The sequence below is a fragment of the Pseudomonas sp. 3-2 genome (assembly GCF_019710535.1).
Taxonomy (GTDB): domain Bacteria; phylum Pseudomonadota; class Gammaproteobacteria; order Pseudomonadales; family Pseudomonadaceae; genus Aquipseudomonas; species Aquipseudomonas pharyngis.
The window spans coordinates 700,068-757,738 of sequence record NZ_CP081200.1; the positions used below are offsets into that span (position 1 = coordinate 700,068).

The following is a 57,671-nucleotide window of genomic DNA, read 5'->3' on the forward strand; positions in this document are numbered from 1 at the left end:
TACCACTACGCTGGGCGCATTGACCCCGGATCAGGTGGACATGCGCACCATGGTGCTGATCGGTTCATCCACCACCTGCACCTTCCCCCGCGCGACGGAAGGCGACTGGGTGTACACCCCCCGCTGGTATGGCGAAAAGCCTGCCGGCTGATGCTCCTTTCCATGACGTGTGCCCCCTCGGGTATCGATTGACAAGACAAGGCCGCGAATGGGTTGTTCGCGGCCTTGTCTTTCGTATCGCACGGCAATTTATATATCTGTGACACTTGTTTGGAAGTTTTGATGTCGCGGGAAGTTTCCGTTGAAATCGTTTGAATGGCTTGTTGTTTGTTGAGTTGGTTTTTTTATACTAGTTTCGCTTCCGGAAAGTGCGTGTCGAATCTGTTGTTCGTGCATTGATATCAACTTGTTGCAAGAGCGGTTTTTTTGTAATGGATATTCGTGTGCGTGATTTTCAATCGGCTCGTGTAATTTATTATTTCGGGGGTTCATGTATGCGGGAAATTAATAATGATGTTGCCGATGTCGGTCATTTGAAGTTTGCGACGTTGTTCAAGTTTTCCGAATTTGAGCAGGCTTTGCAGCCTTACAAGGACAGCGCGCAATATGACGCGGCGCTTCTTTACTATTCTGCGTGTATCGATCTGCTCGACTCGCCTCGACTGTTGCAACCGCTGGCGCTGCTCAAGCAGGCACTGGGAGAATTGAACAAGGGGCGAGTGCGCCGTAGTTTAGAGAAGGCACCGGTATCGACACCGGACGGCGGGACAGCGCCGGATCTTGCGCAGATCTTTGACAGGCTCGAAGTGGTCGAGTCGCGCCTGCACTCCAGTGTCGAGTTGATGAAACTTCCGGCTACGGCCGTGCCGAAAATCCTGCACTTCGTCTGGCTCGGTGGCGGGCTCGGCGAGATCCAGCGCGACTACATCAATCTCTGGAAACAAGTGCTGGCTGGAGAGGGTTACAAGATCAACCTCTGGTATGACAGTGATGCCATGTTGGCGCATGAAACCAATCGGCTGATCAGCGAGGCTGCGAAACTGCACAGCCTGCAGAACGGCGGTATGGATAGCTCCACTGAAGCGCAGCTTGGATCAATGTATGAGGCGCGGGCCATCGTACTGAAACAGCAGATGTTCGCGCACATCAATCAGGCTGTTGCAAACGGGGTGTCGGCTGATGAGGCTCGGACGCAGTTGTTGAGTCGGGCGTACGGACAGCAGGCAGAAAGACTCAAATCGTTGAAAGAGCGCAATTTGCAGAGCGTGCATGCGTTGGTCGGTGGCGACTTGCAGTTGCGTGATCTCGCCGGGGCTGCGCAACCCATGCGGCTACAAGCGATCTACGATCAGGAGATGCGCTTGCGCGGCAATCTTGCCGCCGGGTCCGATGTCGTGCGGCTGGAGGCATTGCTCCCCGAAGGGGGGCTGTACGCGGATGTCGATAATCTCCCGCCGTTCATGAAGGTACTGGGCGGCGTGGATATCAGTACGGTCGGAAGCGATGGCCAGCGGGGGATTTTGCAATTATTGCTGGACCACAATCCGCACTGGATGCCGGGGCGCCAGGCAGTGCGCAGCGGTTACACGGATTATGCCGACAGTATTCCCGCAGAGCATCGCCAGGCGCTGGAAGCGTTCGCCAGAAGCAGCCCTGCGTTGAATCAGGTTTTCCAGCCCCCTTCCGATCTCCTTGCACGCCCCTACATGTTGCGTGCTGTGCGTGAGGGCAATTCGTTGAGCAATGCCTGGCTGATGGCGCACCCGGGCTCGCCAATGCTGGAGGCCGTCATGCAGCGGCTGCGTTTTAACTATCAAGTGGTCAACGCAGTGTTCCGGACGGCGGCTGAAAGAGGTATAGCCCCTCACGACGATGACTCCATGCAAGCCCTGGCGATCGCGGAGCTTGAGGAGCGCCTCGGTGCCCTGGAGGGGCTGTCGGACGAGGATGAAATCGCGATGAGATATCTGGCGGACGCCGCTGCCAGTTACTACAGCGACGGCATTCGCCTTGAACGTGAGGGCACGATCTATCTCACCGGACCGGCTGCCATGCGTCTTGGCATGGGAGATTACGAGCAGGCGCATTTCACCCCGCGTGCTGGCGAAGCCTCTCGGGCTGAAGTCGGCATTGAACCGAAGGGCACGGTCAGTCGTTCAAGCGAGGAAGAGCTGGATCATTCCTGGAAAGAAAACGGAGCCGATGAACAACAGTGGGTCAGGAACGAACAGCAGCGTTTTCGCGACGGCCGATACACCACCCGTTACGCCGGCGACCTCGACGAACTGCTCAATCATTCCACCGTCGAGTTCGAGCTCGGCTGGCCGCTCATTGAAGGGCGCCATGTTCTGCTGACCGGGCTGCTGCAACGCCTGGCCGAGCGTCTGGGTAAACCGTTTACCCAGGCGATGATGAACGGCCATGACGGCCCGGTAGTGTTCGTCGACCGGCTGCCACTGGATTTCGACGACCGTCAGGCGATCCGCAATCAGGACACGCGGCTGCGACCACCGGCTTCTCTGGCCAATGAACAGACCCGGAGCCTTGCGCTGGACGAAGTGCTGGTGCGTCTGGGGGCGGGCTCCTTGCAACGGGCTCACCTCAGTCCGTTGCAGCGCCTGACACTCGGGGCCTTGCTCGGCGTTGAATCGCTGGATGAACAGAGTTTGCTGGCGCAGAACAGTGTGATGGAAAACCTGATCAACAGTGTCAGGGAGCGCGGGACTTCGGGACGGTTCGGGGCGATCGAGCAGCATCTGTTTCAGCGCAGGGACACCGCATTCGTTGCCGGGTTGAACAGTGTCCAGCACGAACTGCCGATGGACTTGCCGAGTGCGCTGAGTCTGAAGAAAGCCGCCCTGGCCGGGGCGACGACGCTGTATGAGTGGGGGCAGCAGGTCGCGCAGATCAAGAAGGTGGCCCTCCAGGAACATCGTGAGCAAGTGCAGGATCGCCTGGAGCAGGTGCTCAATCAGCTCGAGGGCGGTGCCGTGAAACTGGCGCCACAGGACCTGCTGATGCACGGAATGGGCGATATGACTGCCGGGCGATGTTTTCCTCTTGCGCTGGCGATGAGTGCAGCCATCACTGAGGGCAAGGCTGCCACCCAGCGATTGCACGAGCGTTTTTACCTTGCGGTACTCGAGCCGGAACACGCTGACACAATCGCCTTTCTGGGGGCACTTGAGGAGATGCGTGGCGTGAAGTATGGCGATGTCGGGACTCCGCTGGGGCGGCTGGATCTGGACCAGGTCACGGCGACCCTCGAGGAGTCTGTCGGTACTCGAACCTTGATGCTCAACTCTGACAATCATTCGATGCTGGTTGCTCGTACCGTCAACGGCACGGAAGTCATCTACCACTTTTATGATCCCAACTTCGGCCTCTTCGAGTTCGAGACTGCTGCCACATTCAGAGCGGTACTGACGAAATTTTTCCAGAGAGGCATGACCAGACATTACGCCGCCTATGGTGAGCCTGACCGTCCGCAGTTCGATCTGATCGATCTCCAGGGGGAACGGGTAGCCGATCTGGATCTGTCGAGCGGTGCCAAGGTGGCACACCTTTTAAGGGAGGATGCGTTGCCGAGCATGCCGCTGCGCAGGGTTCGCCAGCGGCTTTTCAGCGCACACGGACAATCGCTGGTTGAAAATCCACACCTGGCCAGCACATTGCTGCAGTCCGACAGCCACTGGTGGGCCGAACAGGTCGCAGACGTGACTTCGCGGTTGCAGGAGGGGCATGAGTCAGTGTCGCCACTGGTGCCGTTATTCGAGTCGCTGGAGGTCACCCTCGAGGGCACTTATCGGGTGAGCATGCTCGATCCGAAGAGCGGCGAGGTGATGGCAACGGTCATCAGCCGCGACAGCCGTCTGCTGCGGATCAAAAATTATCTGGCCGAGCTGTTTTCGACGCTGGCCCAAAAACGTACCCGGGCCGGCGCGCCAGTCGATCCGACGGAAGCTTCCGCTGTTCACACCCTCAACGCCGGGTTCGCCGTTCAGGCGTTGATGAATGCCTTGCGCGACCGCGAAGGTGAAGGCCGCACATTGACCACCGCCGTGCAATGGCATGCCTACGTCAACTATGCGCAGCTGGTGCATGGCAATCTGGTGGACGTGGCGGGGCTGGTCGGGGTCCTGCAAACGGCATTGCGTGATGAAAGGATCATGGCCCGGACCACTGGGCAAGTGGTGGCCGAAGCGCTGGCGCCACTGACCGCCAGGACATTGGGCAATGTGGCGGGGCATGTGGCCAATGAAGGCGTTGGCGCGGTACTGGGGCTGGCCAATGTCGGGTTCGATATCTATCAGTTGGCGAACGCAAAGAACGATGTGGAGGTCGCGACTTACGGTACTCAGTTGGGCTTTGACGCGGCGAGCCTGGCCCTGACCGGTACAGGGCTTGCTGCGGCGGCCCTGGGGGCGGGTACGGCCGCTGCGGTGCTCGGTGGCGCCGGGGTGATTCTGGGCGGGCTGGCGATCGGGGTGACCGCGTTGGCACATGCCTACGCCATCATTGCCGAGGAGGCAAAAGCCGTCGGTCTGTTCTTCGATGAAATCGAGCAGGCTCATCGCGGTGCCGGCTACCGGTACGACGGCACGCAAGGTGCCTGGCTGCCGCGACCGTCGCTGATTATCAGGCAGCTGGATCTGGGCAACGGCAGGATGCAGCTGGACAGCACCCGGCTGTATCCGCTGCGTGATCATTTCGGAGTGCCGGAATTCGAAGCCGATTACTCACGCGCCATCAACCTCAGTGCCGAGCTGGGCTATCCCGACGAGATGAGTTTCGCTCCGCATGCCGATCAACCCATCGTTTTACCCTGTACACCACTGAACTGTTATCGCTACGAGTACAAGACCCTGCCGTTTGTCTCGGTGTTTCACGACAAGGGTTTTGACATTGCACGTCGCCTGGAAAAGAAAAAACCGGACGGCCAATGGCTGTTCCTGTTTTCGTTCTATTCCTTTCCCAGCGAATACGTCGTCTATCGGATTTATCCCGATTACCGACCCACCGACATCACCGTCAAGCTTGATGCCCGCGAGCGCAAGCTGGTCGTGCCGGTGATCCCGTCCCTGTGGCGGGGCAAGGTTTCCTATCGGCTGCAGGGGGGCGGCGGGACTTGCACGCTGGTGCTCAATCCCGGTGTCGACGTTGAGTTGCAGACGATCGGTGCGCAGAAGGATCGCTGGATTATCGCGGCGCCCTGGGCTCGTGAAACCGACATCGTGTTCGGCGAGGACGGCCGGTTCAGCGTCAAGGATTGCCGGTTCAAGGTCAGTGCCGGTGTTCCACCTGATCTGTATGTGCTACTCGAAGGCGGCAACCTGTTCAAAGTCGAAGGCCGCATACTCACGTTATTGCTGGACCACCCCCCTCAGGAACAGCACGGACAGGTATTGCAGAATCATCTGCAGGAACTGGCCCGGGCCCATCGGCTGGTGCTGCCCTACACGCCGATCCACGATTATCTGATTCCATTCGAACCAGCCGATGCACCGCGTTACACCACCGGTTGGTACGACGCCCGTGAGGACCGGATTCTTTACGTGCGCAATGATGACGTGTCGGCCGACGATGCGCAGTTGTCGGTCGTGGTGGGCGAGTCGGCGTTTTTTCAATCGGCCGAGGGTTTCGAAATCTGGCAGGTCGAGGCGAACACCGGGTTGCTCAGCCATCGCTATCGTCTGTTGTTAAAGCCGCGTGGCACCAGCTCGATTCGCAGTGTGGAGGCCGACGGGCAGGGTGTGGTTCATGTGGTGCAGGAGTATCTGCAGGCCGACGGCCGTGTGGAGCGCTTCAATTACCTCATTCACGATGGGCAGTTATGGTTGAGTTCAGTCACGCGCGGTCTTGAACCGGCATTCGAGGCGCTCCTTGATGAAACGGCCCCGTTGACCGATTGGACGTCTGTGCTCGGCGAACAGATCGTGCTCAAGTCGAGTCATGACAAGTCCTACGCGACGGTCCACTGGCAGCTCGCGCCCTATGTGTCGATCTGCTGGATGATCGAAAAAAACCTCCGTGACATGGCCTGGATCCGCACCCGCGACGACCTGATCATTCGCCCGGTGCCGCGTCGTCATCGCGCCCGGGGCTGGGCCGATTCGATCCAGAATCTGAACGACCTGATGCTGCTGACGGTGGCTGATGACAGCGATGTATTTGTCATCTATGACCGTAACGCGCAGACCCTGTGCCGGACGCACCGCACCAAGGTCAAGGGACAGGTGCAATGGGCACACCGCTGGGTGCAACCGGCTGGATTGAAGCAGATTGCCGCACAGGAAAACGGCTATCTGGCGAGTACCGCAGAGGGGCTTTCGTTTGAAATCGACAGCACCGGTGAGGTGCGCTTCGCCGTTGTGGGCGAACAATGGCTCAAGGGCCGCGCCCAATGGTGGCTGGCGCTGGAAGGGCTGGCCAAGCGGTACTCCGTTGAACGGTTCACGATTGTCGGCGTTGCCAATGCCACCGCAGACGCGCGTTTGCATGCCTGGTACGTGGATAGTCATCTGGTGCTGTGTAGGGCGCGACAGGGCGATGTACGTCTTCTGGGACTGACCCCCGACAGACAGGCGGCGTGGTTGTTCGAACCAGCGGCAGGGCAAGTCTGGCGGCAGGCGTTGATCGATCCGCAGCGACTGGATCAGGCGTTCGGAACCGCTGCGCAGCTGTTGCACGCTGAAGTGTTGCCCTTGCCGGAACGGCAATGGGCACCGTGGAGCTTCGCCGACGTCAGGATCGACGGTACGGGGCTGCTGGGCACGACCCTCAATGGCCAGGTGTTGCAGTTGCATGCAGAGGCGCAACCTGTGCTGGCCGGTGTGGCGCTCGATTGGGTGGTCGCTCATGACGAGCACCTGATCCGTGACCTCAAGGCCATGCTGGTGAACCAGGCGCATCGCCCGTTCATTTCCATCGCCACCCGCGACGCGAGCGCGTGCTGGTACTTCGTCGACAGTGCGCGATTGATCCGGATCGCAGCGCAGGATCTACCCGGGGATTACGAGTTGCTGGGCGTCCGGCGACCCTCGGATGTCCTTCTGAACGATTCAGGGCAGCGACTGATTCGGGGTTATCCGAGCAAGCGGCAGATCGGGCCGCTGGATTACGTCCAGCGCAACGCCGAGGTGCTGGTGATCGAAGGGCAGGTGGATGCGCCGAACTTGTTGCCGCTGATTCCCGATGGCGTGCGCACACTGGTGGTGCGGATGGGCCACGGCTCCATGAAGTGCCATCTGTCGCAGGCTCTGACGCGCAGACTGGAACGGCTGGTCATTGATGCCCGGTTCCCGATGGCCGGCCCGCCAGCGCTGATGAGTCGCCTGATCTGGACGCTGGACACATCGCAAGCGCTGGAGGTCGGCATTGCCGGGGATCACCTGGTGCTGATCGATCCTGATTCCGGACTCTGCGTGTTGTTCCGTGATGCCTGCGCGAACGATCCGGCGTTGCACGGCGACGTCATACTCGAGGTCAAGGGGTTGCGACCTTGCCAGATATCGACGCTCGCTCGAGGGATGATGGGACGCAAGGGCGGGACAGGCAGCGTGACACTCAAAAGCTTGATAGAGGAGGCGAAGAGCAAGGTCATGACTGAATCAACGATTTGAGTTAACGATTCAGTTGTGCTTGAAAAATAGTTGTCATTGACCAAAGAAGACCGCCGATGGAAGTATTGGCGGTCTTTTGCATTCCGGTTTTATGGCACCAGATAGCCCTTGACCCCGGTGAAGATGATCTGTGCGGCCAGCGCACACACGAATAATCCCATCAGGCGACTGACGATCTGCAAGCCTTGATCGCCGAGGATCCGTTCGATGCGATTCGACAGATAAAGCACGACACCCACGGTAAAGCTGGCCAGGGCGATGCTCATGATGGCGGTGAGTTTATCGTCCCAGTGGGGCTGACTGACGCCCATGACCAGCAACGCACCAATAGTGCCCGGGCCGACAGTCAGGGGAATGGTCAGCGGCACGATCGTCACGTCCTGCTGCACATTGTCCGTCTGCACCACCGACTTGCCTTGCGCCATGCCCAGTGCAGAGATGAACAGCACGCTGCCGGCGCCGATCCGGAAAGCATCCACGGTAATGCCGAACACATCGAAAATCACTCGCCCGAACAAATACAGAAGAACGCTGGAGACCAGCGTGGCGATCGCCACTTTCCAGGCCAGGCGTCGTTGCTCCTTGCGCGAATAACCACGGGTCAGGCTGATAAAGCAGGACAGCACGAAGAACGGGCTGTAGAGCACAAGCATCTTCAGGTAAACGCTGAACAACACATGGAGCATGGTTTCGACTCGCCGCTGTGGAGTGGACGACGTGGAGTCTATCAGTGGTTTAGTTGTTTGTGTCTGGAAGCGTGGTTTTAATCAGGTTTGATTTAACTTGTGTTGAAGTTGCTAAATGGGTGAAAGGTCCAGATATCAAGTTACATGTTTTGTTTTGTTGTTTGTTTGAAGTTTGGTTATTGTTATTTGGCAAGTTCATGACGAGCTTGTGATTCTAACTAATGGATGTGTCAAATGTATAATCAAGCTGTTCGTGAAAGTTATGTAAACACCTGTCTTGAAACGCTGGGTGAGTGTGATATCGGTGATCCGCTGATTATCAAGCCACGTGGCTTGCAGATTTCCGGTGATGATGTTGAAGCGCCGTCGCGCGGTAGCATCGTCGGTGAGGGCGTGCTGGGTTTCTCCAGTAACCTCACTGGCGATAACAAGTCCGATGCGCAGAATGCTTTTTTATTCGCAACGCGTGCAGCAAACAAAAAATACCCTGAAGAATCTCAGGGCAAGGAATGGTACCTGTACTTCCGGGACATCATGACCATGGCAGGCTGGACCCCTGTCAGCCGTTACTACAGCGATCTGCAAGTGGGTGGTACCAGTGTTCGCATGGACAAACTGGTTCTGGAGATTCTGTCTTCGGTCGTCGCGGGTGTTGCCTTGCCTGGCCCAACCAGCGCATTGATGCTGAAAGTAGCGGGCGATGCCATTGCCGCCCTGCAAAAGCGTGACACCGCAGCACTGACCGTTTACGAACGCAATCTGCTCGAGCATGGCGTCGGTGGTGTTTCCAGCGCCGCCTGCGTGGAAGTCGACGGTGAAGCGATCATGGCGGTCGGCGCAGTGCGCTTCCTGCGTCGGAACACCTCGACCAAAGTCATGTTTGTGGATGTTGATATTCGTAATGTGAAGTTGTATCGCGGTGAAACGGTATTTGCCAAAAATACATTCGTGGCGGATGGCGTCCGTGATTTGATCAAGAACAAGTTGATTCCGCATAAAGACAAAATTGACGAGATCGACATTTGATGAGTGAAAAGGCGGCCGTAACAGGTCGCCTTTTTTATGGGGGACGATATGAAACTTGATTATTCGGTTTTGATCGTTGGCGCTTGCGTGATGTTGCTACCGGCAGCGGACGATGCGGATAGTTACAGCGATCTGGTCAACTCCGTGTTGTTGGCGCAGTTGGCCGCGAGCAAGAAAGTCGAAAAGTCGCAAGGTAGCGACTGGTATGACGCTTACATCCAATTGATGGATGACTACTGGCTGCGCTACGCGCGCGCCCGACAAGACTGGTCCGTCAATGAGGGGGATGTCGAATCCGTCAGCGAATGGATCAGTGGCGCTATTGCCAAAGGTGATTCGCAAAACGCCAGTGCTGCGGTGGCGACCTTGCAGCGTTTGGCTCAGTTATCGGGAGCCGATCCCGTCATGGCGCTGCTGCGAGCGCACGTGCAAAGGACCAAGTTCCTACCCGGTGAGGCTCATGACCCTGCCGGATCCGTGCGATTGCTAGTGATCATTGCCTCGACGCCAATGCGCATTTCGAGCGTCTATGTTGAGTTCCAGGCTCATGGGTCTATCGAACTCAACCCGCTGGCCCAGCGTTTCGAAGCACGGGACATACAGGGAGCGGTCTGCTTGCGCTACGCCAAAGCCAGTTTGTCGGAAACACTCTACGGGGCTGTACGTGATGCCATCGCCTTGAAAGTCAGGGACAGGCGTGCGGCTCACGTTTTGCAGATGGCTGTTGAATAACGGCGAGACGCTTGATCGGCAACGCCGCTCAGAACGTTGAGGCGGTGCGATTCTGTTGGTCGCGCTGCGCCACCCAGTGTTCGATCAGCTCACGCAGTTGCGACAGCTCCACCGGTTTGGCCATGTGCCCGTCCATCCCGGCCTGACGCGCGCGCTCCCTGTGTTCAGCGAGGATGTGCGCCGTCAGGGCAACGATCGGCGTGCGAATGCGCTGGTTGCTGACTTCCCATGCGCGCAATTGCTGAGTCGCCGAGAACCCGTCGAGGATCGGCATTTCGCAGTCCATCAACACCAGGTCATAACGCTGGGCTTTCATTGCCTGCAAGGCTTCTTCGCCATTGCTGGCGGTGTCCGGTTGCAGATTGAGTTTGCCGAGCATGCCGCGGATGACCTTGGTGGAAATCGTGTTGTCTTCGGCCACCAGAATGCGGAAGTCGCTCGGCACCTTGACCGGCGCAGCGGGGCTGGCCGGCTGCGGCTGGAATGCCACCTGGCCACGGTTGCGCTGGTTCAGTTCGTCGGCAAGCGTGGTCTTGAGGGTGTAGCCGGCCACCGGTTTGGCCAGGATGCGCTTGATCCCCGAATTGCGCGCGATGATCTTGCTCGGCGCATTGCTGATGCCGGTGAGCATGATCAGCAGGATGTCGTGGTTCAGGCTCGGGTCTTCCTTGATCTTGGCCGCCAGTTGCATGCCGGTCATGCCGGGCATGTTCTGGTCGAGCAGAACCACGTCGAAATAGTCGCGCAGGTGCGCCTTGGTGCGCAGCAGGGCCAGCGCTTCCTTGCCCGACGGCACGGCGCTGACGTTCAGGCCCCAGGCGCTGCATTGCTGCACCAGCACCTTGCGGCAGGTGTCGTTGTCGTCGACCACCAATACGCGTGCGCCTTGCAGCGGGCTGTCGAGGTCCGAGGTCGGGTGCTCCAGGCGATCGGGATCCAACGGCAGGGTCAGCCAGAGCGTGCTGCCCTGGCTGGCGCCGCTCTTGATGCCGAACTCGCCCTGCATCAAACGGATCAATTGGCGGGCGATCACCAGCCCGAGGTTGCCGCCCAGACGGTTGGCCGACAGGAAGTGCTTGCTGTGCAACTCGGCGTGCATCAGCGCGTCGCGCTCTTCCTGATCCATCGGCTGGCCGCTGTCCTGCACGGCAATGCGCAGGCGTGGGCCGGCGCTGCGTTCGTCGAGGGCGACCACCACCAGCACTTCGCCTTCCTCGGTTTTCTTCAGGGCGTTTTCCAGCAGGCTCAGCAGTGTCTGGCGCAGGCGCGTCGGATCACCACTGATGACCCGTGGCACTTGCGGCTGGATGAAACTGATCAGCTCGACGTTCTGCTGTTCGGCCTTGGCGCGGTAGATGCTCAGGCAATCGTCGATCAGCGCGTTGAGGTCGAACTGCACGTCGTCGAGTTCGATCTGCCCGGACTCGAGCCGCGAGATGTCGAGGATCTCGTTTATCAGGGTCAGCAATTCGTTGCCGGCGCTGTGGATGGTTTGCACGTAGTCGCGTTGCTTGACCGACAGCGGCGTGCCGAGCAGCAGTTCGGTCATGCCCAGTACGCCGTTCATCGGCGTGCGGATTTCGTGGCTGATCTTGGCCAGGAACTCGGCCTTGGCGTTGATCTCGGCGTTGCTCGCGGCGAGGTCGCGGCTGATGCTGAAACGGCTTTCGGTAATGCTGCGCTGACGTTCGCCGAGGGCGATGCTCATCAGCAGGCCACTGATGCAGATGAAACCCATCAGGGTCATGATCAGGCCTTGCGGCGCCACCAGGGTCAGCCCCAGCAAGGCCGGGAGAATGATCAGTGTGCCGATGTTGAACACCACCATCGCGGCAACGAACAAGCGGGCAGGGCGGTAGCCTTTCTGCCAGTGATAGAAACCCACCAGCAGCATGCTCAGCCCAGCCAGGGCTACGAGCGCGTAGGTGATGATGTTCAGCGGCAGGGTGTTGACGAACAACAGCAGCAGGCTGCAGATCACGATGAACAGGATGTCGCCGATCAGCAGCTTGTTCAGCGGATGCGGGCCGAGCGGCGCGAAGAAACGGTAGGCGAACATCAGGCCCGCCGGAGCGGTCAGCAGCAGGGCCAGATAGGCGCCGGGAGTCTGGATCGCATGCCAGTTCGGCAGCCACGGACCGGCGAGGTTGAGCAACAGCAACAGGCTCAGGCTCAACAGGCCTTCACACACCGCGAGCCACAGACTGCTGCGTGAGCGGGTGTAGGCGTAGCGGATCAGGTTGTGCAGGATCAGCATCGCCAGACAGCCGAACAGCAGGCCGTAGATCAGCGTCTGGTTGTGATTGGCCCCGGCCATCACTGCCGATTGCAGGGTGATATACGGGCGCAACTGGTGATCGGAGACCAGTCGCAGGTAGACGTCGAGGGGTTTGTCGCTTTGCGGCAGCGGCAGCATGAAATCGCTGCTCGGCAGCGGTCGTTCCACCTGGGGCTGGGTGGTGCCGGTGTCGCGCTGTTCGATCAGGCGATCGCCGTCGAGGACATACAGATTGAGGTGCGACAGGTCGGGGGCGAAGATCCGCAGCACTTGTTCGTGCTTGCCGGGCGCCAGCCTGAAGCGCAGCCACAGGGCGCCATCGGGTTCGGCCGCGGTGAGGCGGTCAAGCTCGATAGGGCTGAATTGATTGGTGTAGCGGGCGGAGCGGATGTCGCTCAGCTGCAGGTTGCCCTGATCGTCAAGCAATACCGACCAGCCACTGCCTTGCGCGGCTTGGGCCGGGAGCATGCAGAGCAAGGTCAACAGCGTGACGGTGAAGCCTATGGCAATCCTGAGCCAGCGCACGGCGAAATCCCTTCGTAGGTTGATGCCAGAATATAACGATGCGCAGCGTCGGAACAGTCCGGCAAGGGCGATGAGCCCCTGCCGGAAACACAGCGTAGCTTATTACTGAGACTCACCGCGTTCACGGGCAATGGCGCGGTAGCCAATGTCGGTGCGGTAGAAGCAGCCTTCCCAGTCGATGGCCTTGGCCAGTTTGTAGGCCTGCTCCTGGGCGGCGCCGACGCTGGCGCCCATGGCGGTGGCGCACAGCACCCGACCGCCGGCCGTCACGACGTTGCCGTCCTTGAGCGCAGTACCGGCGTGGAAGACCTTGCCTTCCAGTGCGGCGGCAGCGTCCAGACCGTTGATCGGCGCGCCCTTGGCGTAGTCGCCCGGGTAACCGCCGGCGGCCAGCACGATGCCGACGCTCGGACGTGGATCCCACTGCGCTTCAACCTTGTCCAGCGCCTGGGCCAGTGCCGCTTCGACCAGCAGCACCAGGCTCGACTGCAGACGCAGCATCACCGGTTGGGTTTCCGGGTCGCCGAAGCGGCAGTTGAACTCGATGACCTTCGGATTGCCGGCCTTGTCGATCATCAGACCGGCGTACAGGAAACCGGTGTAGACGTTGCCTTCGTCGGCCATGCCGCGCACGGTCGGCCAGATCACTTGGTCCATCACGCGCTGGTGCACGTCGGCGGTGACCACCGGTGCAGGGGAGTAAGCACCCATGCCGCCGGTGTTCGGGCCGCTGTCGCCGTCGCCGACGCGTTTGTGGTCCTGGCTGGTGGCCATCGGCAGAACGTTCTTGCCGTCGACCATGACGATGAAGCTGGCTTCTTCGCCGTCGAGGAATTCTTCGATGACAACGCGCGAACCGGCGTCGCCAAAGGAATTGCCGGCGAGCATGTCGCGCACGGCGTCTTCGGCTTCGGCCAGGGTCATGGCGACGATCACGCCTTTACCGGCGGCCAGGCCGTCAGCCTTGATCACGATCGGTGCGCCTTTTTCACGCAGATAAGCCAGGGCCGGCTCGATCTCGGTGAAGTTCTGGTAGTCGGCGGTCGGGATCTTGTGGCGTGCCAGGAAATCCTTGGTGAAGGCTTTCGAGCCTTCCAGCTGCGCGGCGCCGGCGGTCGGGCCGAAGCAATCCAGGCCACGGGAGCGGAACAGGTCGACGACGCCGGCCACCAATGGCACTTCCGGACCGACGATGGTCAGGGAAACGTTTTTCTCGGCGAAGTCAGCGAGCTGCTCGAGGGCCAGCACGTCGATGGCGACGTTCTCGCACTTGGCTTCAATCGCGGTGCCGGCGTTGCCCGGTGCGACGAAAACTTTCTGCACACGCGGATCCTGAGCCACTTTCCAGGCCAGGGCGTGTTCGCGGCCACCGCTGCCAATGATCAAAACATTCATTTCAAAAACCTCGGATGACGCTAATTCTGGAGGCAGCACTAAGACTGCTTTTCTGTGGGAGCGGCGGTGCGACGATTCGACTTGCTCGCGAAAGCGGAGTGTCAGTCGAAACAAATGTCGCTGACAGATTGCATTCGCGAGCAAGCCCGCTCCCACATTTGAATCGGTTTATCAGTGACGGAAATGGCGCATGCCTGTAAAGACCATGGCGATACCGGCTTCGTCAGCAGCAGCAATCACTTCAGCATCACGCATCGAGCCGCCCGGCTGGATCACTGCCGTGATACCGACCTTGGCCGCGTTGTCCAGACCGTCGCGGAACGGGAAGAACGCGTCCGACGCCATCACCGAACCGGCCACTTGCAGGCCGGCGTGTTCAGCCTTGATCGCCGCGATACGCGCCGAGTTCACGCGGCTCATCTGGCCGGCGCCGACACCGATGGTCTGGCGGTTCTTGGCGTAGACGATGGCGTTGGATTTGACGAACTTGGCCACTTTCCAGGCGAAGATCAGGTCGTGGACTTCCTGCTCGGTCGGGGCGCGCTTGGTCACCACTTTCAGGTCGTCGGCGCCGATCATGCCGATGTCGCGGCTCTGTACCAGCAGCCCGCCGTTGACGCGCTTGTAGTCCCAGGCCGGAACGCGATCGGCCGACCACTCGCCGCAGGCCAGCAGGCGAACGTTAGCCTTGGCAGCGACGATGGCACGGGCTTCTTCGCTGACGCTTGGGGCGATGATCACTTCAACGAACTGACGCTCGACGATCGCCTTGGCGGTCTCGGCATCCAGTTCACGGTTGAAGGCGATGATGCCGCCGAACGCGGATTCGGTGTCAGTGGCGTAGGCCAGTTCGTAGGCCTGACGGATGCCGCCTTCGGCGTCCGGGCTCACGGCCACGCCGCACGGGTTGGCGTGCTTGACGATCACGCAGGCCGGTTTGACGAAGCTCTTCACGCATTCCAGCGCAGCGTCGGTGTCGGCCACGTTGTTGTACGACAGCTCTTTGCCTTGCAGCTGGGTGGCGGTGGCGATGCCGACTTCGGCAGGCTTGGCTTCAACGTAGAACGCCGCGCTCTGGTGCGGGTTCTCGCCGTAGCGCATTTCCTGGGCCTTGATGAACTGGCTGTTGAAGGTGCGCGGGAATTCGCTGCGACCTTCGGTGCTCAGGGTTTCGGCAGCCTGGTTCACGGTGCCCATGTAGTTGGCGATCATGCCGTCGTAGGCGGCGGTGTGTTCGAACGCCTTGAGCATCAGGTCGAAACGCTGAGCATAGGTCAGGCCACCGGCCTTGAGGTTTTCCAGGACGTTGGCGTAATCGCTGGCATTCACCACGATGGCCACGTCTTTGTGGTTTTTCGCCGCCGAACGGACCATGGTCGGGCCGCCGATGTCGATGTTTTCGATGGCGGTCGGCAGGTCGCAGCCTGGCTTGCTGATGGTGGCTTCGAACGGGTACAGGTTCACGGCTACCAGATCGATCGGCTTGATGCCGTGCTCGTTCATGATGGCGTCGTCGATACCGCGACGACCGAGGATCCCGCCGTGGATTTTCGGGTGCAGGGTTTTCACCCGACCGTCCATCATCTCTGCGAAACCGGTGTAATCCGCGACTTCCACTGCGGCCACGCCGTTGTCCTGCAGCAGTTTGAAGGTCCCGCCGGTGGAAAGGATTTCCACGCCCAGGGCTTCCAGCTCCCTGGCGAATTCGAGGATCCCGGTCTTGTCGGAAACACTGATCAAGGCGCGGCGGATCGGCAGGCGGGTAGTCTGGTCGGTCATCTCAATTTCCATCAAAAGCAAGGGAAGTCAGCAAAAAAGGCGACCGGTTTTACGCGGGCGCCTTTCTGGTTTGATTGAATGCTTACAGCAGATCGTACTGTTTGAGTTTCTTGCGCAGCGTGCCGCGGTTCAGTCCGAGCAGCTCGCTGGCCTTGGTCTGGTTGCCCTTGACGTAGTTCATCACGCTTTCGAGCAGGGGAGCCTCGACTTCGGAGAGCACCAGGTTGTACACATCCGTGACGGACGCGCCCTCAAGGTGGGCGAAATAATTGTGCAGCGCCTTCTCGACACTCCCGCGAAGGGTCTGGCCTTCTTCGCTCGGGGTATTGAGGTGCTGTTTCAAATTCACGTTGTCGCTCACGGGTGTTGTTCCACTCACTAAAGTCTCGGTCATCATCGTCATGCGGCCACCCCTTCTCCGTCCCCTGTCAGGCTCTTGTAACGTTCGGCGAAGAACTCCCGAACGTTGGCGCATTGTGTTTCCGTACCATCCAAACGATTGAAGTGGGCGCGAAACTCCCTGGCGCCCGGCAAGGTTGCGAGATACCAGCCCACATGTTTGCGGGCAATTCGCACACCCATCACGTCCCCATAGAAGGCGTGGAGGGCGGCCAGATGCTCAAGCAGAATGCGTTCCACCTCGATCAGCTCCGGCGCCGGCAGTTTTTCGCCGGTACGCAGAAAGTGTTCGATCTCGCGAAAAATCCATGGCCGCCCCTGGGCAGCCCGGCCGATCAACAGGCCATCGGCACCGGTCGCGTCGAGCACGTAGCGGGCCTTTTCCGGCGATACGATGTCGCCGTTGGCAAAGACCGGAATCGACACCGCCTGCTTGATCGCGGCAATGGTGTCGTACTCGGCTTCGCCGGTGTACAGGTCGGCGCGGGTGCGGCCATGCACCGCCAGCGCCGTGATCCCGGCCTGTTCGGCGATCTTCGCCACGGTCAGGCCGTTCTTGTTGTCGCGATCCCATCCGGTGCGGATCTTCAGGGTCACCGGCACATCAACCGCCGCCACGACGGCATGCAGGATCTCGGTAACCAGTGCTTCATCTTTCAACAACGCGGAGCCGGCGGCCTTGTTGCAGACCTTCTTCGCCGGGCAACCCATGTTGATATCAATAATCTGTGCGCCCAGCTCGACGTTGGCCCGGGCCGCATCCGCCAGCATCTGCGCATCGCCACCGGCGATCTGCACCGAGCGTGGCTCGGGATCACCTTCGTGGATCATGCGCATGCGCGACTTGCGGGTGTTCCACAGGCTCATGTCACTGGTGACCATTTCCGAGACTACAAGCCCTGCGCCCAGACGCTTGCACAGCTGACGAAAGGGCTGGTCGGTGACACCCGCCATCGGGGCGAGGATCAAACCGTTCTGCAATGTATATGGGCCGATGCGTACCGCCGACATAGGACTTCCCTGAAGTGGGGCCGGATCATGAGAGTTCGAAAAAGGGTTGGCATGATACCCGCTCTCGATGACTGGATAAAGGCTGAATTGAACAAAATCTGAACAGTTATTCTGTTATTACCGCCGGTTTGGTTGTGCGGTGTGCAGTCAGAAAATTGCCGTCAATCCGGGAGCGGTGAAGCGCTTCACTCGGGTGAGTGGAAACTCAGGCTGTAGTTCACCGCTTTCGGGCCTGGATCGAGGATGTCCAGGGCGATGTGGATCGGCGTCTGCGGCGGCATTTCCGCCATGCCTTCGAGGTCGCCGTTGAGGTATTCGCCGGGTTTGAAGCGACGACTGGCGATCAGGTGGCCGTTGAGGTCGGCGAAGCGCAGCTCCAGCAGCGGAAACGGCTGCGAGAACGGCGCGCGGTTATAAATGATCGCGTCCACCACCAGCGCACCGCTGAATTCCGGGTGGCTGCGCACCACCAGGTTGCTGCTCTTGATCTTGGCGATATCCACTTTGGACGGCACCGTGCAGCCGATTTGCGGGCACAGTTGCTGGAACCATGGCCGGTATTGATCCTGGCGGGCCAGTTCATCGAAGTGATAGGCGATGTATTGTCCGCCCAGGCCGGCGGCGGCCAGCACGATCAGCAACAGCCAGAGCAGGCGACGGCCCCAGGGCGAGCGGCGTTTCTGCCAGTCCAGTTGCAGCGGGTCGTCGGTCAGATCCTGCAACGCTTCGGCGCGAACGCTGGATTCGACGCGTTCGCGCTTTTTGCGCGGTGCTTCGATGAGTGGCAGTTCGTCGTCGACGTCATCGCTGGCCGACAGGCGTTCGCGGCGGGCGTTCGGGTCGATCGGATCGTGCAGGCGCAGTTGCGGGATCGGCGGTTCGTCGTCGAGATCCACCGGCTCCAGCGACAGCGAGGGTTCGGTTCGCTCCGGTCGGACGGGTTCAGGCTCGACGACGTCGGGTTCATCTTCGACTTCGGGTGCGCGCTCATCTGCCGGTTCGCTGAACAGGCTGTCCGGCCAAGTCGTGTCTTCCGGTTCGTGGCTGTCGCGGCGGGCGCTCAGGGCGTCTTCGCGTGGGCGGCCGAACTCGGTGGTCGGCTGGATTTCCCGTTGCTCGAGGCGGGCCAGTTCTTCGTCCAGATCCAGGCTGTCCAGATCCAGCTCGGCGGCGCTCCATTGCTTCTGGCTGATGGCGCGCGGCTCGGGCGTTTCGGCGATGGCCGGTGGTTCGACTGGCGCCGGCTCGCTGATCGGCGGCGGCTCGCTGATTAACGGCGCCACCGGCGTGACCGCTTCCTTGCCTGCGTGTTGCTCCAGCAATTGCTTGGCGGCATTGAACACTTGCAGGCAGGAGCCGCAACGAACCACCCCGCGGGCCACGCTCAACTGAGCGTGGCTGACGCGGAAACTGGTTTGGCAATGCGGGCACTGGGTGACGAAGCTGTCGGTCATGCGGCGGTCCGGATTGAGCAGGCGGTCATTCTAGCGCCGACGGCCGGTGATGCGCACCCAGCCATCACGATTGGCGATCGGGTCGAGATCGAAGTCCTGCGCGTAGGCGGCAGCGACTTCGTCACCTTGTTCGGCGAGGATCCCGGACAGCGCCAGACGCCCGCCGGACTTGACCAGGCCGGACAGTTGCGGCGCCAGGGAAACCAGCGGACCGGCCAGAATGTTGGCCACCAGTACGTCGGCTTTGACCTGCGGCAGGTCTTCCGGAAGGTACAGCGGGAACAGTTCGTCCGCGATGTTGTTGCGCCCGGCGTTGTCGCGGGAGGCTTCGAGTGCCTGCACGTCAATGTCGGTGCCCACGGCTTCTTTCGCGCCCAGCAGCAGGGCGGCAATCGCCAGAATCCCCGAGCCGCAGCCGAAGTCCAGCACGTTGCAGTCTTTCAGGTCCTGGCCGTCCAGCCATTCCAGGCACAGGGCGGTGGTCGGGTGGGTACCGGTGCCGAACGCCAGGCCCGGGTCCAGCAGCAGGTTGACCGCGTCCGGCTCCGGGGCGGCGTGCCAGCTCGGCACGATCCACAGACGCTGACCGAAACGCATCGGCTGGAAACCATCCATCCAGCTGCGTTCCCAGTCCTGGTCTTCGATTACTTCGCTGTGGTGCTCGGGCAGCGGGCTGCCGGTCAGCAGTTCCAGATGGGCCAGTACCGGGGCGGCTTCGGTGCCGCCCTCGAACAGGGCCAACAGGTGGGTGTGTGCCCACAGCGGGGTGGTGTTGAGTTCCGGCTCGAAGATCGGCTGGTCTTCGGCGTCCATGAAGGTCACCGAAACGGCGCCCACTTCAAGGAAAGCGTCTTCGTAGGTTTCGGCTTGTTCCGGGCTGATGGCGAGTCTTACTTGCAGCCAAGGCATGGCGGGCACCTGTGAAAAAGATTGATTGCAGCCTAGCGGCCTGCGAGAAGCGCGCAAGTTTACGCGAGCGCGACGGTTTTGTGGGAGCGGGGAATGTGTGAGCAGATGAAACCTTCGGAAACAACAAAGCCGCCCGAAGGCGGCTTTGTCAGGTGCGGGCTGAAGCTTAGTGCTTCTCGCCAGCCAGCTTGTGCTCGAGGTAGTGAATGTTCACGCCCCCTTTGCAGAAGCCTTCGTCGCGGGTCAGATCACGGTGCAGCGGGATGTTGGTCTTGATCCCGTCGACCACGATTTCGTCCAGGGCATTGCGCATGCGGGCCATGGCTTCGTCGCGGGTCGCGCCGTAAGTGATCAGCTTGCCGATCAGCGAGTCGTAGTTCGGCGGAACGGCATAACCGCTGTACAGGTGCGAATCGACGCGAACGCCGTTGCCGCCTGGTGCGTGGAAATGCTTGACCGTACCCGGGCTCGGCATGAAGGTTTTCGGGTCTTCGGCGTTGATCCGGCATTCCAGCGAGTGACCGCGGATCACCACATCATCCTGGGTATACGACAGCTTGTTGCCAGCGGCGATGCTGAGCATCTCCTTGACGATGTCGATACCGGTGACCATTTCCGAAACCGGGTGCTCCACCTGAACACGGGTGTTCATTTCGATGAAGTAGAAGCGACCGTTCTCGTACAGGAACTCGAAGGTGCCGGCGCCACGGTAGCCGATGTCGATGCACGCCTTGACGCAGCGAGCCAGGACTTCCTTGCGCGCGTTCTCGTCGATGCCCGGTGCCGGCGCTTCCTCGAGAACCTTCTGGTGGCGGCGTTGCAGCGAGCAATCGCGGTCGCCCAGATGGATGGCATTGCCCTGGCCGTCGGACAGAACCTGCACTTCGACGTGACGCGGGTTGGTCAGGAATTTTTCCAGATAGACCATCGGGTTGCCGAACGCCGCGCCTGCTTCGGAGCGGGTCAGTTTCGCCGAGGCGATCAGGTCTTCTTCCTTGTGCACCACGCGCATGCCGCGACCACCACCGCCGCCGGCGGCCTTGATGATCACCGGATAGCCGACTTCACGACCGATGCGCAGCGCCGTTTCCTCGTCTTCCGGCAGCGGGCCGTCGGAACCTGGAACGGTTGGCACGCCCGCTTCGATCATCGCGTGCTTGGCCGATACCTTGTCGCCCATCAGGCGAATGGTTTCGGCTTTCGGACCGATGAAGGCGAAGCCGGAGTTCTCGACCTGCTCGGCGAAGTCGGCGTTTTCCGCGAGGAAACCGTAGCCTGGGTGAATGGCGGTAGCGCCAGTCACTTCAGCGGCAGCGATGATGGCCGGGATGTGCAGGTAGGACTGAGCGGCAGAAGCCGGGCCGATGCAGACGGATTCGTCTGCCAGACCCAGGTGCATCAGCTCTTTGTCGGCCTTGGAGTAAACGGCGACGGTCTTGATGCCCATCTCTTTGCAGGCACGCAGAATCCGCAGGGCGATCTCACCGCGGTTAGCGATCAGAACTTTTTCCAACTTCGCAGTCATCAAAGGCTCTCCGCAGTTCAAACGATGGTGAACAGCGGTTGGTCGTACTCAACCGGCTGGCCGTCTTCGACGAGGATGGACTCGATCACACCGCTGGTTTCAGCTTCGATGTGGTTCATCATCTTCATGGCTTCGACGATGCACAGGGTGTCGCCTTTCTTCACGGTCTGGCCGACTTCAACGAAGGACGGCGAGGTTGGCGAAGATTTGCGATAGAAGGTGCCGACCATCGGCGAACGGGCAACGGTGCCGTTCAGCGCTGGAGCAGCAGCGGCAGCTGGAGCTGCGGCAGCAGCAACCGGAGCGGCAGCGGCGGCAGGTGCAGCGGCCGGAGCCTGCATCGGAGCCGGAGCGTAGTACTGCTGCGCCGGGGTCTTGCTGTGACGGCTGATGCGTACGGACTCTTCGCCTTCCTTGATCTCGAGCTCGTCGATGCCGGACTCTTCCAGCAATTCGATCAGTTTCTTAACTTTACGGATATCCATGAATCATCAACTCCCAAGGGTCGGTCAGGGGCGTATAGCTTGGTGTTCAAGCTGCTCTAGTGCAGCCTCCAGGGCCAGTCGGTAACCGCTGGCGCCAAGGCCGCAGATCACTCCTACCGCTACGTCGGAGAAGTAGGAGTGATGGCGGAAAGGTTCGCGTTTGTGCACGTTGGACAAATGCACTTCGATGAATGGGATGCTCACTCCCAGCAGCGCGTCACGTAATGCGACACTTGTGTGTGTAAATGCCGCCGGGTTGATCAGAATGAAGTCCACGCCTTCGCCGCGTGCGGCGTGGATGCGGTCGATCAATTCGTACTCGGCGTTGCTTTGCAGATACAGCAGATGATGGCCGGCTTCACGGGCGCGGCGTTCCAGATCCTGATTGATCTGCGCCAGGGTGGTCGACCCGTAGGTCCCGGGTTCCCGGGTGCCGAGCAGGTTCAGGTTGGGGCCGTGCAGCACCAGTAGCGTTGCCATCTGCGTGTTCCTTGTTATGGGTGAGCCTTCGTCAGAACCCGGCGACTATGCCGCAAAGACTTTGTGACTGTCCAGTTCTCTGCAATAGCCAGCACGATGACCGATGTTTGCGCAAAATATGTGACTGACTGATTAAATCCGGTCATTCGCTCTGGCAACACGTTCGGCGAAGTCGCGGGCGTTGATCTCGCCGATCACCCGCACATCGCGGCGTTCTGCCCCGTCCTTGCCGAAGAACATCAGCGCCGGTGGCCCGAACAGGCTGTAGCGGTCGAGCAGGGTGCGCTGTTCGGCATTGCTCGCGGTGATGTCGAAGCGGATCAGTCGATAGCCCTTGAGCCGCTCCACCACCGTGGCGTCATTGAGCACTTCGTGTTCGATGACTTTGCAGCTGATGCACCAGTCGGCGTACCAGTCGAGCAGCAACGGGGTGCCGGCGGTTTTCGCTTCGAGCAGTGCCCGATCCAGTTCCGCCGGGGTGCTGACGGTCTGCCACGAGCCGCTGTTTTGCGCGGTCGAGCCGCTGTCGGCAAGTCGTGCCGGGGCTATTGGATTCAGCGGGTCGGTCTGCCCGCTGAACGCGCCGTACCAGCAGGCCAGCGCATAAAACAGCAGGAACAGGCCCAGCAACTGGCCGAGGCGTTTGCGCGGCGGTTTGTAGACGAATTCCAGAGCGCCGAGGAACAGGCCGACGCCGCCGGCCAGCAGGCCGATCAGCAGCAAGGTGATCTGTCCCGGCAATACCCGGCTGAGCAGACCGATCGCCAGCCCGAGCAGCAACACGCCGATGCCGTTCTTCACGTACATCATCCACGGCCCGCTTTTCGGCAGCCACGCCGCGCCGCCGGTGGCCACCAGCAACAGCGGCGCGCCCATGCCCAGGCCGAGCATGAACAGCTTCAGGCCGCCACCCAGCGCGTCGCCGCTGGCGCTTATATAAAGCAGTGCGCCGGCCAGCGGTGCGGAAACGCACGGCGATACCAGCAAACTCGACACCACACCCAACACCGCCGCGCCCCACAACGAGCCGCCTTCGGTGCGCCCGGCGATCCGGTCGAGGCGGCTGCTGATGAAGTGCGGCAGTTTCAGCTCGAATACGCCGAACATCGCCAGCGCAAACACCGCAAAAAACATCGAGAACGGCACCAGCACCCACGCCGATTGCAGCCGTGCCTGCAAATTCAGTTGCGCGCCGAAGAGCCCCATCAAGGCCCCGAGCAGCGCAAAGCACGCGGCCATCGGCAGCACATAAGCCAACGACAGATTGAAACCACGCAAACCGCCGACTTGCCCGCGCAACACCACACCGGACAGGATCGGCAGCATCGGCAATACACACGGCGTGAAGGTCAGGCCCAGGCCCGCCAGGAAAAACAGCGCCAGATCTCGCCAGTCCCAACCGGTCACCGGAGCGGACGCCTCACGTGCCGCTGCGTTGCCCTCGATGCTAAGGCGTTCGGTTTCCGGTGGATAGCACAAACCCTTGTCGGCACAACCCTGATAGGTGACGGCCAGCGTGAAGGCTCGGGCATCACTGCGTGGCAGCTCCACATCGAGAATGCCGTGGTAGACCTCGACGTCGCCGAAATACTCGTCGTGTTTCTGTTCGCCTTGCGGCAGTTGTGCGGCGCCAAGTTTTACGTCCGCCGGCTCGGCGCGAAATTGGAAACGGTGGCGGTAGAGGTAATAGCCTTCGGTGGCGACGAAGCGCAGTTTGACCGATTGCGGCGTGCTCTCGACCAGACTCAGTTGAAAGGCTTCGCGCACCGGCAGGAAATCGGCGCTGTTGTTGACCGAGCCCAGCGTGGCGCTGGGTTTGCTGTCGAACAGACCGGCGGCGCCGGCCGGCAGGGCGAAGACGAAAAGCAGCAGGCAGAGCAGACGGCGCATGACAATCTCGCGAATCAAAGGTGCGGGAATGATAGCGGACTTGGCCCTGAGCTGTGTGTCACACGCGGAACGCCTGCACGGCGGTGTGCAGCTGACCGCCCAGCAACAGCAGGTTCTCGCCTTGCTCGCGGCCCTGACCGATGCGCAGCAGATTGTCCCCGCCCAACTGGTGAATCCGCTCGCTGTGATCGCGGATCTCGCTGACCGCGCCGCTCTGTTGCGCGGTGATGTCGGCGATGCGGATGGCCGTGTCGGAGATGGTCTGGATCGCGCCAACAATCTTGTCCAGCGCCCCGTCCGCCGATTGCGCCTGATTGGCGGTGGCTTCGGCATGTTCGACCTGTGCGCGCATGCCCTCGACCGATTGCCGGGCGGCGGTTTGCAGGCCGGCGATCAGGGTCTGGATTTCGGCGGTGGCGCCGGCGGTGCGTTGTGCCAGTGAGCGGACTTCTTCGGCCACCACGGCAAACCCACGGCCCATTTCCCCGGCGCGGGCGGCTTCGATCGCCGCGTTGAGCGCCAGCAGGTTGGTCTGGTCGGCAATCGAGCGGATTACCGTCAGCACGCCGCCGATGGTCGCCGACTCTTCGGCCAGGTGTTCGATCATCTGCGCGTTGCCTTGCACTTCGCCGACCAGCGCGTGCAGGCCGGTGAGGCTCTGGCCGATCACCTGTTGCCCGTGTTCGACCGCCAGCCCGGCATGGCGACTGGCGTCGGCGGCCCGGCGCGCATCGCCGGCCACTTGCTGAATGGTCGCTTCCAGTTCGCCGAGAGAATCACGGATCAGCGCGGTATCGCCGGCCTGATGTTCGGCACCGCTGTGCAAGTCATTGCTCAGTTCGGCGAGGGTGCGGCTGCTGCCCGCCACCTGCTCGGCATTGCCGCGAATGGTCCCGACCAGATCCACCAGGTAGGCGCGCAAGCGATTGAGCGAGGCTTCGATGTCGTGCAGTTCGCGGTTGGTCTTGCCCAGATGAATGTCGCGGCTGAAGTCGCCTTCGGCCCAGGTTGACAGCGCCGGCGCGAGGTTGGTCAAAGTGCGGGCCAGGCGCCGCTGCAGGGTATCGATCAGCAGTGCGATCAGCAGAATCAGACCGATCATCACGCCTTGCATCAGCCGTACTTCGCCCTGGATCTGCCCGTGCTGGGCGCGTACCACCGGTTCGAGGCCGGCGATGGCTTGTTGCACGGCGGCGATTTTCTGGTGGGTTGCGGTGCTCAGGTCGGTGCGTTTCTGGATCTGCTCGCGGGTGCGCGCCAGCTCCGCCGGATAACGGCCGAGCAAACTGTTGAGTTCGCGTTTGAGGCCGACGCCGGCGTCTTCGGCGGCGGCTTTTTCGGTGCTTTCGATGCCCATCAGCGCGGCGAAGTCGTCGCTGCCGGACTCACTGCTGGCGACCACACCGAGCAAGGGCAGGGCATCGATCGTTTGGGCCTGGGCGCGGATGTTGCTGACTTCGCGCTCGACATCGGCGGCCAGTTCACTGCGTCCGCTGCTGACCAGTTTGTCCCGGGCCAGCGACAGTTTGCCCAAATGTTGAGAGGCAATCAGCAGGGGTGTCAGGTAGGTCGCGTCACCGCCGGCGTAGGTGCTGAGTTGGTCGAGACTGGCGCTCAATTCGCGCTCGGCCTGCAATAGCAACGCCTGCGGATCACCGGCGAGTTTGCCGGCGGCCAGCAGGTCGGTCTTGCTGAATTCATCGAGGCCGCTGAGGCTCGGGCGCAAGGTGTCGGCCAGCGCGGGCGGCAGCTCACCGAGTTCTTTCTGCAATTGATCGATGGCCTGACTGGCGCTGCTCAGGCGCAGGGCGTCGCCGCTGGCGAGGTAATCCTCGACGTTGCGTGCCACGTCATTCTGAAATTGCTGCGACAGGCCCAGGTAACGCTCCATCAACAGATACGGGCGTTCCAGGGCTTTTTGCGACCACCACAGCGTGGCGCCGAGGGCCAAGCAGACGGCGACCAGCAACAGGGTATTGAGATTGGTGAGCAACTTCAGGCGCATGACGGCTACCAACGGCAGAATGGTAAGCGCCTGAATTTATTGCGGTTCTGTTACAGGGTTATGACCGACTGGGGTGATTCCGATGAAAAAGTGGCACTTTGCTTTGAGTCCCGGGCGGTCTGCACCCGATTGCGCCCTTCGCCCTTGGCGCGGTACAGCGCCTCGTCGGCCTGGCTGGCCATCATCAGGCTGTCGGAGTCGTCGCGCATCTCCACCACGCCGGCGCTGAAGGTACACCACAGATCCTGCGGCTGGGCCGGATAGTGAATCTCGGCAAAGCGCTGGCGGATTTCGTCGAGCACTTTGTGCGCGGCTTCTATATCGGTGTCGGGCATGACGATGGCGAACTCTTCGCCGCCGTAACGGCCGATGAAGTCGGTCTTGCGCAGACGCTGCTTGAGGAACAGCGCCAGGCTCTTGATCACCCGGTCGCCCATGGGGTGGCCGTGGCTGTCGTTGACCCGTTTGAAGTGGTCGATGTCGAGCATGGCAAAGCTCAACGGCTTGTTCTCGCGGCGGGCGCGGAACGAACAGTCTTCGAGCAATTGCAGAATGTGCGTGTGGTTGTAAAGGCCAGTGAGGCTGTCGCGGACCATCCGTGCTTTCAGGTTGCGCGCGCGGGCGGCGCGGTTGCGCACGGTGGTGATCAGGTGGCGCGGCTTGATCGGCTTGGTCAGGAAGTCGTCGCCGCCTTCGCTCATGGCGTCGAGCTGTTTGTCCAGATCGTCCTCGGCCGACAGGTAAATGATCGGCACGCTGACGTAGCGATCGTTATGACGAATGACCTTGGCCAGCTCGGTGCCGGTGCAGGCCGGCATGTACATGTCGAGGATGATCAGGTCTGGCTGGAAGTCCGCCAGCTCGGCCATGGCCTGGATCGGTTCGATCAGGGTGCGGGTGACGATCCCGGCGCTGTTGAGCAGGCGTTCGGTGTGCAGGGCCTGGGCGCGGGAGTCGTCGATGATCAGCACTTTATAGGGTTCGTACTGGGCGACGCAGGTCAGGACTTCGATCTTCTCCAGCAGGCTCGAGGCTTCGAGGGTACCGGTGAGAAATTCCTGGCCACCGGCGCGCACCGCTGCGAGGCGGGTCGGGGTGTCGGTTTCGTGCAGGCTGAAGAACAGCAGCGGCAGCGGTTCTTCCAGACCTTGCTGGGCTTCAGCGGCGAGCTTCAGACCGACGCCGGCGCCGCTGAAATCCACGTCCATGACAATCGCGGCCGGCAGGCGCTCGACCATTGAGGAGCGAAACGCCGACACACTGTCCAGCGCCTGGGCGCTCAGACCGAAAAACTCCAGCTGCTTGGCCAGCCGCTCGGCGCGGTCGTGATCCTGCAGCATCACGTAGATCGGTTTGCGCAGGGGCGGCAGGAAGGTCTGATCGAGCTGATCGCCATGGCGCAGCCCGGTGCGCGACAGACGCTGCATCAAACGGTTGAGATCGGTGATCAGGCCGCTGCTCAGGCGTCCGCGATTGGCGTCCACCGCTTCCAGCGACTGGCTGATGTGGCGGGCCAACTGCGTGTGCTCGGGCTGTTCGAAGCGCTCGGCAAAACGCAGCAGGCGCAGATTGGCCTCGCTCAGTTCGGCGAGGTCGGCAGTGGACCACTCACTGCGTTGCAGGCGCTGCCATATCTCAAGAATCTGACGTGCCTGATGAATTACCCGCTGGGCAAAGTGGTGCTTGAGGCGCTCACGGCTGGGGTCTTCTGGCTCGGTCATATCCTGACTACTAGTTAGGGTGCATGCTGAGATCGACTGGTGGCTCTATGCTAGCACCTCTTTTCCCTTACATGAGTGTCGTACGTCAATAATCTGCTGTGCGTCACCATTCAGTTTCTGACTGCCGGGTTTCAATTTGAACCTGATCGTCGGTGAAGCCCCCATCTGCCGGGCATTTGCCGATCTGCGCAACCATGAATTTACCGGAGCGCGGGGAAGGGATGGCAGGGTCTTTGTGCTGTCCCGTTGCGGGTATCGGCAGCGCAATGGCGATGAATTCGCTATCGGGGAATCCCTTAGGGCGGTCTGTCCCGGCCTTGTGTCGGGTGGCGAGGCAGCGCCTGTCAATATTGACGGGTGCCCGGTCGAGGCACGTTGTTGTATGGTTGTGGTCGAACCGTTGAACCCAAGATTGAAAGGATATCGCCATGCTGGACTGGAAGAACCGCGCGGGCAGCGCGCCTGAACGTGCCGCCGAGCCCAAGTCGGCCGCCCGCAGCTATGTCGGCGGGCTGTTGTTCAGCCGGGCGCTGGCCACGTTGGTTGCCATTTACCTGTTGGTGACCATTGGCCTGGGTTGGTACTGGAGCCAGGAGCCGGCGCTGTTTCCCGTGGCGCAGAACGCTCAGGTTGCCGCCGAGAAAGAGGGCAAGCAGATGGTGGTCGGCTACACCACCGTCGAAACCCTGAAAACCGTTGCCGGCACTTTGCTCGACAAGCCGGGCGGCTATATTTCCAACGACCGTTTCCCGCCGGGCCTGTGGATGGACAACATGCCGAGCTGGGAATACGGCGTACTGGTGCAGGTCCGCGACCTGACCCGTGCCTTGCGCAAGGACTTCGCCCGCTCGCAGTCGCAATCGGCTGAAGACGCCGACCTGGCCAAGGCCGAGCCGCGCTTCAACTTCGACAACAAGAGCTGGATCCTGCCATCCAGCGAATCGGAGTATCAGGAAGGCATCAATTCCCTGAGCCGTTATCAGGCGCGCCTGTCCGATCCGACCCAGAAAAATGCCTTGTTCTATGCCCGTGCCGACAACCTGAACAACTGGCTGGGTGATGTCGGTACTCGTCTCGGGTCGCTGTCGCAACGCCTGTCGGCCAGTGTTGGCCGGGTCAAGCTCAACACCGCGCTGAAAACCGAAGTGCCGGCGGTGGGTGAAGTGCCGCAGGTCGACGAGGAAGTCGTCGAGACTCCGTGGATGCAGATCGACAACGTGTTCTACGAAGCTCGCGGTCAGGCCTGGGCGCTGTCGCACCTGCTGCGCGCGATCGAGGTCGATTTCGCCGATGTGCTGGCAAAGAAGAACGCGACCGTCAGCGTGCGTCAGATCATCCGCGAACTGGAAGCCTCCCAGGAACCGATCTGGAGCCCGATGATCCTCAATGGCAGCGGTTTCGGTGTGCTGGCCAACCACTCGCTGGTCATGGCCAACTACATTTCCCGGGCCAACGCGGCCGTGATCGATTTGCGTCAACTGCTCAATCAGGGCTGAGTCATGGACGAGAGCGCCAGAGAGGCGGCCCACCGCGCCGCCTCGGATGCCGAACAGATCGCCTGGGTCGACGAGCAGGACAACCTGCTCGGCGCCCTGGTGCGTTCGGACCTGCGAGAACGCGGACTGATCGGCCGTGGCACCTACATCATGCTGTTCAACTCCGCCGGTGAACTCTGCGTGCATCGGCGCACGTTGAGCAAAGCCATCTATCCCGGTTACTGGGACGTGGCGGCGGGCGGCATGGTGCAGGCGAACGAGACCTACGCCGAGTCGGCGGCCCGTGAGCTGGAGGAAGAGCTGGGGGTGAGTGGTGTCGAACTGACGGCCCACGACCATTTCTACTTCGAAGACACCGGCAATCGCCTGTGGTGTTCGGCGTTTTCGGCGGTGTGGGACGGGCCGTTGATCCTGCAGCCGGAGGAGGTGCTCGAAGCGCGCTTCATTCCGATCGAACAGGTCATGCGGGAAATCGAGCAAAAGCCTTATTGCCCGGACTCTCTGGCAGCCTTGAAACGTTATCTGAAGGCTCAGCAAAGCAACGTCGCAAAGAACACATAAATTGGCGCCGATTGGCACTTAGCAATCGGCGTTTTTGCCGTTACACTGCGCGACCTTTTCAAGCTGCACCGGCCTGCTTTTATTGAAGAACCGGTGCAGTAGCGCTGCCCCTGCCTGAGTGGGGCTTCGCGGTCGATAGCCTTGCCCAAGGCTGCGATCAGTCTTTGTCCTCCCGAGAGGATTGCCGGTGGCCAAAAAAGCCGCATCCTTCGCCGCCCTGGGCGGCCTGGTATTTTCCACCGACGCAGGTCGTCATTGCCCGGAATGCAGCAAGCCGGTGGACGCCTGTATCTGCAAGCAAACCGTGATCCCGGCCGGCGACGGCATTGCCCGTGTGCGCCGCGAGAGCAAGGGGCGTGGCGGCAAGACGGTGACCACCATCACCGGCGTGCCTCTGGCCGAAGACGCACTCAAGGAGCTGGCGACAACGTTGAAGAAACGTTGCGGCACCGGCGGTGCGTTGAAAGACGGGATCATCGAGATCCAGGGCGACCATGTCGAGCTGCTCCTGGCCGAGTTGGTCAAGCACGGCTTCAAAGCGAAGAAGTCCGGCGGCTAGCAGCCTCTGTGAAACCCACCGGCGGCTTGATTCAGCTCCAGAGTCCCTGGGCCTGACGTCGTTTCCATGGTTTTCACAGAGCCTGTTCATGACCGGTTTCTAAACTCAACGCTGTCAGCGCGGTCTACCGCCCCGCTGACGAACCGTCATTTTCATTCTTTAGACTGCGCCGGCCTGCGATCAGGCGACGCACTATGACTTCTTTATAGGGGACTTCGATGTCCGTACGACGCACACGCAAAGACGATGGCAGCCAATGGACAGTTGCGGACAGCCGCAGTGTTTACGGGATTCGCCATTGGGGGGCCGGGTATTTCGCGATCAATGACGCCGGTCGCGTCGAAGTTCGTCCGAACGGCCCGAGCAGCTCGCCTATCGATCTGTTCGAACAAGTCGACCAACTGCGCAAGAGTGGCTTGTCCCTGCCGCTGCTGGTGCGTTTTCCCGACATCCTGCAAGACCGCGTCCGTCAGCTGACCGGCGCTTTCGATGCGAACATCGAGCGTCTGGAATACCAGAGCAAATACACCGCGCTGTACCCGATCAAGGTCAACCAGCAGGAAGCGGTGATCGAGAACATCATCGCCACCCAGAACGTTTCGATCGGTCTGGAAGCCGGCTCCAAGCCCGAGCTGCTGGCCGTGCTGGCGCTGGCGCCGAAGGGCGGCACCATCGTCTGCAACGGTTACAAGGACCGCGAGTTCATCCGTCTGGCGCTGATGGGCCAGAAGCTCGGCCACAATGTATTCATTGTGATCGAGAAAGAATCCGAAGTCGGTCTGGTGATCGAAGAGGCCGCCTCGCTCAAGGTCAAGCCGCAGGTCGGTCTGCGCGTGCGTCTGTCCTCCCTGGCGTCGTCGAAGTGGGCGGACACCGGTGGTGAGAAATCCAAGTTCGGTCTGTCGGCGGCGCAACTGCTGTCGGTGGTCGAGCGTTTCCGCGCGGCGGGCCTGGATCAGGGCATCCGTCTGCTGCACTTCCACATGGGTTCGCAGATCGCCAACCTGGCCGACTACCAGCACGGTTTCAAGGAAGCGATCCGTTACTACGGCGAGCTGCGCAACCTCGGTCTGCCGGTCGATCACATCGACGTCGGTGGTGGCCTGGGTGTGGACTACGACGGTACGCACTCGCGCAACGCCAGTTCGATCAACTACGACATGGATGACTACGCCGGTGTCGTGGTCGGCATGCTCAAGGAGTTCTGCGATGCGCAGGCGCTGCCGCATCCGCACATCTTCTCCGAAAGCGGCCGCTCGCTGACCGCGCACCACGCGATGCTGGTGGTGCAGGTCACCGACGTCGAGAAACACAACGACGAAATCCCGTTGATCGAGAACAAGGAAGCGCTGCCGGAAACCGTGCAGTGGCTGGTTGACCTGCTGGGCCCGACCGACATCGAAATGGTCACCGAAACCTACTGGCGCGCCACCCACTACATGAGCGACGTGGCCGCCCAGTACGCCGACGGCAAACTGACCCTGGCCGAGAAGGCCCTGGCCGAGCAGTGCTACTTCGCCGTATGCCGTCGTCTGCACAACTCGCTGAAGGCACGTCAGCGTTCGCACCGTCAGGTGCTGGACGAACTCAACGACAAGCTGGCCGACAAGTACATCTGCAACTTCTCGGTATTCCAGAGCCTGCCGGACACCTGGGCGATCGATCAGGTGCTGCCGATCATCCCGTTGCACCGTCTCGACGAAGAGCCGCTGCGTCGCGCGGTGCTGCAGGATCTGACCTGCGACTCCGACGGCAAGATCAACCAGTACGTCGACGAGCAGAGCATCGAGACCAGCCTGCCGGTGCATGCGCTGAACGAAGGTGAAGACTATCTGCTGGGCGTGTTCCTGGTCGGCGCCTATCAGGAAATTCTTGGCGACATGCACAACCTGTTCGGTGACACCGACTCGGTGAACATTTACCAGAACGCCGACGGCAGCGTTTACCACGCCGGCATTGAAACCCACGACACCATCGAAGACATGCTGCGCTATGTGCACCTGTCGCCGGAAGAACTGATGACTCACTATCGCGACAAGTGCGCCAGTGCCCGCATCAGCGCCAGCGAACGCACCCAGTTCCTCGATGCCCTGCGCCTGGGTCTGACCCGCTCCTCCTACCTGTCCTCCTGAGGCCAGGTTCCGCTTTTATCTGGTTGTCTGAAATTGTTCCGCCCACCGCGGACGTTTCAGATGACCGGGTGAGACGCTTCTTTTTCTCTTCGCGAAATGGCCTGTTTCCAAGCCAGCAAAGTGACGTTGTCTGCTTTTCGCGTAGGTCATTTCCGAATTTGTAGTTCGGCCCTCTACTCGGCCATGGGTCTCGGCGAGAATCCCCGCCCGCCCCCCTGTAGAGAATCCCCCCATGTTCGATCCAGCCGACGAGCCGTCGTTTCGTCTCGATGTAGCGGGCCTGTCCGACTCGCTTGAAGTCCTGGCATTTACGGGTTGCGAAGCCATCAGCGAGCCTTTCGCGTTCGAGATCGACTTGCTGGTCGATGATCCGCACCTGGACCTTGCCGGGCTGATGTATCGTTCGGCGCGCCTGTGTTTCGGGCCTTGCGGCAATGGTATTCACGGGCAGTTGCATAGCCTTGTCCAGCATGAACAGGGGCGCAGCGCCCGGTTGTGCCGGGCGCGGCTGGGGCCGCGGTTGAGCTGTCTGGGACTGCGCTACAGCCAGCGCATCTTCAGCGACCGCTCGGTGCCGCAGATTCTGGATCAGGTGCTCAAGGAGCACGGCATCAGTGGCAACTGGCGTCGGTTCGATCTGCAAGGCGCTTATCCGCCCCGGACATTCTGCACCCAGTACGGCGAGTCGGATCTGCAACTGGTACAGAGGCTGTGCGGACAGGCACGCATTCACTATCACTTCGAGCAAGGGAGCCAGGGGCATTGCCTGGTGTTCGGTGATGACCCGGCCCGGCTGCCACGCGCCGGCAACCTGCAATTCGAGAGCGAAGATGGAGCGCCGTCGCCGCCAGTGCGCCGCTGGCAACTGGGCGAGCATGCCCGCCTGCACGCAAAGGGGCCGCGGCGGACACTGACGGCTCAGGGGCATTCCGATTCGCCAACCCTGCGCAGTGGTCACTGGTTGACGATTTCCGGCGAGCCCTTGGCAGACGCCAATACGGACTGGCTGGTGAGTCGAATCGAGCATCGAGCCGATCAGTCGCTCGAGCCGCCCTACAGCAACCGGATTTTTGCCCTTGACCAGTTGCCGGAGCCTCGATCACCCGTTGAATACCGCGGTGCTCGCATGTGCAGCCCACAGCGTGCCTGGGTGGTGTCGGTCGAGGAGACGCAACCTGATGCCGTGCGGCCGGTGGCCGTTCAGTTCGACTGGCTTTATCAGGGCGAAGGGGCCCGCCCCAGCCACTGCTGGCTGCCGCTGGCGCCGGCGTTGGCCGATACGCCGATGGCATCATTGAAGGACGGGGTAGAGGTGGTGGTGAGCTTTCTCGAAGGTGACCCTGAGCAGCCCGTGATCAGTGGCGTCTTGCAGGTCCCGGCACTCATCGAGGGCATTGAGGATGACGCATCGTCAACGCTGCCCGAGCGCCTGGATACCGCCGGCGTGCCTCAATGGTTGAAGGCGGCCGAGCCTCTGTTGTTGCTGTGCCTGATACCGGGGGGCGGCAGTTATCGCCATTGCTCGGCGTCACTGTGCAGCTGTCGATTGGTCGCCGGGCTCAAAACGAGCGATGGAAGATGAGCGGCGCAGCCCCCGGACAACGCGCTCAATGGTTGTTGCTGGATATCGCACAGGCGCCTCAGGCAGTGAAGACGTTACGTCAGGGATTCTCCGGTGTGCACTGCCTGCAGCTGTTTGACGGTACCGAGTTTCAGCCGGTCAGTGAGCAAGGCCCATGGCTGATCGACCTGCGTGATTGCCCGGCGCTATCGGCGCTCTGCCACACCGATCCCATGACCTGGCAAGGGCTGCTGCTGGGCAGCGAGGTCTCGGCGCAGACACTGCGCGAACACTTGCAGCGGATGCTGACCGTGTCCATCGGCCTGAATCACCGGGCACTGCTCAATTTCTACAATCGGCAGACCGCCAGTTACTTTTTCGATGCCTGCGATGCCCGGCAATTGAGCTGCTGGCTTGGGCCGATCGGATGGCTGCGCTGGTTCGGCGGGACTTGGGCCGATCTGGCTGCTGGCAGTCAGGGCTGGCAGCAACTGCGCAATCCGGGGCTGGCCGTGGAGCCGCTGCGCATCGAGCAAAGCCTGACCCGTCAACAGCGTGAACGCTTGCACCGTTGCCTGCTGGATCAGCATGTCTGGCGCTGGAGTCAGGCGACGGGAAACAACTTTCGGCTGATATCAGCCTTTCAGGAACAAGGTCTGGCACTGGGCTTCAGCGAGCAGACGCTGCTGGACGACTGGTTGTGGTTGCGTTTGCTGCATCCGCGTGCCGAGCTGATGCCGCTGCCGCAAGGTTTGACTCCGCGAGAACGACTCGAACTGTTGCGTCGGCGCTGGTTGAACGATCCGTCGTGAAGCATCGCTTCAGTGAGCGGCACCGTTGAACCAGCCATCGGTGCGTCGCAGCCACCACGCCAGTCCCCCGAGTGTCAGGCTGCGCAGCACCATGAACAACAGGAACGAAATCCACAGGCCGTGATTGCCCAGACCTTGCAGCGCCCAAGCGACAGGCAGCAGCAGGATCACGGTGGCCAGCATGCCGTTGCGCATTTCCCGGGCGCGGGTGGCGCCGATAAACAGGCCGTCGAGCAAGTAGCTCCAGACCGCGATCAACGGCAGCACGGCCAGGTAGGGCAGGTAAATGAACGCGGTTTCGCGCACGCTCTGGATGTCGGTCTGCATTTCGATGAACAGGTGGCCGGCCAACAGAAACAGCGCGGCAAAGCCCAGGCTCGCGAGCAACGACCAGCCGCCGGCAACCACCAGCGAACGGCGCAGGGCCAGACGATCACGGGCGCCGATGGCGTGGCCGCACAGGGCTTCGACGGCGTGGGCCAGTCCGTCCAGTGCGTGGGCGGTCAGCAGGAGACCGTTGAGCAGCAGCGCGTTGGCCGCGACCGTGGCATCGCCCAGTCGCGCGCCCTGCACGGTGATCAGGAAAAACACCGATTGCAGAGCCAGGCTGCGGATGAAAATGTCGCGGTTGACCGCCAGCAGCGGACGCCAGCTCTGCCAGACTTTCAGAGCAGCCCAGGCGATGTGACCGGGATAGGCGCGCAATGCCTTGCGAGTCATCCACAGGCCGAGCAGGGCGCCGCTCCATTCGGCGATTACCGATGCGCGCGCCGAACCGACCACGCCCCAGTCCAGGCCGATGACGAACCACAGGTTGAGCACGATGTTGATCAGGTTGGTGCTCAGCAGAATCGCCAGCGGCGCCCGGGCATTCTGGGTGCCGAGGAACCAGCCGACCAGCGCATAACTGGCCAGCGCCGCCGGCAGCCCGAACAGGCGGGTGTGGAAGAAGTCACGGGTGAGTTGATCCAGCTCCGCCGACGGTTGCATGAAGTGCAGCGCGACCCCGCTCAGTGGTACACCCAGCGCCCCGAGCAGCAGCGCCAGCCCCATCGCCAACAACAGGCCTTGAAGCAATATCTGCCGCAAGGCCGCGCCGTCGCTGCGCCCGGCGGCCTGGGCGGCGAAGCCAGTAGTGCCCATGCGCAGAAAACCCATGGCCCAGGCCAGAAAGGTGTACAGGCTGGCGCCTACCGCCACCGCGCCCAGTTGATGGGCGTGGGGAAGGTGACCGATGACGGTGCTGTCGACCAGCGCCACCAGCGGCACGGAAATGTTGGACAGGATCATGGGGGCGGCGAGGGCCCAGACCCGGTGATGGGTCGGGCGGTCGCGCCAGTCGGCGATCAGGTTGGACATGCGGGCTCCTTGGGGAGCGGCATTGTAGCGGGAGGTGTCAGTGAATGATCCAGCTCAGCAGCCACAATCCCAGCAGCAACCAGATGATCCCGGCGATGATCGAGGCATTCATGAACGCGCGGATCGCCGACCACAACAGCATCAGACCGACGATCAGCGCGATGATGCTGATGATCGACGTGTCCATGCCCAGCGCCTTCGACAGCCCGTCGACAAAGTTGCCCCCGGCGTTGCCCAGCAGATTGAACAGGCCGCTGAGGCCGTCGACGATGAAGCGGATGATCGAGCCGAGCGCCTGGCCCAGCCATTCGAAAAAGCTTTCTACCTGCATGTCTGTTTCCTGATGAAAGAGCTGAGCCTTGGGCCGCAGCGGGTGCGGTCGAGTTCCCTGCAAGCATAGAGGGTTTTAACGGTCGACTGGCGCTTGCCTTCGCTCGGCATCCCCCCGAAGCTATACGCCTTCAGGAGAGCCCGATGAACCTTGTTGAACTGACCGAACGCCTGCACGCCATTCGCGACCGCAATGACTGGCGGCAATTTCACAGCCCGAAAAACCTGGCCATGGCTGCCAGCGTGGAAATGTCCGAGCTGGTGGAAATCTTCCAGTGGCTGACCGAAGACCAGTCGCGCGCACTGCCGGCGGACAAGCTGGCCCACGCCGGGCAGGAAGTCGGCGACATCGTCCTTTATCTGTTGCTGCTGTGCAGCGAACTGGGGCTGGACATGAATGAAGTGGTGCGCAGCAAACTCGCCGACAGCGAACGGCGGTTCAGCTGATGAGCGACCGTCATTTCGATCAACTGGCGACCCGTTTCGCCGAAAAAATCTACGGTGGCGCCAAAGGCGCGATCCGCCTCGCCGTGTTGCAGGCCGACCTCGCCGAAGCCTTGCCGGATCGTCCGTTGCGGGTGCTGGATATCGGTGGCGGGCTGGGCCACATGTCGCTGTGGCTGGCTGAACGCGGGCACGAGGTGACCTTCACCGAGCCGGCCGCACCGATGCTCGAAGGCGCCCGCCAGCGCTTTGCCGAAGCCGGGCAAAGCGCGACGTTCATTCAGGCGCCCTGGCAGGAACTGCTCGGCCAGCTCACCGAACCCTACGATCTGGTGCTGTGCCATGCGGTGCTGGAATGGCTGGCCGAACCCCACGCGATCCTGCCGGTGCTGCATCAGTTGACCAAGCCCGGCGGCTGGCTGTCGTTGGCGTTCTACAACCGCGATGCGCTGATTTACCGGAACCTGCTCAAAGGCCATTTCAAGAAAATGCGCAGGAACGACCTGGCCGGCGAAAAGCAGAGCCTGACCCCGCAGCAGCCACTCGATCCACGGGAACTGGCGACGCAACTCGCCGGGTTGTGGCAGGTCGAAACCCAGAGCGGGGTGCGGGTTTTCCACGATTACATGCCGGTGGAATTCCAGGCCCGCGCCGAGTTGATTGATTTGCTCGAGATGGAACTCGCCCACCGTCGTCACCCAAGCTTCGCCGGGCTTGGGCGCTACTTGCACTGGATCTGCCGGCCGATCTGATCGGAGCGAGATATGAAAGGTCATTCAGGGTTACTGCTGATCTGTCTGGGGTTGGCCGCCTGCCAGGGCAGCAACCCTTACGTGGCGCAGTCACGACCGTTGCCGCCGGCCCCACCGCAAGCGGCGACCACCTTCGACCGCAGCGCTTATCCCGCGCCGCCACGGGATTACGGGCGCTATCGCAGTTGGGCGTGGCTCAACGGTCAACTCCCACCGGGCACGGCCTGGGCGGATTCGGCGCAAGTGGCCGAGGCCGTCAGCAGTGCGCTGGACCAGCGCGGCCTGCGCCCGCTGCATGACAACCGCCCGGCCGATCTGCTGGTCAGTGCCAACCTGAGCCTGGAAACCCGCCTGCGTCAGGTGCAGGACGATTACGGTTACTACGGCGGCGGCTACGGCGGTTATGACCGTTACGGCCGGGGTTACGGGATGTACAACACGGTGCCGATCGTGCGTACCTATCAGGAGCAGGTCGTGGTGGTGCGGGTCGATCTGTTCGACGCCGGCAGTGGTCAACCGGTCTGGAGCGCCAGCGCCGAAACCGGTACCCAGGGTAAACAAAGTGATCGCACCGATGCGATTCGGGAGGCTGTCGAAAAGGCCATGTCGGCGTATCCTCCCGGTTAGCCTTCTGCAAATGAAAGCGCCCTCAGGTTCATGTCTTCCACCGGAGAAAAACCATGTTCCGCCGTCTTGCTTTACTGGTCGTTATCGCGCTGCTCAGTGCCTGCGCCTCGAACCAGGTCAATCATGATTTTGACGCCAGCCGCGACTTCGCCGCGTATCGCAGCTGGAGCTGGAAAGACCCCGCCCTGCAATACCGCCCCGATGATCCACGGATCAAGAGCGACCTGACCGAGCAGCGCATCCGTCAGGCCGTTGCCGATCAACTGGATCAGCGTGGCTTGCGCCCGGCCGCCTCGGGCGCCCGAGGCGATCTGTTTGTGCAGACCTACCTGATCGTCGAGGACCGTCAGCAACAGGTGACCACCAACTACGGCGGCGGTTGGGGTGGCCCGTGGAACGGTTACTGGGGCGCGCCGATGTACAACGAAACCCGCAACATCACCTACAAGGTGGCGACCATTCAGGTCGATCTGCTCGACGGCAAGGACGGCAAACTGGTGTGGCGCGGCAGCGACGAGCAAATGCTCAGCCGCACGCCGAACCCGGCGGATCGCAGCAATGCCATCCGCGAAACCGTGGCGCGGATCCTGTCCAACTATCCGCCGCGTTGAGTCTGTTGAAAAAAGTACGGGAGCCAGATGGCTCCCGTTTTTTATGGGCGGGTGAAAATGGCGCGTTGCCAGCAGTGTTGCCTGCGCGTGTCTACACTCTTACCCATCCATGGAGGTTGCGCCCGGCCGTGCGCCGGCAAAGGAGTGCGCCATGTCGCGTCATTCGCAGTGCGGCGGGCCAGCCCGGCAGCGGGGAGCCATCGGCCTGATGGCGGCCGCCACCCTCAGCCTGGCGCTGGTGTTGATGTTGCTGGTCGTGGACACCGGTCGCCTGTACATGGAGCAACGCAAACTGCAGCGCCTGGTGGACACCGCCGCCCTCGAAGCCGTCAGCCGAGGCGGCAACTGCCTGCCGGGCCTCACCGCGGCCAGTTACGCGGTGCAAAGCGCGACACGCAACGGGTTTGTCGCCAATGCCACCAACGTTCTTGTGATCGATTGCGGAAAGTTGGCGACAGCCGCCACCGGCCTGCGCACTTTTACGGTGGACGCCACGCAATCAGAGGCGGTCAAGGTCGCGGCCAACCGTACCGTCACCACCAGTTTTGCCGGCGGGGTGCAGGCGTTGTTCAGTGGCACACCCGTCAGTCTCAACACCGTGCTATACGCTTCGGCGGTGGCGGCCAAACCCAAGCCGACCGTCGCTCAATTGAACATCCGCAGCAACCTGGCCAGCATCAGTACCGCGCAATCGAACATCCTCAATCCACTGTTTTCCGGGCTGCTCGGCGGTAACGTCAACCTGACGGCCCTGGGCTGGGAAAGCCTGCTCAACACTGACATCAACCTGCTTGGCTACCTGAATCAACTGGCGATCAACCTCAACGTGGCTGCCGGCAATTACACCCAGTTGCTCAATACCCAGGCCACAGTGACGCAACTGATCCAGGCCGCGATTACGGCGGTCCAGCTCAACGGCGCCACTGCTGAAGTGATTACCGCGCTGGGCCAACTGCAAGTGGCGGCGATCAATGCCGCCCCGGTCAAGCTCGGCGACATCCTGCAATTGCAGACCGGCACCACGGCCGCCGGGCTGGATGCCAATCTGCAGTTGCTGCAACTGGTCCAGGGCGTGATTCAACTGGCCAACAGCAAAAGTGCGGTGGCCGCGACCCTGCCGATCAGCGTGCTGGGGCTGGCGAATGTCACGGTGCGGGTCAAAGTCATCGAGCCGCCGCAGTTTTCCGCGATCGGCGATCCGGCGCTGGCCAGGGCCAATCCCACCGGGCCGAACCGGATCTATGTGCGCACCGCGCAGATACGCACGCTGCTTTCGGTGAATCTGCCGGTACTGTCCGGGGTGACCGGGTTGGCCAACGCGGTACTCGGACTGGTTGGCACGCTGACACCGACCCTCAATGCACTGTTGAGCCTTAATCTGGTCGCCACATTGAATTCGGCCGGCTGCCTGCTCGGTGCCGGTTGTGAGCAACTGGACCCGAAGCTGTTGCCCTCGCCGCAGATCGACATCAGCCTGGACGCCGGTGGTGCTGTCAGTTATGTCACCGATTACAGTTGTCCGACCGGCAATGCCGGCACCAAAAGCCTGACGGCCCGCACCACCACCTCGATTGCCGATCTCAAACTGGGCAAGATCGACCCGACCAACGCCTTCTCTTCTGCCGCCCAACCCACCGTCACACCGTTGCCGCTGGTGGATCTGGGCACGGTGACCTGCCACAAGATTCTGGGGATCGGCAGCTGTGACCCGAGCACTCACGTGCCATACGGCGCCGGCGGTATTGCGCTCATGGTCAACACCAGCGTGGCGCAGAACACCCAGAACCTGGTGTTTTCCAGCGGTAATCCGTTCGCCACACCGCCCAACCTGAAACTGCCGCCAAGCGTGATTGCCGCCGCGCCCTCCGGCAACATCGTCAGCAGCCTGGCAAGCACCCTCGCCGGGATCAATCTGATCGTCTACAAACCCCAGGGCAGCAACCCGCTGGGCACGATTGTCACCGGCGTTGCCAGTCTGATCAGTGATGTCACGACGACTCTGCAACCGGTGATTACCAGCGTGGTGAGTCCGCTGCTGGATCCGCTGCTGAACAATTTGCTCAAGGGGCTGGGCATCAATCTGATGGACGTCGACGTAGGCGCCAACATGACCTGTGGCCAGACCGGCAAGGCCTATCTGGTGATCTAGTCGTCGGCGGCGATCGGCAGCTCGATGCAGAACCGTGCACCGTCCGCCGAGTTGCGCACACTGAGGTGGCCGCCCATGTTCTCGATGATCCCGTAACTCACCGACAACCCCAGGCCGGTGCCGACACCTATCGGTTTGGTGGTGAAGAACGGTTCGAAAATCCGCTCCAGCAAACGCGGGTCGATACCGCCGCCGTTGTCTTCGACCCACAGTCGCACGTGTTGCTCGTCGCGCTCCGCGTAGATTGAAATCCACGGTTTGAACGTCGAGTCGGACTCGCGTTTGCCCAGCAGCGCATCCCGGGCGTTGACCATCAGGTTGATCAGCACCTGTTCAAGCTGATCGACGTACCCGCGCACCTGAACCTCGAATGCGGTTTCACTGATACGCAGATCCACGCCTTTGCCGCGCATGCCTTCGGCCAGCAGCGACAGCGTGCCTTCGATGGCGCTGGCCGGGTTGAACAGCTGCTGCTCGATCTCGGAGCGGCGACCGAATACCCGCATGTGGTCCACCACTTTCGCGGCGCGCTGCACCTGCGCATCGATGCGATTGAGTTTGTCGGTCAGGTAATCGATCTGCGCATCGCCGTTGCTCAGGCGCTTCCGTACGTTGACGATGGCCATGCGCATCACGTTCAGCGGCTGATTGATTTCGTGGGCCAGGCCGGTGGCCATTTCGCCGAGGGTGGCCATTTTTGCGCTTTGCGTGAGTTGCTGTTGTGAGCGGCGCACTTCGGTGTTGTCACGGCCCACCGCCTGTACTTCGATCAGCTTTCCGTGTTCATCGAACACGCCGCGATCCGACCACACCCACCACGCATGTTCGCGCCCCGGTAATTGCAGGTTGATTTCGGCCGTGCTGACGGGAGATTGCGGGGTCAACTGCGCCAGGCGCTCAACGAAGGCCGCGCGCTGAACGTCGGACATCCAGCTGCCCAGATCGACCCCGGCCAGGGCTTCGGGGGCGCATTCCAGATAGGTCGCCAGCGGCCGGTTGCCGAACGTCAGGATCAGATCCGGGCGATAGCGGCAGATCATCGCCGGCGAGTCCTCCACCAGAATCCGGTAGCGTTCCTCACTCTGTCTGACCTGCTCGGCGGCCAGCGTCGCTTCGGTGACGTCCAGCCACAAGCCGACAGCTTCCACCGGCAGGCCGAGGTCGTTGCGCAACAGCCGGGCTTCGTCGAGCAGCCAGTGGTAATCGCCGCGACTGTCGCGCATGCGATAGCGGGCGCGCACCGAGCCTTCGCGCAGCAGCTGCCGGGTTCGCTCGAAATACAGGGCGCGGTCATCCGGGTGAATCCGCTCTGCCAGCGCACTGGCGTCGCAGTCTTCCAGGCTCCAGCCCAGCAACGGTTGCAGGCTGGCGCTGAAAAACGCCGGCAGCAAGGCGCCTTCGACGTAGTGCTGGACGTAAATCACCGCCGGCGAACTGGCGATCAGGTTGTCCAGCCGCGCATGGGCTGCGGCGGCCAGTTGCTGCTGGTTCTTGATGTCGCTGATGTCGAGCATGAAACCCACCAGCCGCCTGTGCTCGCCGGTGCCGGTGACTTGCCCCTGAAGGCGATACCACGCCGGCGTCTGGCTCGCGTCGCGAGCATGCAGGCGCACGCACAGGTCGAGGATTTCCCCTTGCATCTGCAGGGCTTGCAGGCGGCTGCGGACTTCTTCGCGATCGGCGGGATGGATCAGGCTCAGCCAGGCCTCGAGCGTCAGCGTCGAGCTGTCCTGTTGCAGGATGGCAGCCAGCGTCGGGGCCAGTTGAATCTGCTCGCTATGGCTGATTTCCCACCAGCCTGTGCCAAGCATTGTCTGCAACGACTCCAGCCGTTCCAGTTGCAGTTGATGCTGCTGCTCGCGCAAGCGACCGAGAAGGGGCCCGGCCAGGGCGCCTGCCAGCATCAGCCAGTCGCGATCGGCCAGATACGGCGCGGTCTTGTCCACCGCGTAAAAACCGCAGAGCAGCCACGCCATCACGCCCCGATCATCGCTGTAGGGCACGGCAAAACCTTCGGCATTGCCGAACAGCCCCTGGACCCTTGAGTGTTCGTACTGGCCGTAATGCTCACCCAGGCGCTGTGGGCCGGTGCCATTGAGGCTGTCGAGCGGCGTGCCCAGACGCTGGCCGTCGTGCCACAGCGCCGGGGCGTCATGGGCGTGGAACTGCTGATGGATCTGCCAGCCCTGTTCCTGCTCATCGAGCAGGGCGAGTGCCAGGCACGGAATCTGCCAGCGCTGGGCGATCACCTGCAATTGTTCGCTGACGAGCATCGGCAACCGTCCCAGGCTGCAGCTGCGCACCTGTTTGCTGATCTGCTCGGCGAGCATGTGGCACGCCTCGCGCTGATGCGCTTGCTGGCGTTCGGACAACAGGTCGGCAATGTCGATCAGTTGCAGCAGCCAGCCATCGCTCAGCGGCTGGACCCAGCCGCGCAGGTGCAAGGTCTGGTCGCCCAGACCGGGAAAATCCAGGTCCAGCAGTTGGCCTTGCCAGTCTTGCGGGCGGCCCTCGATCGCCAGCGTGCAGTGCGCCAGCAGGTAGTCGTGCAACGGCACCGGTTTGTCGCGGGGCGTCTGTTGCGCCAGCAGCAGGCGCAGCGGGCCGGCCATTTGCAACACGCCGCCGTCGTTGTCGAGGTGGATGTGCAGGCCCGTCAGCGGGGTCCCGAGTACGTCCGGCAAATCGCTGGCGACCATATTTCGCTTGAGCAGGCGGCCGAGCAGGTTGTCACCCGGAGTCAAAATTTCAGACTCGAAATGGCGGTCAGGTTGGCGGGCAGGCTGGGGACAGCGCCGACGCCCGGCAACACCAGAAAGGGGATGACCCGATTGAGCTTGCTCACCGGGTAATTGACGCTGACGGTGAGCGTGCCCTGGGCCGGGTCGTAGACCGTTGTCGTGTCCGTGCCGACCACCACGTTCAGCGACGACGGCAGCACCGACAATTGCTGGGTCAACGCGGCATTGGCGGTGCTGACCAGCACGCTTGCATAGTTGGGAACCGCGGGATCGACCGCCACGGCGCGGCGGATGGCTTCGGCGGTGACCTGGTTGAACGTCTGCATCAGCACGAACGGCAAGCTGTAGCTGACGAGGCCATAAAACACCGCGAAAAAGATCACGAACACCAAGGCGAACTCAATCGCCACCGCGCCTTTTTGCGCCTTCCGAGAGCCGGTTTTCATCCGTGCGTCTACCCTGACAGTCACTGCGTAGTATCAGCATAGAATCATTCAGCAAAAACGGACGGTTTTTACCGGATGCAAAGCCTTGTCCTTCTGATCTGGTTGACAGCGTGCGCGGCTCAGGATGCCCGGCAACGACGAATTGCCAACGTTTTGACCCTGGGTGTCGGGACGCTCGCGCTGGTCTATCTGCTGTCTTTCGGTACCACCTGGATGGGCGCCGAAGCCGGGCAGGGAGGCTGGGCCTGTGTCGTGGCCCTGGCATTCACGTTGCCCGGGTATTTCATGGGCCGAATGGGCGCCGGTGATGTGAAACTAATGACAGCTCTTGGTCTTGCGACGGACGGCGTCTCGCTGCTCGGGATTTTTATCGGCGCCGGTGCGGCGAGCCTGATCTGGATGCTGCTTGCGCCAAGAGTCTGGCTGCATATGAGTCAAGGGCTTAGGCACCGTCTTAGGTATATGGCGCCACCCGTGTCAAAAAAGCTGCCATTTGCGCCGTTCGTGCTGATCGGATTTGTGCTTGCACTACCTTGGATCCATTAGTCGCCAAGCGCCACTAGTCTTATGTACATAGTCGGAAAGTGGGTCTACCTTCAAAGTAACGAGTTATACAGCCAGCGGCTGACAGTACAGGAATGGTCAGTTTTTGGCCCGGGCATGGAGTGGCACGTGAACAAGCTTACATCTGCGGTAAAAGTCATCGTTGTCGATGATCAGCCTCTGATCGTCGAAGAACTCTGCGAGTTTCTCGAGAGCAGCGGCTATCGTTGTGTGCCGTGCGAGTCCAGCAAAGAGGCGATCGAGCGTTTTTCGGACGACACCGCGATCGGCCTGGTGCTGTGCGATCTGCACATGCCGGACATGGACGGCATTCAACTGGTGCAGGAACTGCAACGGCTGGCCGGCAAACACCGGGCGTTCGAAGCCATCATGCTCACCGGCCGCGCTGACAAGCAGGACGTGATCAAGGCCTTGCGCGCCGGGATTGCCGACTACTACCAGAAACCGGTCAATCTGGATGAATTGCTCGAAGGCCTGCAACGCCAGGAAGCGGTGCTGCAGGAGCGGCAGAAAACCCTGCAACTGGGCCATCTGAATCAAAAACTTCAGGACCTGTCGTCGTCCATCGATGATCTTTATCAGGATCTGGACAAGGTGCGTCGCGCGCCGGCGCCCGTCAGTGATGAGGCGCACCGTGAGGCCGGTGAGCTGGAAATCCCGGCGATCTTCAATCAGCTGTCGCCACGGCAACTGGACGTGGCGCGCCTGGTGGGCAAGGGGCAGACCAACTATCAGATTGCCTGTGAGCTGGGCATCACCGAAAACACGGTGAAGCTTTACGTTTCTCAGGTGCTACGCCTGACCCACATGCACAACCGCACGCAGTTGGCGCTGGCGTTATCGCCGGGCAATTCCGGTTTGCGCCAGCGGGTAACCGCACACTGAGACAGACTGCCGGGTAACCCATTTACCCGGCATTCACTTTCGGCTTGGGAAAAAGATTGTCCAGGGTTTCCAGCAGCCGCACGTGATAGATCGGCTTGCGGAACAGGTCCAGCACCTGCAACCGCAGCATGTCGCTCACGTCCTCCATGTCTGCATGCCCCGACGTCACGATCACCGGCAGATGCTGGCGCGAGGTGTGTTCGCGCAGACGCTTGATCAGCGACATGCCGCTTTCCTCCGGCATGCGCAGATCGGTGATTACCAGAGCGATATCGGGATGGCGGGTCAGGTGATGCAGGGCGAGTTTGACCGAGGTGGCGGTATGACAGACGAAGCCTTCGCCTTCCAGCAATTCCGCCAGTTCCAGCAACGCGTCCTCTTCGTCGTCAACCAGAAGCAACTGTTGGCGTGGGGAAGAAGACACGTTCATGGGCAGTACCTGAAAGCTGAGTGGTAGATCGAGTGTAGCCCGACATCAGCAAGGTGCTGGCGCAACCGTGCTGTGGATTATGGCGTTGGCCGGGTTTGCGTCGTGCCGCCCAGTGACACCAGAACGTTGTTGAAGATCGCCAGCATACGATCACCCAGCGGAGTGACGAAAACGACCACCACCACGGCGACCATGGCCACGACGATAGCGTATTCAATTGCCGAAGCCCCGTCCTCATGTTTGTAGAGCAGCAAAGCTCTGGCCATTAAATAATCAACGATCATTCGAAACATATGCCCACTCCTTTGCGCACCTGGCGCCGATGTCACAGCAGCGGCAAAGCGTTCGCCGTGCCATTTGAGCATTGTCAACAAAGCCCCACCCAACAACTGTAAGAACGGATTAGTCATAAAGGATTAGTCGCTTCGTCTCTCCCGCTATTTCGACTGCTAATTGGCCAACGCCCATACTTTCGTGGGTTATTTGTCTGTCAGTAATGGCGTTTTGGCTTGTTTCAGCTAGCGTGGAAATAGCGAAATAGTTGGATGTTCATAGCTGCCTGATTGCGATGTCCCTTTGTAGGAAGTACGGGCTGGTAGTGCAGCAGGAAAGGGAGAGCCGTCATGAACAGTCGTGTGACCATGGGCCTTGCAGCAGTGCTTTTACTGGGCGCCATCGTTGTCGGATATTGGGGCCTGGTGCTCAGCCGGCAGCCCGCTCCGGTGGCCGAGGCTCCCGCGCCGACGGTGGTCACCGTCGAAAAAACCGTCGCTGCCGCCGAAGACCAGACCCGCCAGCCGGTCGTGGTCCTGGTGCGTGACGTCCCGCCCTTCATCCCCCTGACTGCCGCCGATCTGGCCGTTGAAAAACTGCTCAGCGCCCCCGCCGGCAGTATCGGTACCCTCGAACAGGCCGTGGGCCGCACACCGTGGCGACACCTGAGCGCCGGCACCTGGCTCAACGAAGAAAGCTTCGAGGCCGGCGGCACACTGGCGCGCATGATCCACAGTGACGAGCGCGCGCTGGCGGTGTCGGTCGATGAAGTGATCGGCGCGGCCGGGCAGTTGATTCCCGGGGATTACGTCGACGTGCTGTTGTTCCTGCGCCAGGACGCCAGCAACCCGCAACAGTCGGCACAGATTGTGGTACCGGCCATGCGCGTGCTCGGTGTCGGCGAACAATACGGCCTGACCAACGACGGCCAGCCGTCCGCTCCCGCCATGAGTGCCGACGACAAGATCAAACAGGACCAGCGCCGGCTCACCGCGCGCACCGTGGTGCTGGCGGTGCCTGAGCAATTGTTGAGTCGAATGATGCTCGCCACCCAGGTCGGGACGTTGCGCCTGGCCGTGCGCAGCAGCGAAGAACAGCGCCTGGCCAAGTATTGGGCCGGCGAACGTCAGGCGCCGGACAAACTGGTGGCCGCCAACAGCCAACTCTTCCAGTTCACTCAGTTGGCGCTGGGGACCGCGCCGAAAACCGCGCCCGGCAGCGACCACAGCAGTGCGATACGGCCCGCGGTGGAAGTGATTCGCGGCAATCAGACCAACCCACAAAACCCATGACTGAGCAAGGATCCAAGTGCATGCAGAGTCGTTCCTGGCCGACCTTCAATCCCGTGCTCCGGGCCTTGCTGCTGATGGGACTGTCAATCAATGCCGCGCAGGCGGCCACCGGCAACTGCGCGGCCCTCGGGCGCTTGCCGCCAGTGATCGAAATCAACGAAGGCTGGCAGCAGGACATGCAATCACCTGTGGCGATCACGCGCCTGGCCATCGGCGATCCGAAAATCGCCGACGTGCATGCCAATGGCAACTCATCGTTTCTGCTCACCGCCGTGGCGCCGGGCGCTACCAGTCTGATGGTCTGGACCGGCTGCTCCAGCGAGCCGCGCCAGAGCATGGTGTTCGTCAAGGGCGCCGCCACCTCGGCCCTCACCAACACCGGTGCGCTGCCGTCGGATGATGCGCTGTTGCCCTCGCAGGTACAGACCGACATTCGTTTTGTCGAAGTCAGCCGCACCAAACTCAAACAGGCCTCCGCTTCGCTGATCGGCACCCGCGGCAATTTCCTGTTCGGTTCCCCCGGCACGTTGCCGCCCATCGACGGTGTCCCGCAACCGCGATTGCCGGTGGACAACTCGCTGTTCAACTTCTCGTGGATCGGCGGCAAGACCATGGCGATCATCAATGCCCTCGAGGGCAGCGGCTTCGCCTACACCCTGGCGCGGCCAAGTCTGGTGGCCCTCAACGGGCAAAGCGCAAGCTTCCTCGCGGGCGGGCAGATTCCGATTCCGGTGCCCAGCTCCGGCAGCGACAACGTGTCGATCGAATACAAGGAATTCGGCATCCGCCTGACCCTGACGCCCACCATCATCAGCCACGATCGCATCGCCTTGAAAGTGGCGCCGGAAGTCAGCGAACTGGATTTCAGCAACGCGGTGAACATCGCCGGCACCACCGTGCCGGCCCTGACCATCCGCCGCACCGACACCAGCATTTCCCTCGCCGATGGCGAGAGTTTTGTCATCAGCGGGTTGATCAGCACCAGCAACAGTTCACAGGTCGACAAGTTTCCGGGGCTGGGCGATATCCCGGTGCTCGGTGCTTTTTTCAAGAGCTCGCAGATCAAGCGCGAAGAGCGAGAGCTGCTGATGATCGTCACCCCGCACCTGGTGCGCCCGCTCTCGGCGGAGGCGCAACTGCCGTCGTTGCCGGGTGAAAAACTGCGTAACTACGACCCGAATTTCTACCGCATGTTTTTCCTGGAAAACGGTAACTTCGACAAGCGCAGCGGGTTGTCCCAATGAGCCAGAGCCTGAGTCAGACCTTCCTCGCCATCACCCGCAACAACACCGATCTGGAGTGGCTGCAAAGCGCGCTTGCGCCGTTGGGCCAGGTGGTCAGTGCCGGTGGCGGCAGCCTCGACGAATTGCTCGCGCTGGTGGACGTCACCTTCGCCAGCCTGGTGTTCGTCGGCCTCGACCGGGAACACGTGGTGGCCCAGAGCGCGCTGATCGAAGGCGCGCTGGAGGCCAAGCCGATGCTGGCGATCGTTGCGCTTGGCGACGGCATGGACAACCAGCTTGTACTCAATGCGATGCGCGCCGGGGCCCGGGATTTCGTCGCCTACGGTTCGCGCTCCAGCGAAGTGGCCGGGCTGGTGCGCCGCTTGAGCAAACGCCTGCCGCCGGTGACCCACAACGCGCAACTGGGCGGCCTGACGGTGTTGTACGGCGTACAGAGCAGTTCCGACGGCGCACTGCTGGCCAACCATATGGCACTGGTGGTGCAAAAGAGCGGGCAGCAGACGCTGCTGCTGGACCTCGGGCTGCCACGTGGCGACAGTCTGGCGTTGCTGGGGCTGGAAAGTTCGTTCCACTTCGGCGATGCCTTGCGCCACCTGCGCAGGCTCGACGCCACGCTCATCGACAGTGCCTTCACCAGCGCCGAAGCGGGGCTGCGGATTCTGGCGTACGCCGACAATGACGCACCACTGGAAAGCACCAGCGCCGCCGAGCTGTTCATGTTGCTCAGCGCCTTGCGCCAGCACTTCCAGCACATCGTCGTGAACCTCACCGGCCAGCCTGACAGCGAAGCCCTGCGGACCTTTGTCAGCCATTGCGACAAGCTGATCTGGTACACCGACCAGAGCGTGCTCGATTGCCGGCGCAATCTGGCGGTATTCAATCTGTGGCGGGAAAAAGGCATGAAGCTCGATCACGGGCGGCTGTTGGTCGACCGCTATCTGAGCAACGTTGCGCCAGATGCGGACACTCTCGGCAAGACCTTCAACCTGGAAGTGATCGCGGTGCTGACCTTGAGTCCGGAACTGCGCATGAACGCCAAGAACCAGGGCGTCAGCCTGTTTGAACTGGCGCCCAGGGAAAAACTCACCCAGAGCCTGCGGGTACTCGGCGAACGGCTGGCCAAGCGCTCCGAAGGTCTGGCCAAACCCAAGGTCACCTGGTTCGACCGGCTGCGAGGCACCTCATGAGCCCGGAAAAACTTTTCGGTGCACCGGCGCGGGGCCAGTCGGGCAACACCGACCACGAAGGCCTGAAACTGGTGCTGCATCGCTACATCATCGATGCCATCGAGGAGTCCGGGAAAAACCTGCTGGAAGGCTCGCGGCAGTTGCTGGCGCAATTTGTGACCGACAAGGTCGCCGAATACATCGCCCGTCTGCACCTGGCGATTTCCCGTTACGAGATGGAGCGGCTGGGGGAAGAAATCGTCGATGAGCTGACCGGCTTCGGTCCGCTGGAAGTCTTGCTGCGCGACACCGCCGTCACCGAAATCCTGGTCAACGGCCCGCATCGGGTGTTCGTCGAGCGTGACGGGGTACTGCATCAGAGTGACCTGCGCTTTATCGATGCGCACCACGTCGAACGGGTCATGCAGCGCATTCTTGCGCCGCTCGGTCGGCGGCTGGACGAGTCTTCGCCGATGGTCGATGCGCGCCTGCCCGACGGCAGCCGCGTCAACGCGATCATCCCGCCGATCGCCCTCGACGGCCCGTGCCTGTCGATTCGAAAATTCCGCAAGGACATGCTCAAGAGCAGCGACCTGATTGCGATGCAGACCATCGACCTGCCGATTTTCGAGTGTTTCCAGGAGGCCGTGGGCAAGCGCTGCAACATCCTGATCAGCGGCGGCACGGGCACCGGCAAGACCACGCTGCTGAACATTCTCAGCCAATTGATCAACCCCCACGAACGACTGGTGACCATCGAAGACGTCGCCGAACTGCAACTCGGCCACCCTCACGTGGTGCGTCTGGAAACCCGGCCGCCGAATGCCGAGGGCCATGGCGAGGTCAAGGCCTGCGACCTGATCCGCAACGCCCTGCGGATGCGCCCGGACCGGATCATTCTCGGCGAGATCCGTGGCGTTGAAGTGCTCGACGTGCTGACAGCGATGAACACCGGTCACGACGGTTCGATGAGCACGGTCCACGCCAACAATGCCCAGGATGCGTTGCTGCGCCTGGAAACCCTGGTCGGCCTGACCGGCCGCACGGTGGCCGAACGCACCCTGCGGCAGATGATCTGTGCGGCGCTCGACGTGATCATTCAGTTGACCCGCATGCCTGACGGCCGCCGCTGTGTCAGTGAAGTGGTGGAAGTGGTCGGCGTGCGCGAAGACGTCTACGTGACCAATACTCTGTTCCGTCTGGATCGACGCAGCGGTTTCGGCTTCCTGCGCGAAGCGGTCAACCCGGCCGGCGACAAGTTGCGGCGCGAGTCGAGTCTGGGCTGAACGCATGGAGCCTTCGTCATGATCGGACCGGTGATCCTGATTGTCCTTTGCCTGTTGCTGCTGGGGTTGTCGATTCGCCTGTTCCTGCAGGGCGTGCGCAAGACTGCCAACGAACGGGTGCTCTCTCGCCTCGCCGTCGGACAACCGCAAGCAACGGCCGAAAAAAACTCGTGGACCGGTCTGGAGCGGATGTTCCTGCGGGCAGGCCTTGGCCGGCCGAGCGAGCGATTCGGGCTTTGGCTGTCGTTGTGGGTCGTGGGCATGATGCTGGGTTATCTGCTGGCCGACTGGATCGGTCTGCTGGTGCTGATACTGGCGCCGCCGCTGATTTTGCGCTTGTACATCGCCTGGCTGTATCGACGCCGGCTCAATCGGATGATCGAACAGTTACCGCAGTTGCTCGACCACACCGTGCGCAGCCTCAAGTCCGGCCGGACCCTGAGCGATGCAGTGATGGGCGGTATCGAAGCCAGTGAGGACCCGCTGAAAGCCGCGATGGGCCGGGTGCAACGCAACGTGCAGCTGGGGGTGAACCTCCCGGACGCGGTCAGCGATTTCGCCGAGCTCTACGAGCAAGACGAACTGCGCATGTTCGCCCTGGGCCTGAAGGTCAACCATCGCTACGGCGGCAACGCCAGCGAGTTGCTGGAGAACCTGATCAAACTGATTCGCGAACGTGACCAGGGTGCCCGGCAACTGCGTGCGCTGACCGGCGAAACGCGGATGACCGCGTGGGTACTCGGATCGCTGCCGGTGATCCTGGTCAGTTACTTCATGCTGACCAATCCCGGCTACATGCTCGGCATGTGGAACGACTCCGGCGGTCGGACCATGCTGATTGTCGCGGTGGTGTTGCAGGTCTCCGGTTGCCTGGCGCTGTGGCGCATGCTGAGGAGTGTCTGACATGCTGATGCTGGCCAGTCTCATGCTGTTGCTCGGGGCGTTGTTGCTGGTCGGCAACCACCTGCTGACCGAGCGGCGTCGAGTGCGTCAGGTCAACCAGCGTCTGCAGGGCCACCTGGTGCGCGAGAACCGTTTCGCCAACTGGCTGCGGGCACTGGGCAGCAGCCGGTTCGGCCAGCGCTCGGTGAGCATCGACAGTGAAACCCAGACCCTGCTCAGCCGGCTCGGCTGGCGCCGGGCCAGCGAGCGCTCGCTGTTTGCCGCCTGCCAGATCGGCACGCCGCTGCTGACGCTGGGGCTGGGCGTGTTTCTGAAAGAGGTGTTTTTCCCCCTCGCACCCAACGGCTGGCTGGTGCCGATGATCGCCACCGGCGTCGGCTATCTGCTGCCCAAACGCCTGCTGGCGTATGCCGCTGCCCGTCGGCAGAAAATCATTGCGGTGGAAGTGTCGACGTTCATTCCGCTGCTGCGGATCCTGTTCGAGTCCGGCATGGCCGTCGAGCAGGCCCTGCGTGTACTCAGCAGCGAGGGGCAAAAACTGCTGCCGGAACTGACCGGCGAACTGCGTCTGATCCTGGCCCGTGTCGACTCGGGTCTGGAACTCGGACAAGAGTTGAACAAGGCGGCCGCGATGCTGGCGGTGGATGAGTTCACCGACACCTGCGTGATCCTGCAGCAACTGATTCAACAGGGCGGCGGCGCGATGAAATCGTTGCTGACGCTCAAGCAGTTGCTGGATGACCGACGCCTGACACGCTTGCAGGAATACATCTCGAAGATGTCGGCAAAGATGTCGGTGGTCATGATGCTGCTGCTTTTTCCGGCCTTACTGATCGTTTTGGCGGGCCCCGGTTTTACCGCAATCACCCGGGCGTTTGCGTCCTGACAATGACAATGACAACGACAATGGCGATGGAGAGCGATTGATGAAAGCACTGATGGTCATGGCTAGCCTGTTGCTGCTCGGCGGTTGCGCAACCGACGGTCAGGCACCGTGGACGACGATGCTGGCGCCGGCCAGCTGCAGCAAGTTGAGCTCCGAACAGGAGCTGTCGCTGAACCTCGCCGATGATCTGGTCAACGACGGCAAGCTGCACGCCAGCCTGGCCAATCTGCAGGGTCTGCCCGACAACCTCGTCGAGGTGCGGCTGCGCAAGGCCAAGGTCTATCGCCTGCTGGGTCGCAGTGAAGCGGAGCCGTTGTATCGCAGTCTGCTGGGCACATGCCTGAACGCCGACGCCGAACATGGCCTGGGCCAGTTGTACGCCGCCCGTGGTGACAACGGCCAGGCGCAGGCCCACCTGCAACGGGCGGCGCGGCTGGCGCCGACCAATGAAAACATCCGCAATGATCTGGGCGTGGTGTACCTCAATCAGCTGCGGCTCGAGGACGCTCGTTTCGAGTTCCTCACCGCCATCGAGCTGAAGCAGAACAATCAGTTGGCGACGCTGAATCTGGTGACCCTGCTGCTCTACCAGAACAACTGGCAGCAAGCCGCCGAAGTGGTCAGCCGCGCGCACCTGACCCCGGAGCAGTTCAGCGATGCCCAGGCGCGTGCGGAGAAACTCAAGTCGCCGGTCAGAGCCAGACCCGTCGCTGGCAATCAGGTCGCGGTGGCGATTGATGCGCAACCGGCGATCAAGTGAGCCTCAAGGAGATGCCATGAACACGTTCAAGACCCTGTGTTGCCTGAGCCTGTTGAGTCTGCCGCTCGGCGCGCTGGCCATCGACGCCGGCCCGGCATCGGCACAGCAGCAGGAAACCGAAGGCTGGCTGTTGCTGCAAAGCCGCAACAAGGCCGCGTCCCCCGATCCGCAGGCGGCCACGGCCACCGAGCGTGAGCTGGCGATGCAGCGCTGGTTGAAGAAGTACAAATATGAAATCCCCGATTTCTACGACCCGGATGCCGGGGGCAAGATCGAGACGAATAACTAGCTCGTCGCAGGCAACCGGCGTTGCCTGCGACGGCGGTCTATAGCTGATAACTGAAACTGATGCTGTAACGCGGCCGGCGATTGAAGGTGTCCAGCGCTTCATCCGACATCGCCTTAGCGGCTTCCAGGGCGATGTTGTAGTACTTCGCATCGCCAAATCTCAGGCCGACCGCCGCCGATGACAGGTTGTTGGCCTGCACCGGCAATTCATTGAACCAGCTGCGCGAGCGGTCGAGCACGAAGTACGGTTGCAGGATGCGCACCCAGTTGCCGTCGCGGTTGAAGCTGTAGTTGATTTCGTAAGCCACACCCCAACCCTTGTCGCCGGACGCCTGATCATCGGGATAACCACGGCCGAAATTCTGCCCGCCGAACACCGCGCGCTCGCTGTCGGGCAGGGTGTCGTCGCTCCAGTACAACGCGGCTGACAGTACGCCTTGCCAGTTATCAAAGAACTTGTCGCTCTGCACCCCCGACAGACGCACCCGGAAAAAATCGAGGTCGATGGCGCTGTTGTTGGTGTGCGCGCCCAGGCTGTCGAAGCCCTGGTACACGCCGCCGCTGAGAATGCGCAGTTGCCGGGCATCGGCCTTGCGCCAGTCGCTTTCGAAGGCGAGGGCGCGGATGTCGGTGCGTTCTTCGACGCTCAGCGGGTAGCCGATCACGTTGTAGCGGGTCTTGTCGTTGACGGCGTACAGGCGCGATCCGGCGGTCAGCAGTTCATCCGAGGCGGCAATCAGCGGCAGGCTGAAGCCGAGCGAGTAACGGTCGTTTTCGCGATGCGGCTTGAGTTCCAGACCGTTGTTCAGCACTACGTTGGTGCCGGGATCGGCCCGGTAGCGTGAGGCCGACAGGCTCAGTTGCGCACCTTCGTCGTTGACGAACTGGTTGTAGTCCAGCCGGTAGTAACGCTCGTGATCATCCCCCGGTGGAAACAGGCCGCTGAGGCTCAGCTGTTCGCCCATCGAGGTTTGTGAATTGCTGCTGATACCGAGCAGGGCCTGAGTGCCGTTGCGGTTGTCTTCGGTGGTGCTCAGGGTGCTGGTGAACGGTTTGCGGCTGGCCTGGGCTACCAGCGTGGTTGCACCATCGGTGGTGCCGGGTGGCGGCACCTGGGCCTGGATCGTCACGCCGGGAATGCGGGTCATCAGTGTGGTGTAGCGCTCGAACGTCTTGCGTGTGAGAGGGCGCTCAGCCTGAAGCTTGGCCGCCAGTCGTTCGAGCAGGGCTTTGACCCGCCCGACGTCGCCCGCGATCTGCACGTCCCGCACGTAGCCTTCCACCAGCACGACGCGCGCCACGCCGTCGTCGAAGTTCTGTTGTGGCAGGAAGGCGTAGGACAGCAGATAACCGTCCTGCTGGTAGCGACGGGTGATGTTGCGGGTGGCTTCGATCAGGTCGGCAAGGCTGCTCTCGCGACCGATCAGGGGCTTGTAGATTTCTGCCAGTTCGTTCAACGGGTAGAGCGTGCCGCCTTCGATCTGCACGGTCCTGAGGTTGATCTTCGTGCCCATCAACAACGGCTGCGCGGCGGTGGCGCCGGGCTCCGGCACTTGCAGCGGCGCGGCGTTCGGCCGGTAGGCGTCGGCGGGCAGGTTCGGCACCGGCAGGTTGCGAATGGTTTCGTTGCTGTTGAGAAAGCTGGGCAGGGTGTCGGCGAGGGTTGTGCAACTGAGACTGAGAAACAGCAGGGATGCCATAACGCGCATAGGACACTCCATGTTCAAACCCCAGCACCGGGCGGGTTTTCTCCTAAGAAAAAAGCGGAAGACTCGTGGGAATCTTCCGCCCTCAACCAAGCGTAGGCGCTGTAGGTTCGGCCGTCGAATCGGCCAGGTGCAATTCAGCGTTTGTTGCCGCCCAGGGCGCCGGTAAGACCGCCGAGGACGCCACCCAGTCCGCCGCCAGTCCCGGTGGCAGTGCCACCGTTGACCAGTCCGCCGACCGCAGTGACCGTGTTGCCCACCGTGGTGACGGTGTTGCCGACCGCCGTCACGACCGGGTTGCTGTTGGTGCTGGCAATCGTGTTGCCGAGATTGCCGACGGCACCGCCGACCTGACCGGTGAGACCGGCGACCGGAGTGCCGAGCCCGGTGGCGGCGCCGACATTCTGGGTCAGGCTGGTGACCGCCGTGGTGACTGGCGCAAGTCCGGCACCCACGTTGTTGCCCAGGGTTGCCAGGGGAGTGGTCGGGCTGGTGATCGGCGAGCCCGAACCGCCGAGCACGGTGTTGAGCGAGGCCACGGTGTTACCGGCCGCCGCCAGCACGCCACCGGGTGCGGCGAGAGTGCCATTGCCGCTGCTCAAGCCGGCGCCGACGTTGACCACGGCGCCGCCGACGGTTTGCAGCAAGCCATTGCTGCCCAGACCGCCACCGACGCCTGTTCCCGAACCGGTGCCGTTGTCCACCAGCCCACCGGCCTTGCCGACGGCAGTGCCGACATTGCTCAGGGCGCCGCCGACGGTGTTGGTCAGAGCGTTGCCGTTGCCGGCGACAGTGACCTTGTCACCCACGCCGTCAACCGTGCTGCCGACCTTCTGGACCAAACCGTTCAACGGCGCGCCCAGCCCTGTAGCCGTACCGAGTTTATCCGTGGTGCTTTCGACCATGGCAATCACCGGCACCAGTTTGCTGCCGACTTCTTTGGTCACCGAGCCGAGCGGGCCGGTGGTGGTGGCGGTGCTGAGGGTGTCGCCGAGCATGGTGACCTTTTCGCCGACTCCGTTGAGCACTGGGGCGACCTTGGTCACCACACCGCCGACCACGGGAACGCTGCCCGTGGCAGTGGCCAGTTTGCCGCTCAGGTCGGACACGCCGTTGCCCACATCCTGCACCACGCCGCCGACCGCCGAAGCGGTGACGCCCAGACCATTGTCAGTGGTCGCCAGTTTGCCGATGCCGTTGGCTACGCCGTCACCCAGCGTGGTCACAACGTTGCCGGCGGTTTTGGCGGCGCTTTGCACCACGCCGCCAACGACAGGCACGCCGCTCAGGGAGTCACCGACCTGGCCGACGCCATCGCCGACGCCGCTGACGGTATTACCGACGTCCTGCACCAGGGTGGTCGTCACCAGCGAAGGGGTCGTGGGATTGGTCGGGTTCGTCGGGTCCGTCGGGTCCGTCGGATTGGTGGGATTGGTCGGATCCGTTGTCCCTCCCGTTCCGCCAGTACCACCGGTGCCGCCAGTGC

The 57,671-nt window shown here is 61.8% G+C and carries 47 protein-coding genes (2 of these 47 cut by a window edge); 25 read left to right on the forward strand and 22 right to left on the reverse strand.

Going from position 1 to position 57,671, the window contains the following annotated elements; translation table 11 throughout:
• A protein-coding gene (gene cobJ, locus K3819_RS03050) for a precorrin-3B C(17)-methyltransferase (RefSeq protein ID WP_221398604.1) crosses the window boundary here: on the forward strand, positions 1-151 show its end. It extends 1,553 nt beyond the left edge of the window; 151 of the gene's 1,704 nt are visible here — the last part of the coding sequence; the start codon falls outside the window, past its left edge; it ends in the stop codon at positions 149-151.
• A gap of 343 nt (positions 152-494) precedes the next feature.
• Positions 495-7,622 carry a TcdA/TcdB pore-forming domain-containing protein gene (locus K3819_RS03055; protein ID WP_221398605.1) on the forward strand — a complete coding sequence of 2,376 codons (7,128 nt, stop codon included), beginning with the start codon at positions 495-497 and terminating at the stop codon, positions 7,620-7,622.
• A gap of 89 nt (positions 7,623-7,711) precedes the next feature.
• On the opposite strand, the gene K3819_RS03060 is transcribed toward K3819_RS03055, so the two are convergent.
• Positions 7,712-8,308: a MarC family protein gene (locus K3819_RS03060; protein ID WP_064593220.1), complete on the reverse strand. Its 597-nt coding sequence runs from the start codon at positions 8,306-8,308 to the stop codon at positions 7,712-7,714.
• Between the two features lie 234 nt (positions 8,309-8,542).
• Here K3819_RS03060 and K3819_RS03065 point away from each other — a divergent pair, with 234 nt between their 5' ends.
• Complete coding sequence (locus tag K3819_RS03065; RefSeq protein WP_085611012.1) at positions 8,543-9,334, forward strand: hypothetical protein; 792 nt, start codon at positions 8,543-8,545, stop codon at positions 9,332-9,334.
• Between the two features lie 48 nt (positions 9,335-9,382).
• Positions 9,383-10,066: a hypothetical protein gene (locus tag K3819_RS03070; protein WP_221398606.1), complete on the forward strand. Its 684-nt coding sequence runs from the start codon at positions 9,383-9,385 to the stop codon at positions 10,064-10,066.
• Between the two features lie 28 nt (positions 10,067-10,094).
• On the opposite strand, the gene K3819_RS03075 is transcribed toward K3819_RS03070, so the two are convergent.
• The 13 genes from K3819_RS03075 to gcbA all read right to left on the reverse strand — a co-directional run bounded on the left by K3819_RS03075 (position 10,095) and on the right by gcbA (position 27,922).
• The gene (locus K3819_RS03075; protein WP_221398607.1) at positions 10,095-12,869 is read right to left on the reverse strand and encodes a hybrid sensor histidine kinase/response regulator; all 2,775 of its coding nucleotides are present in this window, start codon (positions 12,867-12,869) and stop codon (positions 10,095-10,097) included.
• 102 nt (positions 12,870-12,971) lie between these two features.
• Positions 12,972-14,264 carry a phosphoribosylamine--glycine ligase gene (gene purD, locus K3819_RS03080; RefSeq protein WP_007951030.1) on the reverse strand — a complete coding sequence of 431 codons (1,293 nt, stop codon included), beginning with the start codon at positions 14,262-14,264 and terminating at the stop codon, positions 12,972-12,974.
• 171 nt (positions 14,265-14,435) lie between these two features.
• Entirely contained in the window at positions 14,436-16,043 is a 1,608-nt protein-coding gene (gene purH / locus K3819_RS03085) for a bifunctional phosphoribosylaminoimidazolecarboxamide formyltransferase/IMP cyclohydrolase (RefSeq protein WP_039772035.1), read from the reverse strand.
• Positions 16,044-16,125: 82 nt separating this feature from the next.
• Positions 16,126-16,446 (reverse strand): DNA-binding transcriptional regulator Fis, encoded by a 321-nt coding sequence (gene fis, locus K3819_RS03090; RefSeq protein WP_002555375.1) that lies wholly within the window; start codon positions 16,444-16,446, stop codon positions 16,126-16,128.
• A complete protein-coding gene (gene dusB / locus K3819_RS03095; RefSeq protein ID WP_007951027.1) occupies positions 16,443-17,453 on the reverse strand; it encodes a tRNA dihydrouridine synthase DusB in 1,011 nt (336 codons plus the stop codon). The genes fis and dusB overlap by 4 nt, the downstream gene beginning before the upstream one ends.
• Before the next feature lie 185 nt (positions 17,454-17,638).
• Positions 17,639-18,907: a DUF3426 domain-containing protein gene (locus K3819_RS03100; RefSeq protein WP_221398608.1), complete on the reverse strand. Its 1,269-nt coding sequence runs from the start codon at positions 18,905-18,907 to the stop codon at positions 17,639-17,641.
• A 30-nt stretch (positions 18,908-18,937) separates the two neighbouring features.
• The gene (gene prmA, locus K3819_RS03105; RefSeq protein WP_007951025.1) at positions 18,938-19,816 is read right to left on the reverse strand and encodes a 50S ribosomal protein L11 methyltransferase; all 879 of its coding nucleotides are present in this window, start codon (positions 19,814-19,816) and stop codon (positions 18,938-18,940) included.
• A gap of 166 nt (positions 19,817-19,982) precedes the next feature.
• On the reverse strand, positions 19,983-21,341 hold the full coding sequence (gene accC, locus K3819_RS03110; RefSeq protein ID WP_064593229.1) for an acetyl-CoA carboxylase biotin carboxylase subunit: 1,359 nt from the start codon (positions 21,339-21,341) through the stop codon (positions 19,983-19,985).
• Between the two features lie 17 nt (positions 21,342-21,358).
• The gene (gene accB, locus K3819_RS03115) at positions 21,359-21,826 is read right to left on the reverse strand and encodes an acetyl-CoA carboxylase biotin carboxyl carrier protein (RefSeq protein ID WP_007951023.1); all 468 of its coding nucleotides are present in this window, start codon (positions 21,824-21,826) and stop codon (positions 21,359-21,361) included.
• Positions 21,827-21,850: 24 nt separating this feature from the next.
• Entirely contained in the window at positions 21,851-22,306 is a 456-nt protein-coding gene (aroQ, locus tag K3819_RS03120) for a type II 3-dehydroquinate dehydratase (protein WP_064593231.1), read from the reverse strand.
• Between the two features lie 132 nt (positions 22,307-22,438).
• Positions 22,439-24,196, reverse strand: coding sequence for a protein-disulfide reductase DsbD (locus K3819_RS03125; protein ID WP_085611006.1), 1,758 nt, complete (start codon positions 24,194-24,196; stop codon positions 22,439-22,441).
• Positions 24,197-24,254: 58 nt separating this feature from the next.
• Positions 24,255-26,201 (reverse strand): methyl-accepting chemotaxis protein, encoded by a 1,947-nt coding sequence (locus K3819_RS03130; RefSeq protein ID WP_221398609.1) that lies wholly within the window; start codon positions 26,199-26,201, stop codon positions 24,255-24,257.
• Positions 26,202-26,251: 50 nt separating this feature from the next.
• Entirely contained in the window at positions 26,252-27,922 is a 1,671-nt protein-coding gene (gene gcbA / locus K3819_RS03135) for a diguanylate cyclase GcbA (protein WP_039772046.1), read from the reverse strand.
• Positions 27,923-28,350: 428 nt separating this feature from the next.
• Here gcbA and K3819_RS03140 point away from each other — a divergent pair, with 428 nt between their 5' ends.
• From K3819_RS03140 to K3819_RS03165, 6 genes are all read left to right on the forward strand, one after another.
• Positions 28,351-29,418 carry a DUF2333 family protein gene (locus tag K3819_RS03140; RefSeq protein WP_039772049.1) on the forward strand — a complete coding sequence of 356 codons (1,068 nt, stop codon included), beginning with the start codon at positions 28,351-28,353 and terminating at the stop codon, positions 29,416-29,418.
• A gap of 3 nt (positions 29,419-29,421) precedes the next feature.
• Positions 29,422-29,979: an NUDIX hydrolase gene (locus tag K3819_RS03145; RefSeq protein WP_085611003.1), complete on the forward strand. Its 558-nt coding sequence runs from the start codon at positions 29,422-29,424 to the stop codon at positions 29,977-29,979.
• Between the two features lie 187 nt (positions 29,980-30,166).
• Entirely contained in the window at positions 30,167-30,538 is a 372-nt protein-coding gene (locus K3819_RS03150) for a translation initiation factor Sui1 (protein ID WP_007951016.1), read from the forward strand.
• A gap of 218 nt (positions 30,539-30,756) precedes the next feature.
• Positions 30,757-32,670 (forward strand): arginine decarboxylase, encoded by a 1,914-nt coding sequence (speA, locus tag K3819_RS03155; protein WP_039772053.1) that lies wholly within the window; start codon positions 30,757-30,759, stop codon positions 32,668-32,670.
• 232 nt (positions 32,671-32,902) lie between these two features.
• The gene (locus tag K3819_RS03160; RefSeq protein ID WP_221398610.1) at positions 32,903-34,252 is read left to right on the forward strand and encodes a type VI secretion system Vgr family protein; all 1,350 of its coding nucleotides are present in this window, start codon (positions 32,903-32,905) and stop codon (positions 34,250-34,252) included.
• The gene (locus K3819_RS03165; RefSeq protein WP_085610999.1) at positions 34,249-35,043 is read left to right on the forward strand and encodes a DUF4123 domain-containing protein; all 795 of its coding nucleotides are present in this window, start codon (positions 34,249-34,251) and stop codon (positions 35,041-35,043) included. The genes K3819_RS03160 and K3819_RS03165 overlap by 4 nt, the downstream gene beginning before the upstream one ends.
• A 9-nt stretch (positions 35,044-35,052) precedes the next feature.
• Here K3819_RS03165 and K3819_RS03170 read toward each other — a convergent pair whose 3' ends face one another.
• Both K3819_RS03170 and K3819_RS03175 read right to left on the reverse strand, forming a co-directional pair.
• Complete coding sequence (locus K3819_RS03170) at positions 35,053-36,402, reverse strand: MATE family efflux transporter (RefSeq protein WP_221398611.1); 1,350 nt, start codon at positions 36,400-36,402, stop codon at positions 35,053-35,055.
• A 37-nt stretch (positions 36,403-36,439) separates the two neighbouring features.
• A complete protein-coding gene (locus tag K3819_RS03175; RefSeq protein ID WP_007951010.1) occupies positions 36,440-36,733 on the reverse strand; it encodes a hypothetical protein in 294 nt (97 codons plus the stop codon).
• A gap of 143 nt (positions 36,734-36,876) precedes the next feature.
• On the opposite strand from K3819_RS03175, the gene K3819_RS03180 reads away from it, so the two are divergent.
• The 5 genes from K3819_RS03180 to K3819_RS03200 all read left to right on the forward strand — a co-directional run bounded on the left by K3819_RS03180 (position 36,877) and on the right by K3819_RS03200 (position 41,315).
• Entirely contained in the window at positions 36,877-37,179 is a 303-nt protein-coding gene (locus K3819_RS03180; RefSeq protein WP_085610997.1) for a MazG-like family protein, read from the forward strand.
• Positions 37,179-37,928, forward strand: coding sequence for a methyltransferase (locus K3819_RS03185; protein WP_221398612.1), 750 nt, complete (start codon positions 37,179-37,181; stop codon positions 37,926-37,928). Before K3819_RS03180 ends, K3819_RS03185 begins: the two co-directional genes overlap by 1 nt.
• Before the next feature lie 12 nt (positions 37,929-37,940).
• Positions 37,941-38,555 (forward strand): DUF4136 domain-containing protein, encoded by a 615-nt coding sequence (locus K3819_RS03190; RefSeq protein WP_221398613.1) that lies wholly within the window; start codon positions 37,941-37,943, stop codon positions 38,553-38,555.
• A gap of 53 nt (positions 38,556-38,608) precedes the next feature.
• On the forward strand, positions 38,609-39,166 hold the full coding sequence (locus K3819_RS03195; RefSeq protein WP_085610996.1) for a DUF4136 domain-containing protein: 558 nt from the start codon (positions 38,609-38,611) through the stop codon (positions 39,164-39,166).
• Positions 39,167-39,317: 151 nt separating this feature from the next.
• Positions 39,318-41,315, forward strand: coding sequence for a pilus assembly protein TadG-related protein (locus tag K3819_RS03200; protein ID WP_221398614.1), 1,998 nt, complete (start codon positions 39,318-39,320; stop codon positions 41,313-41,315).
• Here the strand turns inward: K3819_RS03200 and K3819_RS03205 are convergent.
• Both K3819_RS03205 and K3819_RS03210 read right to left on the reverse strand, forming a co-directional pair.
• Positions 41,312-44,059: an ATP-binding protein gene (locus tag K3819_RS03205; protein WP_221398615.1), complete on the reverse strand. Its 2,748-nt coding sequence runs from the start codon at positions 44,057-44,059 to the stop codon at positions 41,312-41,314. The two genes, K3819_RS03200 and K3819_RS03205, sit on opposite strands and share 4 nt — an antisense overlap.
• Positions 44,056-44,502, reverse strand: a complete 447-nt coding sequence (locus tag K3819_RS03210; RefSeq protein ID WP_064593254.1) for a TadE/TadG family type IV pilus assembly protein — start codon at positions 44,500-44,502, stop codon at positions 44,056-44,058. The genes K3819_RS03205 and K3819_RS03210 overlap by 4 nt, the downstream gene beginning before the upstream one ends.
• A gap of 75 nt (positions 44,503-44,577) precedes the next feature.
• On the opposite strand from K3819_RS03210, the gene K3819_RS03215 reads away from it, so the two are divergent.
• Positions 44,578-45,048 carry a prepilin peptidase gene (locus K3819_RS03215; RefSeq protein ID WP_221398616.1) on the forward strand — a complete coding sequence of 157 codons (471 nt, stop codon included), beginning with the start codon at positions 44,578-44,580 and terminating at the stop codon, positions 45,046-45,048.
• A 126-nt stretch (positions 45,049-45,174) separates the two neighbouring features.
• A complete protein-coding gene (locus tag K3819_RS03220) occupies positions 45,175-45,951 on the forward strand; it encodes a response regulator transcription factor (RefSeq protein WP_085611236.1) in 777 nt (258 codons plus the stop codon).
• Between the two features lie 22 nt (positions 45,952-45,973).
• Here K3819_RS03220 and K3819_RS03225 read toward each other — a convergent pair whose 3' ends face one another.
• Both K3819_RS03225 and K3819_RS03230 read right to left on the reverse strand, forming a co-directional pair.
• Positions 45,974-46,381 carry a response regulator gene (locus tag K3819_RS03225; protein ID WP_007958451.1) on the reverse strand — a complete coding sequence of 136 codons (408 nt, stop codon included), beginning with the start codon at positions 46,379-46,381 and terminating at the stop codon, positions 45,974-45,976.
• 77 nt (positions 46,382-46,458) lie between these two features.
• The gene (locus K3819_RS03230) at positions 46,459-46,665 is read right to left on the reverse strand and encodes a Flp family type IVb pilin (RefSeq protein WP_039772511.1); all 207 of its coding nucleotides are present in this window, start codon (positions 46,663-46,665) and stop codon (positions 46,459-46,461) included.
• Positions 46,666-47,004: 339 nt separating this feature from the next.
• Between K3819_RS03230 and cpaB the strand changes: the two genes are divergently transcribed.
• Genes cpaB through K3819_RS03270 form a run of 8 tightly spaced genes read left to right on the forward strand, consistent with a single transcriptional unit; the run spans position 47,005 to position 54,480 of the window.
• Positions 47,005-47,946 (forward strand): Flp pilus assembly protein CpaB, encoded by a 942-nt coding sequence (cpaB, locus tag K3819_RS03235; protein WP_221398617.1) that lies wholly within the window; start codon positions 47,005-47,007, stop codon positions 47,944-47,946.
• Between the two features lie 20 nt (positions 47,947-47,966).
• Entirely contained in the window at positions 47,967-49,190 is a 1,224-nt protein-coding gene (locus K3819_RS03240; protein ID WP_085610991.1) for a type II and III secretion system protein family protein, read from the forward strand.
• Positions 49,187-50,377: a pilus assembly protein gene (locus K3819_RS03245; RefSeq protein ID WP_221398618.1), complete on the forward strand. Its 1,191-nt coding sequence runs from the start codon at positions 49,187-49,189 to the stop codon at positions 50,375-50,377. The genes K3819_RS03240 and K3819_RS03245 overlap by 4 nt, the downstream gene beginning before the upstream one ends.
• Entirely contained in the window at positions 50,374-51,642 is a 1,269-nt protein-coding gene (locus tag K3819_RS03250) for a CpaF family protein (RefSeq protein ID WP_221398619.1), read from the forward strand. Before K3819_RS03245 ends, K3819_RS03250 begins: the two co-directional genes overlap by 4 nt.
• Before the next feature lie 18 nt (positions 51,643-51,660).
• Positions 51,661-52,545, forward strand: a complete 885-nt coding sequence (locus K3819_RS03255; protein ID WP_221398620.1) for a type II secretion system F family protein — start codon at positions 51,661-51,663, stop codon at positions 52,543-52,545.
• Position 52,546: 1 nt separating this feature from the next.
• Positions 52,547-53,431, forward strand: coding sequence for a type II secretion system F family protein (locus K3819_RS03260; protein ID WP_085610987.1), 885 nt, complete (start codon positions 52,547-52,549; stop codon positions 53,429-53,431).
• A gap of 40 nt (positions 53,432-53,471) precedes the next feature.
• On the forward strand, positions 53,472-54,191 hold the full coding sequence (locus K3819_RS03265) for a tetratricopeptide repeat protein (protein ID WP_064593262.1): 720 nt from the start codon (positions 53,472-53,474) through the stop codon (positions 54,189-54,191).
• A 16-nt stretch (positions 54,192-54,207) separates the two neighbouring features.
• Complete coding sequence (locus K3819_RS03270) at positions 54,208-54,480, forward strand: DUF3613 domain-containing protein (RefSeq protein ID WP_039772498.1); 273 nt, start codon at positions 54,208-54,210, stop codon at positions 54,478-54,480.
• Positions 54,481-54,517: 37 nt separating this feature from the next.
• Here the strand turns inward: K3819_RS03270 and K3819_RS03275 are convergent, their stop codons facing one another.
• Both K3819_RS03275 and K3819_RS03280 read right to left on the reverse strand, forming a co-directional pair.
• Positions 54,518-56,188, reverse strand: coding sequence for a ShlB/FhaC/HecB family hemolysin secretion/activation protein (locus K3819_RS03275; protein ID WP_221398621.1), 1,671 nt, complete (start codon positions 56,186-56,188; stop codon positions 54,518-54,520).
• Between the two features lie 134 nt (positions 56,189-56,322).
• A protein-coding gene (locus K3819_RS03280; RefSeq protein WP_221398622.1) for a collagen-like triple helix repeat-containing protein crosses the window boundary here: on the reverse strand, positions 56,323-57,671 show its 3' portion. Its footprint extends 205 nt past the window's final position; only the last 1,349 of its 1,554 coding nucleotides appear in the window; its start codon lies off the right edge, out of view; its stop codon occupies positions 56,323-56,325.

Bases quoted from the DNA above. Each gene is read 5' to 3' on its own strand.
- K3819_RS03055 (WP_221398605.1), top strand. From the start codon at position 495: ATGCGGGAAATTAATAATGATGTTGCCGATGTCGGTCATTTGAAGTTT.
- K3819_RS03060 (WP_064593220.1), bottom strand. From the start codon at position 8,308: ATGCTCCATGTGTTGTTCAGCGTTTACCTGAAGATGCTTGTGCTCTAC.
- K3819_RS03065 (WP_085611012.1), top strand. From the start codon at position 8,543: ATGTATAATCAAGCTGTTCGTGAAAGTTATGTAAACACCTGTCTTGAA.
- K3819_RS03070 (WP_221398606.1), top strand. From the start codon at position 9,383: ATGAAACTTGATTATTCGGTTTTGATCGTTGGCGCTTGCGTGATGTTG.
- purD (WP_007951030.1), bottom strand. From the start codon at position 14,264: ATGAATGTTTTGATCATTGGCAGCGGTGGCCGCGAACACGCCCTGGCC.
- purH (WP_039772035.1), bottom strand. From the start codon at position 16,043: ATGACCGACCAGACTACCCGCCTGCCGATCCGCCGCGCCTTGATCAGT.
- fis (WP_002555375.1), bottom strand. From the start codon at position 16,446: ATGACGATGATGACCGAGACTTTAGTGAGTGGAACAACACCCGTGAGC.
- dusB (WP_007951027.1), bottom strand. From the start codon at position 17,453: ATGTCGGCGGTACGCATCGGCCCATATACATTGCAGAACGGTTTGATC.
- K3819_RS03100 (WP_221398608.1), bottom strand. From the start codon at position 18,907: ATGACCGACAGCTTCGTCACCCAGTGCCCGCATTGCCAAACCAGTTTC.
- prmA (WP_007951025.1), bottom strand. From the start codon at position 19,816: ATGCCTTGGCTGCAAGTAAGACTCGCCATCAGCCCGGAACAAGCCGAA.
- accC (WP_064593229.1), bottom strand. From the start codon at position 21,341: ATGACTGCGAAGTTGGAAAAAGTTCTGATCGCTAACCGCGGTGAGATC.
- accB (WP_007951023.1), bottom strand. From the start codon at position 21,826: ATGGATATCCGTAAAGTTAAGAAACTGATCGAATTGCTGGAAGAGTCC.
- aroQ (WP_064593231.1), bottom strand. From the start codon at position 22,306: ATGGCAACGCTACTGGTGCTGCACGGCCCCAACCTGAACCTGCTCGGC.
- K3819_RS03125 (WP_085611006.1), bottom strand. From the start codon at position 24,196: ATGCGCCGTCTGCTCTGCCTGCTGCTTTTCGTCTTCGCCCTGCCGGCC.
- K3819_RS03130 (WP_221398609.1), bottom strand. From the start codon at position 26,201: ATGCGCCTGAAGTTGCTCACCAATCTCAATACCCTGTTGCTGGTCGCC.
- gcbA (WP_039772046.1), bottom strand. From the start codon at position 27,922: ATGACCGAGCCAGAAGACCCCAGCCGTGAGCGCCTCAAGCACCACTTT.
- K3819_RS03140 (WP_039772049.1), top strand. From the start codon at position 28,351: ATGCTGGACTGGAAGAACCGCGCGGGCAGCGCGCCTGAACGTGCCGCC.
- K3819_RS03145 (WP_085611003.1), top strand. From the start codon at position 29,422: ATGGACGAGAGCGCCAGAGAGGCGGCCCACCGCGCCGCCTCGGATGCC.
- speA (WP_039772053.1), top strand. From the start codon at position 30,757: ATGTCCGTACGACGCACACGCAAAGACGATGGCAGCCAATGGACAGTT.
- K3819_RS03160 (WP_221398610.1), top strand. From the start codon at position 32,903: ATGTTCGATCCAGCCGACGAGCCGTCGTTTCGTCTCGATGTAGCGGGC.
- K3819_RS03165 (WP_085610999.1), top strand. From the start codon at position 34,249: ATGAGCGGCGCAGCCCCCGGACAACGCGCTCAATGGTTGTTGCTGGAT.
- K3819_RS03170 (WP_221398611.1), bottom strand. From the start codon at position 36,402: ATGTCCAACCTGATCGCCGACTGGCGCGACCGCCCGACCCATCACCGG.
- K3819_RS03175 (WP_007951010.1), bottom strand. From the start codon at position 36,733: ATGCAGGTAGAAAGCTTTTTCGAATGGCTGGGCCAGGCGCTCGGCTCG.
- K3819_RS03180 (WP_085610997.1), top strand. From the start codon at position 36,877: ATGAACCTTGTTGAACTGACCGAACGCCTGCACGCCATTCGCGACCGC.
- K3819_RS03185 (WP_221398612.1), top strand. From the start codon at position 37,179: ATGAGCGACCGTCATTTCGATCAACTGGCGACCCGTTTCGCCGAAAAA.
- K3819_RS03190 (WP_221398613.1), top strand. From the start codon at position 37,941: ATGAAAGGTCATTCAGGGTTACTGCTGATCTGTCTGGGGTTGGCCGCC.
- K3819_RS03195 (WP_085610996.1), top strand. From the start codon at position 38,609: ATGTTCCGCCGTCTTGCTTTACTGGTCGTTATCGCGCTGCTCAGTGCC.
- K3819_RS03200 (WP_221398614.1), top strand. From the start codon at position 39,318: ATGTCGCGTCATTCGCAGTGCGGCGGGCCAGCCCGGCAGCGGGGAGCC.
- K3819_RS03210 (WP_064593254.1), bottom strand. From the start codon at position 44,502: ATGAAAACCGGCTCTCGGAAGGCGCAAAAAGGCGCGGTGGCGATTGAG.
- K3819_RS03215 (WP_221398616.1), top strand. From the start codon at position 44,578: ATGCAAAGCCTTGTCCTTCTGATCTGGTTGACAGCGTGCGCGGCTCAG.
- K3819_RS03225 (WP_007958451.1), bottom strand. From the start codon at position 46,381: ATGAACGTGTCTTCTTCCCCACGCCAACAGTTGCTTCTGGTTGACGAC.
- K3819_RS03230 (WP_039772511.1), bottom strand. From the start codon at position 46,665: ATGATCGTTGATTATTTAATGGCCAGAGCTTTGCTGCTCTACAAACAT.
- cpaB (WP_221398617.1), top strand. From the start codon at position 47,005: ATGAACAGTCGTGTGACCATGGGCCTTGCAGCAGTGCTTTTACTGGGC.
- K3819_RS03240 (WP_085610991.1), top strand. From the start codon at position 47,967: ATGCAGAGTCGTTCCTGGCCGACCTTCAATCCCGTGCTCCGGGCCTTG.
- K3819_RS03245 (WP_221398618.1), top strand. From the start codon at position 49,187: ATGAGCCAGAGCCTGAGTCAGACCTTCCTCGCCATCACCCGCAACAAC.
- K3819_RS03250 (WP_221398619.1), top strand. From the start codon at position 50,374: ATGAGCCCGGAAAAACTTTTCGGTGCACCGGCGCGGGGCCAGTCGGGC.
- K3819_RS03255 (WP_221398620.1), top strand. From the start codon at position 51,661: ATGATCGGACCGGTGATCCTGATTGTCCTTTGCCTGTTGCTGCTGGGG.
- K3819_RS03260 (WP_085610987.1), top strand. From the start codon at position 52,547: ATGCTGATGCTGGCCAGTCTCATGCTGTTGCTCGGGGCGTTGTTGCTG.
- K3819_RS03265 (WP_064593262.1), top strand. From the start codon at position 53,472: ATGAAAGCACTGATGGTCATGGCTAGCCTGTTGCTGCTCGGCGGTTGC.
- K3819_RS03270 (WP_039772498.1), top strand. From the start codon at position 54,208: ATGAACACGTTCAAGACCCTGTGTTGCCTGAGCCTGTTGAGTCTGCCG.
- K3819_RS03275 (WP_221398621.1), bottom strand. From the start codon at position 56,188: ATGCGCGTTATGGCATCCCTGCTGTTTCTCAGTCTCAGTTGCACAACC.